At 68.3% G+C, this 55203-nt stretch carries 53 protein-coding genes and 1 rRNA gene; 20 read left to right on the top strand and 34 right to left on the bottom strand.

The window, feature by feature from the left end:
- Positions 1–48: 48 nt before the first annotated feature.
- Positions 49–161 (top strand): 5S ribosomal RNA (gene rrf, locus HV742_RS21220).
- 124 nt (positions 162–285) lie between these two features.
- Here rrf and HV742_RS21215 read toward each other — a convergent pair.
- The gene (locus tag HV742_RS21215; RefSeq protein WP_175146293.1) at positions 286–1050 is read right to left on the bottom strand and encodes an aldolase; all 765 of its coding nucleotides are present in this window, start codon (positions 1048–1050) and stop codon (positions 286–288) included.
- A gap of 126 nt (positions 1051–1176) precedes the next feature.
- Positions 1177–1887, bottom strand: coding sequence for a haloacid dehalogenase type II (locus HV742_RS21210; RefSeq protein ID WP_169536583.1), 711 nt, complete (start codon positions 1885–1887; stop codon positions 1177–1179).
- A 149-nt stretch (positions 1888–2036) separates the two neighbouring features.
- Here HV742_RS21210 and HV742_RS21205 point away from each other — a divergent pair, with 149 nt between their 5' ends.
- The gene (locus HV742_RS21205) at positions 2037–2924 is read left to right on the top strand and encodes a LysR substrate-binding domain-containing protein (RefSeq protein WP_063582964.1); all 888 of its coding nucleotides are present in this window, start codon (positions 2037–2039) and stop codon (positions 2922–2924) included.
- Here HV742_RS21205 and HV742_RS21200 read toward each other — a convergent pair.
- From HV742_RS21200 to HV742_RS21190, 3 genes are all read right to left on the bottom strand, one after another.
- Positions 2916–3311 carry a YchJ family protein gene (locus tag HV742_RS21200; RefSeq protein WP_049072673.1) on the bottom strand — a complete coding sequence of 132 codons (396 nt, stop codon included), beginning with the start codon at positions 3309–3311 and terminating at the stop codon, positions 2916–2918. The two genes, HV742_RS21205 and HV742_RS21200, sit on opposite strands and share 9 nt — an antisense overlap.
- 8 nt (positions 3312–3319) lie before the next feature.
- Entirely contained in the window at positions 3320–3592 is a 273-nt protein-coding gene (locus tag HV742_RS21195) for a GNAT family N-acetyltransferase (protein WP_049072674.1), read from the bottom strand.
- A 155-nt stretch (positions 3593–3747) separates the two neighbouring features.
- The gene (locus HV742_RS21190) at positions 3748–4692 is read right to left on the bottom strand and encodes a 3-hydroxyacyl-CoA dehydrogenase NAD-binding domain-containing protein (protein WP_175146291.1); all 945 of its coding nucleotides are present in this window, start codon (positions 4690–4692) and stop codon (positions 3748–3750) included.
- Between the two features lie 134 nt (positions 4693–4826).
- Between HV742_RS21190 and HV742_RS21185 the strand changes: the two genes are divergently transcribed.
- Positions 4827–5459 (top strand): hypothetical protein, encoded by a 633-nt coding sequence (locus tag HV742_RS21185; RefSeq protein WP_175146290.1) that lies wholly within the window; start codon positions 4827–4829, stop codon positions 5457–5459.
- Positions 5460–5471: 12 nt separating this feature from the next.
- Here the strand turns inward: HV742_RS21185 and HV742_RS21180 are convergent, their stop codons facing one another.
- A complete protein-coding gene (locus tag HV742_RS21180) occupies positions 5472–6884 on the bottom strand; it encodes an MFS transporter (protein WP_175146289.1) in 1413 nt (470 codons plus the stop codon).
- 132 nt (positions 6885–7016) lie between these two features.
- On the opposite strand from HV742_RS21180, the gene HV742_RS21175 reads away from it, so the two are divergent.
- Positions 7017–7883: a LysR family transcriptional regulator gene (locus HV742_RS21175; protein ID WP_175146288.1), complete on the top strand. Its 867-nt coding sequence runs from the start codon at positions 7017–7019 to the stop codon at positions 7881–7883.
- Positions 7884–7989: 106 nt separating this feature from the next.
- Entirely contained in the window at positions 7990–9393 is a 1404-nt protein-coding gene (locus HV742_RS21170) for an amidase family protein (RefSeq protein WP_175146287.1), read from the top strand.
- Positions 9394–9450: 57 nt separating this feature from the next.
- On the opposite strand, the gene HV742_RS21165 is transcribed toward HV742_RS21170, so the two are convergent.
- From HV742_RS21165 to HV742_RS21115, 11 genes are all read right to left on the bottom strand, one after another.
- Positions 9451–9972: a GNAT family N-acetyltransferase gene (locus tag HV742_RS21165; protein ID WP_054416352.1), complete on the bottom strand. Its 522-nt coding sequence runs from the start codon at positions 9970–9972 to the stop codon at positions 9451–9453.
- A 32-nt stretch (positions 9973–10004) separates the two neighbouring features.
- Positions 10005–10787 (bottom strand): 2-keto-4-pentenoate hydratase, encoded by a 783-nt coding sequence (locus HV742_RS21160; protein WP_054495496.1) that lies wholly within the window; start codon positions 10785–10787, stop codon positions 10005–10007.
- Between the two features lie 5 nt (positions 10788–10792).
- On the bottom strand, positions 10793–11173 hold the full coding sequence (locus tag HV742_RS21155; protein WP_169536588.1) for a hypothetical protein: 381 nt from the start codon (positions 11171–11173) through the stop codon (positions 10793–10795).
- A 56-nt stretch (positions 11174–11229) separates the two neighbouring features.
- Positions 11230–12510 carry a glutamate-5-semialdehyde dehydrogenase gene (locus tag HV742_RS21150; RefSeq protein ID WP_175146286.1) on the bottom strand — a complete coding sequence of 427 codons (1281 nt, stop codon included), beginning with the start codon at positions 12508–12510 and terminating at the stop codon, positions 11230–11232.
- Between the two features lie 96 nt (positions 12511–12606).
- On the bottom strand, positions 12607–13665 hold the full coding sequence (gene holA / locus HV742_RS21145; RefSeq protein ID WP_049072683.1) for a DNA polymerase III subunit delta: 1059 nt from the start codon (positions 13663–13665) through the stop codon (positions 12607–12609).
- Between the two features lie 3 nt (positions 13666–13668).
- Positions 13669–14331, bottom strand: a complete 663-nt coding sequence (locus HV742_RS21140; RefSeq protein WP_049072684.1) for an LPS-assembly lipoprotein LptE — start codon at positions 14329–14331, stop codon at positions 13669–13671.
- An 11-nt stretch (positions 14332–14342) separates the two neighbouring features.
- The gene (leuS, locus tag HV742_RS21135) at positions 14343–17000 is read right to left on the bottom strand and encodes a leucine--tRNA ligase (protein WP_175146285.1); all 2658 of its coding nucleotides are present in this window, start codon (positions 16998–17000) and stop codon (positions 14343–14345) included.
- An 86-nt stretch (positions 17001–17086) separates the two neighbouring features.
- Positions 17087–18301 (bottom strand): MFS transporter, encoded by a 1215-nt coding sequence (locus HV742_RS21130; RefSeq protein WP_049072686.1) that lies wholly within the window; start codon positions 18299–18301, stop codon positions 17087–17089.
- A gap of 34 nt (positions 18302–18335) precedes the next feature.
- Positions 18336–18848 (bottom strand): MarR family winged helix-turn-helix transcriptional regulator, encoded by a 513-nt coding sequence (locus HV742_RS21125; protein WP_049072687.1) that lies wholly within the window; start codon positions 18846–18848, stop codon positions 18336–18338.
- Positions 18849–19028: 180 nt separating this feature from the next.
- Positions 19029–19487, bottom strand: coding sequence for an HU family DNA-binding protein (locus HV742_RS21120; RefSeq protein WP_049072689.1), 459 nt, complete (start codon positions 19485–19487; stop codon positions 19029–19031).
- Complete coding sequence (locus tag HV742_RS21115; protein ID WP_156524606.1) at positions 19471–19812, bottom strand: hypothetical protein; 342 nt, start codon at positions 19810–19812, stop codon at positions 19471–19473. The genes HV742_RS21120 and HV742_RS21115 overlap by 17 nt, the downstream gene beginning before the upstream one ends.
- A gap of 73 nt (positions 19813–19885) precedes the next feature.
- On the opposite strand from HV742_RS21115, the gene HV742_RS21110 reads away from it, so the two are divergent.
- The 4 genes from HV742_RS21110 to HV742_RS21095 all read left to right on the top strand — a co-directional run bounded on the left by HV742_RS21110 (position 19886) and on the right by HV742_RS21095 (position 24398).
- Positions 19886–21046, top strand: a complete 1161-nt coding sequence (locus HV742_RS21110; RefSeq protein ID WP_081330321.1) for a D-alanyl-D-alanine carboxypeptidase family protein — start codon at positions 19886–19888, stop codon at positions 21044–21046.
- Positions 21047–21058: 12 nt separating this feature from the next.
- Positions 21059–21607, top strand: coding sequence for a hemerythrin domain-containing protein (locus HV742_RS21105; RefSeq protein ID WP_175146284.1), 549 nt, complete (start codon positions 21059–21061; stop codon positions 21605–21607).
- 94 nt (positions 21608–21701) lie between these two features.
- On the top strand, positions 21702–22574 hold the full coding sequence (locus tag HV742_RS21100; RefSeq protein WP_175146283.1) for a phosphonopyruvate hydrolase: 873 nt from the start codon (positions 21702–21704) through the stop codon (positions 22572–22574).
- A gap of 39 nt (positions 22575–22613) precedes the next feature.
- On the top strand, positions 22614–24398 hold the full coding sequence (locus HV742_RS21095; protein ID WP_068950424.1) for a SulP family inorganic anion transporter: 1785 nt from the start codon (positions 22614–22616) through the stop codon (positions 24396–24398).
- A 7-nt stretch (positions 24399–24405) separates the two neighbouring features.
- On the opposite strand, the gene HV742_RS21090 is transcribed toward HV742_RS21095, so the two are convergent.
- The 6 genes from HV742_RS21090 to HV742_RS21065 form a co-directional block, all read right to left on the bottom strand.
- Entirely contained in the window at positions 24406–25170 is a 765-nt protein-coding gene (locus HV742_RS21090; protein ID WP_063581284.1) for an ABC transporter ATP-binding protein, read from the bottom strand.
- Positions 25167–27044: an ABC transporter permease gene (locus HV742_RS21085; RefSeq protein WP_175146282.1), complete on the bottom strand. Its 1878-nt coding sequence runs from the start codon at positions 27042–27044 to the stop codon at positions 25167–25169. The genes HV742_RS21090 and HV742_RS21085 overlap by 4 nt, the downstream gene beginning before the upstream one ends.
- Positions 27044–28264, bottom strand: coding sequence for an ABC transporter substrate-binding protein (locus HV742_RS21080; protein WP_175146281.1), 1221 nt, complete (start codon positions 28262–28264; stop codon positions 27044–27046). The genes HV742_RS21085 and HV742_RS21080 overlap by 1 nt, the downstream gene beginning before the upstream one ends.
- A 198-nt stretch (positions 28265–28462) precedes the next feature.
- Positions 28463–28630 (bottom strand): 50S ribosomal protein L33, encoded by a 168-nt coding sequence (gene rpmG / locus HV742_RS21075; protein ID WP_003810296.1) that lies wholly within the window; start codon positions 28628–28630, stop codon positions 28463–28465.
- A gap of 37 nt (positions 28631–28667) precedes the next feature.
- Positions 28668–28904 (bottom strand): 50S ribosomal protein L28, encoded by a 237-nt coding sequence (gene rpmB / locus HV742_RS21070; protein ID WP_006385639.1) that lies wholly within the window; start codon positions 28902–28904, stop codon positions 28668–28670.
- Positions 28905–29367: 463 nt separating this feature from the next.
- Positions 29368–30516, bottom strand: coding sequence for a Bcr/CflA family multidrug efflux MFS transporter (locus HV742_RS21065; RefSeq protein WP_054416360.1), 1149 nt, complete (start codon positions 30514–30516; stop codon positions 29368–29370).
- Between the two features lie 210 nt (positions 30517–30726).
- Here HV742_RS21065 and HV742_RS21060 point away from each other — a divergent pair, with 210 nt between their 5' ends.
- The 6 genes from HV742_RS21060 (at position 30727) to HV742_RS21035 (ending at position 37400) form a co-directional block, all read left to right on the top strand.
- Complete coding sequence (locus HV742_RS21060; RefSeq protein WP_141702415.1) at positions 30727–32001, top strand: class I SAM-dependent methyltransferase; 1275 nt, start codon at positions 30727–30729, stop codon at positions 31999–32001.
- 416 nt (positions 32002–32417) lie between these two features.
- On the top strand, positions 32418–33419 hold the full coding sequence (locus HV742_RS21055) for an ABC transporter substrate-binding protein (RefSeq protein ID WP_049072697.1): 1002 nt from the start codon (positions 32418–32420) through the stop codon (positions 33417–33419).
- 286 nt (positions 33420–33705) lie between these two features.
- Positions 33706–34563 (top strand): ABC transporter permease, encoded by an 858-nt coding sequence (locus tag HV742_RS21050; protein WP_049072699.1) that lies wholly within the window; start codon positions 33706–33708, stop codon positions 34561–34563.
- Positions 34560–35852: a quaternary amine ABC transporter ATP-binding protein gene (locus HV742_RS21045; protein ID WP_054416361.1), complete on the top strand. Its 1293-nt coding sequence runs from the start codon at positions 34560–34562 to the stop codon at positions 35850–35852. The genes HV742_RS21050 and HV742_RS21045 overlap by 4 nt, the downstream gene beginning before the upstream one ends.
- A gap of 144 nt (positions 35853–35996) precedes the next feature.
- Positions 35997–36371 carry a tautomerase family protein gene (locus HV742_RS21040; RefSeq protein WP_049072702.1) on the top strand — a complete coding sequence of 125 codons (375 nt, stop codon included), beginning with the start codon at positions 35997–35999 and terminating at the stop codon, positions 36369–36371.
- Positions 36372–36380: 9 nt separating this feature from the next.
- Positions 36381–37400, top strand: coding sequence for a LacI family DNA-binding transcriptional regulator (locus tag HV742_RS21035; protein ID WP_059272183.1), 1020 nt, complete (start codon positions 36381–36383; stop codon positions 37398–37400).
- Positions 37401–37413: 13 nt separating this feature from the next.
- Here the strand turns inward: HV742_RS21035 and HV742_RS21030 are convergent, their stop codons facing one another.
- The 9 genes from HV742_RS21030 to HV742_RS20990 form a co-directional block, all read right to left on the bottom strand.
- Positions 37414–38325: an NAD-dependent epimerase/dehydratase family protein gene (locus tag HV742_RS21030; RefSeq protein WP_059272181.1), complete on the bottom strand. Its 912-nt coding sequence runs from the start codon at positions 38323–38325 to the stop codon at positions 37414–37416.
- 16 nt (positions 38326–38341) lie between these two features.
- Entirely contained in the window at positions 38342–39424 is a 1083-nt protein-coding gene (locus HV742_RS21025) for a lactonase family protein (RefSeq protein ID WP_175146280.1), read from the bottom strand.
- Positions 39417–40604 (bottom strand): sugar ABC transporter permease, encoded by a 1188-nt coding sequence (locus HV742_RS21020; RefSeq protein ID WP_059272177.1) that lies wholly within the window; start codon positions 40602–40604, stop codon positions 39417–39419. The genes HV742_RS21025 and HV742_RS21020 overlap by 8 nt, the downstream gene beginning before the upstream one ends.
- A 5-nt stretch (positions 40605–40609) precedes the next feature.
- A complete protein-coding gene (locus HV742_RS21015; RefSeq protein WP_175146279.1) occupies positions 40610–42157 on the bottom strand; it encodes a xylose ABC transporter ATP-binding protein in 1548 nt (515 codons plus the stop codon).
- A 14-nt stretch (positions 42158–42171) separates the two neighbouring features.
- Positions 42172–43188 (bottom strand): D-xylose ABC transporter substrate-binding protein, encoded by a 1017-nt coding sequence (gene xylF, locus HV742_RS21010; RefSeq protein ID WP_175146278.1) that lies wholly within the window; start codon positions 43186–43188, stop codon positions 42172–42174.
- 26 nt (positions 43189–43214) lie between these two features.
- Positions 43215–44594: a carbohydrate porin gene (locus HV742_RS21005; RefSeq protein ID WP_100504572.1), complete on the bottom strand. Its 1380-nt coding sequence runs from the start codon at positions 44592–44594 to the stop codon at positions 43215–43217.
- A gap of 260 nt (positions 44595–44854) precedes the next feature.
- On the bottom strand, positions 44855–45820 hold the full coding sequence (locus HV742_RS21000) for a Bug family tripartite tricarboxylate transporter substrate binding protein (protein WP_175146277.1): 966 nt from the start codon (positions 45818–45820) through the stop codon (positions 44855–44857).
- A gap of 87 nt (positions 45821–45907) precedes the next feature.
- Positions 45908–46381 (bottom strand): MaoC family dehydratase, encoded by a 474-nt coding sequence (locus HV742_RS20995; protein ID WP_054416369.1) that lies wholly within the window; start codon positions 46379–46381, stop codon positions 45908–45910.
- Positions 46378–47622, bottom strand: a complete 1245-nt coding sequence (locus tag HV742_RS20990; RefSeq protein ID WP_175146276.1) for a CaiB/BaiF CoA transferase family protein — start codon at positions 47620–47622, stop codon at positions 46378–46380. The genes HV742_RS20995 and HV742_RS20990 overlap by 4 nt, the downstream gene beginning before the upstream one ends.
- A 71-nt stretch (positions 47623–47693) precedes the next feature.
- On the opposite strand from HV742_RS20990, the gene HV742_RS20985 reads away from it, so the two are divergent.
- A complete protein-coding gene (locus HV742_RS20985; RefSeq protein WP_254601205.1) occupies positions 47694–48590 on the top strand; it encodes a LysR family transcriptional regulator in 897 nt (298 codons plus the stop codon).
- An 11-nt stretch (positions 48591–48601) separates the two neighbouring features.
- Here HV742_RS20985 and HV742_RS20980 read toward each other — a convergent pair whose 3' ends face one another.
- Both HV742_RS20980 and HV742_RS20975 read right to left on the bottom strand, forming a co-directional pair.
- Positions 48602–49615, bottom strand: a complete 1014-nt coding sequence (locus HV742_RS20980; protein WP_175146274.1) for an acyl-CoA dehydrogenase family protein — start codon at positions 49613–49615, stop codon at positions 48602–48604.
- A gap of 9 nt (positions 49616–49624) precedes the next feature.
- Complete coding sequence (locus tag HV742_RS20975) at positions 49625–50776, bottom strand: acyl-CoA dehydrogenase family protein (protein ID WP_049072716.1); 1152 nt, start codon at positions 50774–50776, stop codon at positions 49625–49627.
- 170 nt (positions 50777–50946) lie between these two features.
- On the opposite strand from HV742_RS20975, the gene bktB reads away from it, so the two are divergent.
- The 4 genes from bktB (at position 50947) to HV742_RS20955 (ending at position 55164) form a co-directional block, all read left to right on the top strand.
- The gene (gene bktB, locus HV742_RS20970; RefSeq protein ID WP_049072717.1) at positions 50947–52128 is read left to right on the top strand and encodes a beta-ketothiolase BktB; all 1182 of its coding nucleotides are present in this window, start codon (positions 50947–50949) and stop codon (positions 52126–52128) included.
- Positions 52129–52268: 140 nt separating this feature from the next.
- Entirely contained in the window at positions 52269–53039 is a 771-nt protein-coding gene (locus HV742_RS20965; protein ID WP_049072718.1) for a class I SAM-dependent methyltransferase, read from the top strand.
- Positions 53040–53150: 111 nt separating this feature from the next.
- Entirely contained in the window at positions 53151–53900 is a 750-nt protein-coding gene (locus tag HV742_RS20960) for a GntR family transcriptional regulator (RefSeq protein WP_054416374.1), read from the top strand.
- Positions 53851–55164: a malonyl-CoA decarboxylase domain-containing protein gene (locus tag HV742_RS20955; RefSeq protein WP_049072720.1), complete on the top strand. Its 1314-nt coding sequence runs from the start codon at positions 53851–53853 to the stop codon at positions 55162–55164. The genes HV742_RS20960 and HV742_RS20955 overlap by 50 nt, the downstream gene beginning before the upstream one ends.
- Positions 55165–55203: the final 39 nt, after the last annotated feature.

The raw sequence follows: 55203 nt of genomic DNA, 5'->3' as shown, positions 1-55203 counted from the left end.
CCAAGATTGGAGCGGTTGTCCCCAAAGACAATCTCTCAACCAGTTACGCCTGACGACCATAGCAAGGTGGTACCACTCCTTCCCATCCCGAACAGGACAGTGAAACGCCTTCGCGCCGATGATAGTGGACGGACGTCTGTGAAAGTAGGTCAGTATCAGGCAGTTATTCAAAAAGAAAACCCCGCAGGCTGACGCCTGCGGGGTTTTTCTTTATGGCCTTGAATAGACCCATGGCAGGGCGGCCTTGCATTGGAAGCGCGTGACCCCGCCCGTGGTCCGCCCGCTTCAGCCTGGCTGGTGTCGTGCCGTCTCCGGCAGTTGACGCCTGAGAGCGGTGAAGAACAGCTCCGATTGCAGGCGTTCGCTCTGGATCTGGGCGGCGACCTTGGCGGCGAGTCCGGGAGCGACAGGCACCAGCGGCCGTCCCGTGGACTGCGCCAATACCTGCGCGGTACAGGCGCGCTCGAGAAAGAACAGGTCGTCGTAGGCGTAGTCGAGACGCTCGCCGCATACCACCACGCCATGATTGCCCAGGAAGGCGATATCGGCGCCCTGCATGGCGCGGGCGATGCGTTCGCCTTCGCTCGCGTCCAGAGCGAGGCCGTTGTATTCGCCATCCACGGCGATCCGGCCATGAAAGCGCATGGCGTTCTGCGACAACGTGGTGTCCAGCGTGCGATCTGCCGTGAGCGTCAGGGCCGTGGCGTAAGGCATATGCGTGTGCAGCACACAGGCCTTGCCGGCGATGCGATGGATCGCGGCATGGATGAACATTGCAGTGGGCTCGACCTCGTGACGGCCGGCCAGTTTGCAGCCTTGCGCGTCGACCAGCACGATATCTTCCGCCTGCACTTCGTGCCACATCAGCCCGCGGGGATTCAGCAGGAAGTGATCAGTGTCACCTGGTAGCGCCACGCTGAAGTGGTTGCATACCCCTTCGCCCAGTCCGTGGGCCGCGGCGGCGCGCAGGGCCAGTGCCAGGTCGGCGCGCAGACCGGCAACGCGTTCGGCATGGAACAGCGCATCGGCGAAGTGAGGATCTTTGTTCATGGGCAGCCCGAAATGTTGATCGACAGGGAAGTGTTGCGTTGAGTGGCTCGCCACAAAGGCGCGCGGATGATCGCCGCTTTGTGCGTGCTCCGGCCGGCGATGGAATGTGCCGCCGGCCATGCGGCCTTACATCCACCCGGCCTGTTGGAACAGGCCGGGGACTTTATCCAGAGTCGATACAGTAGCGTCGGGGCGATAGTCCGGCAAGGGCTGGCGGCCGGTGCCACGATCGATCCAGACGCAGCGAAAGCCGATATCGCGCGCGGCCGCATGGTCCAGGTGAGGACTGGCGCAGATGTGCACCACTTCATCGGGCGTGACGCCAAGGCTGTCGTGGGCATGCGCGAAGATCCGCCGCGACGGCTTGTAGGCGCCAGCTTGCTCGGCCGTGATGACGCGGTCGATATGGCCACCCAATTGCGCCACGTTGCCGGCGATGATGCCGTCATCGGTGTTGGAGATGATGCACAGGCGGAATCCGGCGCGCTTGAGCGCGGCCAGTGTATCGACCACTTCGGGAAACGGTGGCATGGCGGAAATGCTGTCCGTGAGCAATGCGGCGTCATCGGGCCGGTACGCCAGGTCGAGGTCGCGCATGGTCAGGCGCAGGGATTCCCGGGAGATGTCGGCGAAGGACATGTGGGGCGGCGTGCGTTCCAGGCGATGTTCGTGCTCGTCATAGACGTGCAGGAAGTGCGCGGGTGTCGGCGCATGGCGTTGGGGGTTGGCGGCGAGGATACGCGCTACCGCGGCCTGTAGTCCTTCGTCCCACTGAATGAGGGTGCCGTAGCAATCGAAGGTCAGCCATCGTGGGCGGGGCAGATGGTCCAGGGGCATGGGATTCTCCTTTTGAAAAGCCGGTCGGGAAAGGTCAGCTTAGGTGGGACCCCATGAGTTGTAAAATTAATAAAAGTACTCATGTCAGTGGAATTAAGAATATCCCATGGCGTGAATCCTTCAGCCCTCTCTCGCCCATCGGATAGCCCATGCTCGACCTGGAATTGCTCAAGACCCTTGTGTGCGTCGCGGACGAAGGCAGCTTCACGCGAGCCGCCGGCCGCGTGCATCGCACGCAGTCCACCGTGAGCCAGCAAGTGCGCAAGCTGGAACAGGCGGTCGGCAAGACACTGCTGCTGCGCGACCGCGCGGGCAATCAGGTGGCGGCCACGGCGGATGGCGAGCTGATGCTGGCATACGCGCGCAAGTTGCTGGCGATGGCGGACGAGGCGGAGCTGGTGTTGTCCGCGCCGCGCCGCGTGCAGGCGATCCGCTTGGGAATTCCCGAGGACTTCGACGTGTCGCGCCTCGCGGCATTACTGGCGGGGTTCGCTGCCAGCCATCCGGATATCCGCCTGGAAACCGGCAGCGGGATGAGCACGGATCTGAAGGCCCGATTGGCGGCGGGGGAATTGGACTTGGCGCTGATCAAGCGCGAGCCTGGCGAGGGGCCGTGCCTGGCGGCGTGGCCTGAACGCCTCGTCTGGGCGGGCGACAAGCGTCTGTTGCAGCAGGCGGGGCCGGTGCCGCTGGTGCTGTTCCCGCACGGATGCATTTACCGCAAGCGCATGATCTATGCGCTGGAGAGCGCCGGACGGCCGTGGCGCGCCGCGTATCACAGCCAGAGCCTGGCGGGCGTGCAGGCGGCGGTCAGCGCGGGGCTGGGTATTTCACTGCTGCCGGCGTTCGCGCGGCTGCCGGAGCACGGAATACTCGGCGTCGCGCAGGGGTTGGCGCCAGCGCCGAATACCGAACTGGCGATCGTGGGCGAAGCGCGCCTCGCCGCCGGCGATGCGGTGGCTAACCTGGTGGCGGTATTGAAGCGGGCAGTGGGCCAGGACGACAATGCCTCGCCCGGCCTGGCGCCATCAGCTTAGATCGCCATCCACGTAATACCAGCGACCGGCTTCACGCACGAAGCGGCTGACTTCATGCATTCTGCTGGCGCGTCCGGCGAGGCGGCTGCGCGCGACGAATTCGACCGTGGCGTGGTCGGCGTCCTGATCGCGAGCCTGCTTGACGGTCAGGCCCAGCCATTTGAGGCCTGGCGGGTTGGGTTCAAGCGACGCGGGGCGAGTGCTGGGATGCCAGGTGTCGAGCAGGTAGGCGAGCCTGTCCAGCACGAAAGCGCTGTAGCGCGAGCGCATCAGGTCTTGCGCGGTGGGGGCCTGCAGCGCCAAGGGGCCGGCGTGCCAGCGGCCGCAGCAGGCGGTGTACGACTTGGCCGAGCCACAGGGACAGGCGATCGGGTCGGGCGTGGTCACGGCGGGCTTCAGGCGAGCAGGTCGCTGTATTCAGGATGGCGGCGCATGTAGACGTCGGCGTAGGAGCACTGTGGCCGCACCTTCCATCCCTGGGCGCGCGCGGAATCCAGTGCGACACGGGTGAGTTCGGCGGCGATGCCGCGACCGCCCACCTGGCCTGGAACGCCGGTGTGGGTGATGGTCATTACGCCGTCGCGCAGATGGTAGTCCAGCACGCACAGAACGCCATCGACCGTGGTTGTGAAGCGGGAGTGCTGGGTGTCGTGGATGACGGAGACCATGGGAATTCCTGCGTGAAATTGGGCGCCCCAGGGGGACGGGCATCCTTCATAGGATACCAGTGGCGCGATCCCTGGCCGTCGGCGCCGCGACGGTGCTTCGGCGAGGGTCGAGTGAACCCGCTGGAGCGAGGCCCGAGGATTGCATTCCGGGAAGGTCAGCGCTGCAGCGCTTTCAGCAGCGCGGTCAGTTGCGCATCGCGTGTTTCGACCAGGTCGGCGATGCTGCGCGTGCCGGCCTCGGCGTTGACGCCCTCGATCAGCCGGCGCTGCAGTTCAGGCGTGACCTCGGGGGTGCCAAGGTCATCCCACCAGGTCTGCACCGGTCCCAGCAGGTGCTTCATGAAATGCGCCATGCCGCCGGCGCCGCCGCCCAGGTTGAACGTCATGTGCGGGCCGAACAAAGCCCAGCGCAGGCCGGGCCCTTGCGATACGGCGGCGTCGATGTCGGCCACGCTGGCGACGTTCTCGGCGGCCAGATGGATGGCCTCGCGCCACAGCGCGGCCTGCAGGCGGTTGGCAATGTGGCCGGGGACTTCCTTGTTGACGCGGATCGGGTACTTGCCCAACTGGCGATAGAAGTCGATGCAGCGGTCGATGGTGGCGGCGGAGGTCTGCCTGCCGCCCACCACTTCCACCAGCGGGATCAGGTGCGGCGGGTTGAACGGGTGGCCGATGACGAAGCGCGAGGCATGTTCGCACCGCGCTTGCAGGCGGCTCATGATGAGTCCGGATGAGCTGGAGGCGACGATGGCGTGGGGCGGCAGCAATGCGTCCATGCGCGCGAACAGGTCGGTCTTGAAATCCTCGCGCTCGGGCGCATTCTCCTGGACGAAGTCCACGTCGCGCAACGCAATGGCCAGGTCGGATTCGAAGCGCAGCCCGTCGGGTGAGGCCCCCGCGGCGACGCGTCCCAGTTCCGCCAGCACTGGCCAGGCCGCGGCAACGCGCGCGCGCGTCAACGGCTCGGCATCGTCCGCGGGATCGCAGACCACGACGTCGAGTCCGTGCGCCAGGAACAGTGCGGCCCAGCTGGCACCGATGGTGCCGGCGCCGACGATGGCGACGCGGCGGATGGCGGGGAAGGGGGACGAGTCGGTCATGCGGCGCTCCGGATGGGTCGAAGGGAAGGTCCATTGTGAAGCAAAGACGATCGGGTTGCCACGCGCGCCGTTGAGCGGCAAGATGCGCTCCATGCCGGCACCCGCCGTACTTCCTTCTTCACATGACGCGCAACATGAATGCCTCCCGCTCCGGCCCTCGCGCCGCGGTACCGTATTTCTGCCAATGGGAATCAGCCGATCTGGCGGGCGCGATCATCCGCAAGGAGTTGCGCCTGGAGGACGATCCGGCGTGGCGCGCATCCGGGGCGCGGGATGTCGACGAATACGCGCGCTGGGCCAGTCATGTCTGTGGCATGGCTTGCCTGAAGATGGTGCTGGCGGCGGAGTCCGGCGAGGTCCATCCGACCTTGGCCCTGATGCGCCGGAGTCTGCCGTATGGCGCCTACACGCTGGCCGAGGATGGCGTCATCAAGGGGCTGATCTACGCCCCGTTCGTGCGCTTCGTCGCGCAGGAGTTCGACATGCGTGCCGAAGTGCGGGTCGGCCTGCGCGCCGAAGCGCTGCCGGACTTGATGACGCAGGCAAAGTACTTCATGGCGTCCGTGCATCCGTGGATCCGCTGGCCGGACCGCGAGCCGCCCGCCAAGGGCGGCCACCTGGTGCTGGTGACCCGGGCCACGCCGCAACACGTGGTTTTTCACAATCCGTCCGGGGAGTCCGGCGCGCAGGCCGATGCCAGCGTGTCGCTCGCCGACTTTGACCGGTTCTTCGCCGGGCGCGGCGTGGCGATCCTGGGCCCGGCCTGAGCGAGGCGCGCGCTACGCGTTGCGCGTGCCCCGTAGATGACGCCACACCAGCAACCCGGCGCCCAGGTAGCCGCCGGCGATGATGGCGTAGGCGGCGGGCAGGCTTGCATGCCAGTCCGGCAACAGGTGCAGGATGGTGCCCATCAGTGCCACGCCCACCAGGGCCCCCGATTGGCGGTTGGCGTTCAGCGCGGCCGCGGCGCTGTTGGCATGGTGCCTGCCCGACACCTGCATGACGACGCTCGTCATGGCGGGCACGGCGACGCCCACGCCCAGATTTGCGAGCGCCACGATCATGGCGAAGGGCCAGTAGGGCATGTCGGGAGCGAACGTGAAGAGGCCGACCGCGCTCATCGCGGCCGCCAGCGAGATGCCGCCCAGCAACGCGGTCGAAACGTTCCAGCGCGCCGATACGCGGCTGGATAGCAGGTTGCCGATGGAAAAAACCGCCAGCATGGGCACCAGCTGGATGCCGGTCTCCAGGGCGTCGGCGCCGCGCGCCTGCTGCAGGAACAGGCTGAGCAGGAACAGCTGTCCATAGGCGGCGAGGTTGATCAGGAACCCCACGCCGTTGGCCGCCGCGAACTGGGTGGTCTGGAACAGTGCGCGCGGCAGGATCGGCTCGGCATGTCGCCGTTCACGGCGCACCAGCGCCACGGTGGCCAGGACGCACAAGGCCACCGCCGCCAGAATGGGCGCAGACGACCAGCCGTAGGTGTTGCCCTGGATCAGGATGAAGCACAGTGATGCCAGCGCGATGACCCCGAGCAGGTGGCTGATCGGGTTCAGGGCGCGCGGGCGTTTCGGCGCGGCCTGGATGCGTTGCCGTGCCAGCCAGAGGCCGGCCAGGCCCAGCGGCAGGTTGATGAGAAATATGCCGCGCCAGCCGAACTGATGGATCAGTACACCGCCCAGCAGCGGGCCCGCGGCGCCGGCCACCGCCACGATGGCCGACCATGCGGCCAGCATCCGGTTGCGCACCTGCTCGTCCTCGTAGGCATGGGTCAGCAGGCTGAGCGAACTGGGCATGAAGAGCGCGGCGCCCAGCCCCTGCAGCATGCGGGCGGCGATGAGGAGGTCGCCATTCGGCGCGATGCCGCACAGCAGCGACGCCAGTGTGAAGACGCCGAGGCCGCACAGGTAGATGGTCTTGGCACCGTAGCGATCGGCCAGGGCGCCTGCCACCAGCAGCAGCGCGGCGAAGGTCAGGGTGTAGCCATCGACGATCCAGACGAGATCGGTGAGCGGCACGGTGAATTGCTGCGCAATGCTGGGCAGGGCGACATTGACCACGGTGACGTCCAGCATCGCCATGACGAAACCGATCGCCAGCGTGACCAGGGGGAGCAGTCCAGTGGCTGCGGGCCGGGGGGAGGCGTTGGCGGGCAGGGGCGGAACGGAGGGGGCAGAGCAGGCGGTGCGCATGGCGGGGACTTCCGGGGCTTTCCGAGGCGCACAGATTAGGCGCTTTCCCTGATGCAAAAAAGGGGAATAATCGCTTCCTTGTGATGCAAAATCGCATCATGTGGATATTCTCGACGGGAGCAGGCTGGGGTCATGGATTGGGACAATGCACGGATCTTCCTGGCGATCTATCGCAATGGCACCCTGCGCGGCGCGGCCGCGCTGTTGCAGATCGACCAGGCCACCGCCGGGCGCCGCCTGGCGGCGTTGGAAACGTCGCTGGATGCGCGCCTGTTCCTGCGGACGCCGTCGGGGTATGTGCCGACCGCGGCGGGCGAACAGGCCTTTGCCGCCGCCGAGCGCATGGAACAGGCGGCCGACCAGTTGCAGCGGCAGATGCAGGGGCTGGATCACCGGCTCTCGGGCGTGGTGCGGCTGGCGACCTCCGAAACGGTCGCCAGCTATTTCATCATGGAGGCCATTCGTCGCCTGCATGCCCAGCATCCCGATATCCGGGTGGCGCTGTCGACGTCGATCCAATTGAGCAACCTGACACGGCGCGAGGCCGATCTGGCCATCCGCAATGTCAAGCCGGACAGTCCCGACCTGATTCACCGCCACCTGGCGCGGCGCGAGGTCGGACTCTATGCGTCGAAGTCCTACATTGTGGCGCATGGCGAGCCGCGTCCCGGCACCGCGTTCGCCGGCCATACGCTGGTGACATATCAGCAAGCGGTGCTGCCGGGCTGGTCCGATACCTTTTGTGGCGAGCCGACGGGTAATGGCCGCATCGCGGTGGAGCTGAATTCGGGAATGCTGATTATCGAAGCGGTGGCCGCGGGCCTGGGCATTGGTGAATTGCCGATCCATATGGCGCCGCAGTATCCGGACCTGGTGCGGATCTGGCCGAACCGCAGCGAACCTTATGACCTGTGGCTGGTGATGCACGGCGACCTGAACCGGACGGCGCGGGTGCGCGCGGTGGCGGACGCCATCATTGCCGTGTTCGAAGCCGGCTGACCTGCGGTAAACCGTGGCTTGTGGGCAGGGGCGAGGGGCGCTAAGGTTTGACGGTCCGGCGGCATTGCGCCGCCCGCCTTCCATGTCGTCGAAACAGGAGTGTCGTGTGTCCGAACTTTGGCGTTTGTCCGCAGTAGAGCTTGCCGCCCGCATCCGCCGGCGTGATGTTTCCGCAGTCGAGGCCACGCAAAGCGCGCTGGCGCGCCTGCAGGCCGTGAATCCGCTGATCAACGCCGTGGTCGATCACCGTCCCGACGACGCGCTGGCCCAGGCCGCCGAGGTCGACCGCGCCCTGGCCCGGGGAGAAGATCCGGGGGCGTTGGCTGGCGTGCCGGTGACCGTCAAGGTCAACGTCGACCAGGCGGGCTACGCCACCACCAACGGCGTGACGTTGCAGAAGGACGTGGTCGCCAGCGTCAACAATCCGGTGGTCGACAATCTGCGCCGCGCCGGCGCGGTGATTATCGGACGTACCAATACGCCGGCGTTTTCGTTGCGCTGGTTCACCGGCAACCGGCTGCACGGCGACACCCTCAATCCTCGGAATCCCTCCCTGACCCCGGGGGGCTCGTCCGGTGGCGCGGCGTCTGCGGTGGCGGCAGGCATCGGACACCTGGCCCACGGCACCGACATCGCCGGCTCCATCCGCTATCCCGCCTATGCCTGCGGCGTGCATGGCCTGCGGCCGTCGCTGGGTCGGGTGGCCGCCTTCAACGCGGCCTTGCCCGAGCGCACCATCGGGGGGCAGATCACGGCGGTTTCCGGACCCTTGGCCCGCAGCATCGCCGATCTGCGATTGGGGCTGGCCGCGATGGCGGCGCCCGATCCGCGCGATCCATGGTGGGTCCCCGCGCCGCTGACCGGACCCGCGGCGCCGCGCCGGGCGGCGCTGTGCCTGAGCCCGGATGGCATGGATACCGAACCCGCGGTGGTCAAGGCATTGCAGGACGCCGCCCGGCGCCTGAGCGAAGCCGGCTGGGCGGTGGACACGGTCGACCAGTTGCCGCCGTTGCGCGAAGCCGCGGACCTGCAGATCCGCATGTGGATGGCCGATGGCTACGAGGGCATGGTCGAGGCGGCACGCAAGGAAGGCGACCGTGGCGCGTTGACGGCGCTCGAAGGCCAGCGCGCGCGCGTGGCGGACATGGACATGGCGAAGTTCTCGGCGGTGCTGACGCGACGCGCGACGCTGACGCGCCTGTGGGAGTTGTTCCTGGCGCAATATCCGGTGCTGTTGCTGCCGGTGTCGGCCGAGCTGCCTTTCACCGACAATCTCGATCTGCAGGGCGATGCCGCTTACGAACGGGTCTGGCGCGCGCAGATGACGCAGATCGGGCTGCCCTTCATGGGCTTGCCGGGGTTGTCGGTGGCCATGGGCAGCGCCGGTGATCGGCCGGTGGGAGTGCAGGTGGTGGCGGGACGCTATCGCGAAGACCTGTGCCTGGCCGCCGGGGAGGCCATCGAGGCGGCCGGGCCGATGGTCACGCTGGCGGAGCCGGCGGCGCGTTGACCCTGGCCGGTGGCGCCGCCGCTTCCCGCCGCCGGGAGCGCCGGTCGGCACGGCGGCTCAACGTGGCGCCGCCTGCCATTCGGATCGCAGCAAGCCCATCATGCCGGTGTCCCAGCGGTCATTGCCGGCGCGGGTGGACGAGCGTCGTACCCCTTCCAGGGTGAAACCCAGGGCTTGGTAGGTACGAATGGCGGGGGTATTGAACATGTACACGTTCAACTCCAGCCGTTCAATGCCTGGCGTGCCGAAGGCTTCGCGGATCATCAGGGCCACCATTGGCCGGGCCAGGCCCTGGCCGCGCGCCTCGGGGGCAATGGCGACACGGCCCAGGCGGGCGTTGCCATCGCGCCAGTCGTACGCCAGTTGCGCGTGGCCGATTGACTGGCCGTCGCGACAGGCCATCCAGCAACGGCGTGTCGGCGGCTGTGCCTGGCCTTCGCGCAGCATCGCGTCCATGTCGGCCGTTTCGAGCGGATAGGCCACGTGCGATCCGCCCCATTGCACGACCTCGGCGAGGCTCTTGAACCAGCTGGCGAGCTGGGCGTAGTCCGTGGTCGAGAAGGGGCGCAGGGTCAGCATGGTTGAAGCCGTGGTGGGTAGCGGCTACCCGCTTAACCGGCAGTGAAACGCAGTTTCAAGACGCCGAGGTCGCCGTAGGCGAGTGCGATGTCGCGGTTGGCGGGCACGTCCAGGAAACCGGCGTAGGAGCCGGTGATGACGTGCTGGCCGGCGCTCAGGCCCAGGCCCTGTTCACGCAGGAAATTGGCGAGCCAGTACAGGCCGGCCTTTGCATGATTGTTCGGATGGATGCCGGCGTGCTGCTCGACTTCGGCGCCGTCGACCGAGAGGGTAAGGGTCATGCTTGCGGGGGCGGCGTCGGGTGAGGCGATGCGCGGTCCCAGCACCAGCCCGGCGTTGAACATGTGGTCGGCCAGCAGTTCCGGCAGGCTGGCGTGTTCCGGCGCGGCGTAGCGGCAGCCCAGGATTTCCAAGGCCAGGCGGGCCGAGCCGATGGCGGCGTCGATCTCGGCAGGGGTATAGGGTTCGTCCCGCGTGGGCAGGTCGCATGCCAGTTCGAACGCGATTTCAGGTTCGATGCGCACCACCGGCGCGCGGGCAGGGACGACATCGCCATGCGCCACGGACGAGGCATAGATGGGCGCCACCACGGTTTTTTCGGGCGACGGCAAGGCGCTTTTCCAGGCCGCGATGGCGTCCTGGCGCGTCTCGCGCAGCAACCGCGCGGTGCGCTGCTGTACCGCCAGGGCCTGGCCCTGGGTCTGCGGGCGACAGTCCGCCGGCAGGCGCGGACCGGCGATGCCGGCTTCGCGCGCGGCGATCAGGATGCGGGCCGCTTCGGCGCAGCCGGGATAGTCTTCGATCTGGAGCCGCATGCGCGTCACATTCCCATGAACAGCAGGGTCCACAGGACGATCATGGCGATCAGGCCCAGCCAGCACGAGCCCCAGAAGCCGACGATCGGCCATTTCAGGGCCAGCGGCGTCTTCTTGGGATCGACATGGCCCAGCAGGTCGTTGGCGTTGCCGATCAGCCAGAAACGGGTGCCGGGGAACATCAGGCGGAAGAAATAATCCAGCATGATGGCAGCCTTGATCGCCAGCGGATATTGTTCGAAGGGACGGTGCTGAAGATAGGGATGCTTGAGCGCGGCGTTGATCTGCTTGCTCTTGAAGAAGAACAGCACCAGGCCGCTCAGCGAGCAGGTGATGAAGCACAGCACGAAAAGGCTGAAGGCCATGGCCATGGCGGGTGAGTGCATGAAAATTCCGGTAACGCGCGGCAGCGCCGCGAACTAAGGGTGGTAAGGAGAGGCGTTCAGCCGCGGGTCTGGCCTTCGCCGGTCAGGACCCATTTGAGGGTGGTCAGGCCTTCCAGGCCGACGGGGCCACGGGCGTGCAGGCGATTGGTGGAGATGCCGATCTCGGCGCCCAGGCCGTATTCGAAGCCGTCCGCGAAGCAGGTGGGCAGGTTGACATAGACCGAGCTGGAGTCAACCTCGCGCTGGAAGCGTTGCGCCGCCGACAGGTCTTCGGTGACGATCGCGTCGGTGTGGCCGGAGCCCCAGCGCGCAATGTGCTCGATGGCGTCGTCGAGCGAGTCGACGATGCGGATCGCCAGGATCGGGCCCAGGTATTCGGTGGCCCAGTCTTCATCGGTGGCCGGCTTGGCGTGCGGCAGCAGCGCCAGGGTGCGCGGGCAGCCGCGCAGTTCGACGCCGTGTTCGGTCAGCGCCGCGGCCAGGCTCGGCAGGATCGAGACGGCGGCCACCGCGTCCACCAGCAGGGTTTCCATGGCGCCGCAGATGCCGTAGCGGTAGGTCTTGGCGTTGAAGGCGATGGCGTGGGCCTTGTCCGGGTCGGCCACCGCATCGATGTAGATGTGGCAGTTGCCGTCCAGGTGCTTGATCAGCGGCACGCGCGCTTCCTGCGACAGTCGGGCGATCAGGCCCTTGCCGCCGCGCGGCACGATGACGTCGATGTGCTCGGTCATGGTGATGAGCTTGCCGACCGCGGCGCGGTCGGCCGTGGCGACCACCTGGACCGCGTCCTGCGGCAGGCCGGCGGCGGCCAGGCCGAGCTGGACAATGCGGCCTAGCGCCACGTTGGAGTGCAAGGCCTCGCTGCCGCCGCGCAGGATGGCGGCGTTGCCCGATTTCAGGCACAGCGCCGCCGCGTCGATGGTGACGTTGGGGCGGGATTCATAAATGATGCCGATCACGCCCAGCGGCACGCGCATCTGCGCCACGCGCATGCCATTGGGACGCACTGTAGTGGCGGTGACACTGCCGATCGGGTCGGGCAGGGCGGCGATCTGGCGCAGGCCCTCGGCCATGTGCGCCAGCGTCTTCTCCGACAGGGTCAGGCGGTCGAGCAGGGCCGGTTCCAGGCCATTGGCGCGCGCGGCGGCCACGTCCTTGGCGTTGGCGGCCAGCAATTCGGCCTGGTTGGCGGCCAGCGCTTCGGCCATGGCCAGCAGGGCCTGGTTCTTGGCGGCGCTGTTGGCGCGCATCATGGCGCGCGAGGCCCGGCGCGCATTCTCGCCCAGGGTCAGCATGGCTTGTTCGATAGAGGACGAGGACATGACGGCGTCGTTCATAGTAAAGAGGGCGGCCAGGGCGCCGCTTGCGGATAGGGATAGTTTATCCGGCCAGGGGGGCCGGGGGAGACGAAGCGGTGGCGGCCGGGGCCGCCTTCACGGTCGGTTGCCGGCGGCGGCCACGCGCAAGGCCAGGCGGGTCATTTCTTCCCAGGGGTCGGATAGCCGCCCCGGCACCGACAGGCCCTTGATGAGACGGTCGACCTCGTGGGCGTGTTGCACCGCGGCAGGCCAGACGTCGGGGCGGACCCGGCCGAGCGCCTGCAGCGCCAGGCGTTCGTGCGCCCCGAAAATGCGCAGCCTGCGCATCAGGCCGTTGGCGTCCTGTCCCAGGCTGCGGGCCTCGGCCACGCGCGCCAGCAGACGGATTTCCTCGCCCACCGCCCACAGCACCAGCGGCAGGGCCTCGCCTTCGGCGCGCAGGCCGTCGATCATGCGGATGGTGCGGGCGATATCGCCGGCCAGCATGGCATCGCGCAGGCCGAATACATCGTAGCGGGCCACGTTGAGCACGGCGCGCTCGACGTCCTCCGGCGCCAACTGGCCTTCGGGATAAAGCAGCCCCAGTTTCTGGATTTCCTGGTGGGCGGCCAGCAGGTTGCCTTCGACCTTGTCGGCCATCCATTGCAGGGTGGCGTTGTCGGTACGCTGGTTCTGGCGCGCCAGGCGCTGGCCGACCCAGGCGGGCAGGCGGCCGCGTTCGATGCTGGGGATGTCGACCATCGTGCCGGCACGGCCCAGGGCCTGCATCCAGCGGCTTTCGCGGGTGGCCTTGTCCAGGCGCGGCAGCGCCACCAGGATCAGGGTATCCGGGTTGTCCGCCTGCTTTTCGGCCTGCTCGGCCAGGCGCGCCAAGGTATCGGCGCCGGACTTGCCGGGCTTGCCGGTGGGAATCTTGAGTTCGAGGATGCGGCGATCGCCGAACAGCGACACGCTCTGGGTTGCGGCGATGACCGCGCTCCAGTCGCTGCGCGCGTCCATCACCATCGACAGGCGTTCGGTATAACCGGCGCCGCGCCCGGCGGCGCGCAGCGCATCCACGGCCTCGGTGACCAGGAGGGGCTCGTCACCGGACACCGTATACAGCGGGGCCAGGCGGTTGCCGGCCCGCTGCAGGTGATCGGCCAGGCGATCCGCGTCCAGGACTTGTGCCATCGGTCAGCGCGTGTAGGCCGGGTCGGTGGTGGACGGCGTCTGCCACGGCGTCGGCGTGCGGCGAGGCTGCGGAGCGGTGGGATCGTATAGCGGCGTCTCGCCGTCTTCCGCCCGCTGTTCGCGGTTTTCGAAGGCCTTGCGCACTTCCGGGGCCGTCATGCGGCGGAGCAAGCGCGAAACCAGATCACGCTGCATGGCGATGTAAAGCGTTTCGATCTGCCCTTGCTTGGCCTGGACGATCTGGTCGTCGTAGGGCATTTCGCGGTAGATCGACAGGGTCGTGTCCGGGATCAGGGCGCGGCCCTTCGCATCGATCAGGCGGAAGGTGTAATTGATGCCGAGTTCGTATTCCTCGACACGGCCCTGGGCGTTCAGCGACACCTCGCGCAGGGCGCGCGTGTTGGAGACTTCCTGCAGGATCGCCTGCGCATCCTTGGGCGAGGCAACCAGCTTGGTGTCGGGCGAGGCCGCGCGCAGCGCGCGCCGCACGTCGGCGCCGAACTGGGTGTTGTCGGCAATGCCGACATACAGCGTTTCGAACGGCAGCGGCGTGACGCCGCGCAGCGTGAAGCCGCAAGCCGAAATCAGCATGAACAGCGCCAGGCAGGCGCCGCGCAGCAGCCAGGATTGGCGGGGGGATTGCGTGTGTTGCCCGGCGAAGTACATGCTTGACCTCATCAGCCTACGACGTTGACCAGTTTGCCCGGAACCACGATGACCCGCTTGGGCGGGCGGCCTTCCAGGTAGCGGGCGACTTCATCCTGGGCGGCGGCGAGTTTTTCGATGTCTTCCTTGGCGGCCTTGGCGGCGACGCGTATCGAGCCGCGCAGCTTGCCGTTGACCTGCAGCATCAGTTCGATTTCGTCCGCCACCAGCGCGGCCTCGTCGACGTGCGGCCACGGCGCGTCGAGCAGGTCGCCCAGCTCGTGCGCGTAGCCGAGGTCGCGCCACAGGTGCCAGGTGATGTGCGGCACCACCGGATACAGCACGCGCAGCAGCACGCCCAGCGTTTCGGCGTAGGCGGCGTCGGCGTGCTTGCCTTCCGGCAGCTTGGCGTCATCGATGGCGTTGAGCATCTTCATGCACGCCGACACGACGGTGTTGTACTGGATGCGCTGGTAGTCGTAGTCGGCCTGCTTGAGCAGGTTGTAGACCTCGCGGCGCAGATCCTTGACGGCGGCGGGCGCGTCGGTCCAGTCGGCGCCGGCGGCCAGGCCGCGGGCGACGGTGTCGCGCTGCGCGTAGCTGATCGACCACAGGCGGCGCAGGAAGCGGTTCGAGCCTTCGACGCCGGAATCGGACCATTCGAGCGTCTGCTCGGGCGGGCTGGCGAACATGACGAACAGGCGCGCGGTGTCTGCGCCCAGCGTGTCGATCAGGGATTGCGGATCGACGCCGTTGTTCTTGGACTTGGACATCGTGCCCACGCCGCCGTAGGTCACGTCCGAACCGTCGGACTTGAGCTTGGCGCCGACGATGGCGCCGCGCGCGTCGTAGACGTTCTCGACTTCGTCGGGCCAGAAATACTCGATGCCGCCCTGGGCGTTCTTGCGCGAGTAGATGTGGTTCAGCACCATGCCCTGGCACAGCAGCTTGGTGAAGGGCTCGTCGAAGTTGAGCAGGCCCATGTCGCGCATGACCTTGGTCCAGAAGCGCGCGTACAGCAGGTGCAGGACCGCGTGCTCGATGCCGCCGATGTACTGGTCCATCGGCATCCAGTAGTCATTGCGCGCGTCGACCATGGCAGTGTTGTTGCCCGGCGAGGTGTAGCGCATGAAGTACCAGGACGAATCCACGAAGGTGTCCATCGTGTCCGTCTCGCGGCGCGCCGGCTTGCCGCAGCTGGGGCAGGCGCACGACAGGAAGGCTTCGTTCTTGGCCAGCGGGTTGCCGCTGCCGTCCGGGATCAGGTCGTCCGGCAGCACCACCGGCAGGTCCTTCTCGGGGACCGGCACCGGGCCGCAATCCGCGCAGTGGATGATGGGGATCGGGGTGCCCCAGTAGCGCTGGCGCGAGATGCCCCAGTCGCGCAGGCGCCAGGTGGTCTGCTTTTCGCCCAGGCCTTGCGCGCCCAGGTCGGCGGCGATGGCGTCCACGGCTTCCTTGTGCGACAGGCCGTCGTACTTGCCCGAGTTGATGGTGCGGCCGCTCTGCTTGTCGCCGTACCATTCCTGCCAGGCGTCGGTGGAGTAGGCCTTGCCGGCCACGTCCACGACCTGGCGGATCGGCAGGTCATACTTCTTGGCGAAGGCGAAGTCGCGTTCGTCGTGGGCGGGCACGCCCATCACGGCGCCGTCGCCGTAGGTCATGAGCACGTAGTTGCCGACCCAGACTTCGACCTGGTCGCCGGTGATCGGGTGGGTCACGAACAGGCCGGTGGGCAGGCCTTCCTTTTCACGCGTGGCCAGTTCGGCCTCGGTGGTGCCGCCCAGCTTGCACTGTTCGATGAAGGCGGCCAGGGCCGGGTTCGACTGCGCGGCGTGGGTGGCCAGGGGATGTTCCGGCGCCACGGCGCAGAAGGTCACGCCCATGATGGTGTCGGCGCGGGTGGTGAAGACGTACAGCTTGCCGTCCTGGATCAACTGGCCGTCCTGGCCGGCGATCTGGTGCGGGAAGGCGAAGCGCAGGCCCTCGGACTTGCCGATCCAGTTCTCCTGCATCAGACGCACGCGCTCGGGCCAGCCGGGCAGATCGTTCTGCACAGCGCCCAGCAGTTCGTCGGCGTAATCGGTGATGCGCAGGTAGTAACCCGGGATCTCGCGCTTTTCGACCGGGGCGCCCGAGCGCCAGCCGCGGCCGTCGATGACCTGTTCGTTGGCCAGCACGGTCTGGTCGACCGGATCCCAGTTCACGACCTGGGTCTTGCGGTAGGCGACGCCCTTTTCGAGCATCTTCAGGAACAGCCACTGGTTCCACTTGTAGTACTCGGGATCGCAGGCGCACATCTCGCGCGACCAGTCGATCGCCAGGCCCATCGCCTTCATCTGCTTCTTCATGTAGGCGATGTTGTCGTAGGTCCATTTGGCCGGCGGCACCTTGGACTTGATGGCGGCGTTCTCGGCCGGCATGCCAAAGGCGTCCCAGCCCATCGGCATCAGCACGTTGTAGCCCCGCATGCGCAGCTGGCGCGCCATCATGTCGTTGATGGTGTAGTTGCGCACGTGGCCCATGTGCAGCTTGCCGCTGGGATAGGGCAGCATCGAGCAGGCGTAGAACTTCGGCTTCTCGGAGCCGTCCGGGTTCTTCGCGTGTTCATGGACCAGATAGGCGTCGCGGGCCTGCCAGTCTTGGTGGGCGGCCGCTTCGACGGTAGTGGGGAGGTAACGTTCCTGCATGGGCTCGTGCGCGATGGCGAAAAATGGGTGAACCGCCCCCGCGCGCCAGGCGCGGGGGCGGCCAAAACCCCTGATTATAGGAGGTGCTAGGCGCGGATAGGGGGCGGGGCGGTTTCCGGGATGCGGGCGCTGGCCCCCAGCATGCCGTAGGCCAGGGTTATGGCCGCCAGAACCGCGCCCGCGGTGACCACGCCGGGCCAGCCGTAATGGGAGTACAGCCAGGACGATACCAGCGATCCGGTGGCCCCGCCGATGAAATAGCTGGTCATGTAACCGGCCGTCAGGCGGCTGCGGGCCTCGGGCCGGCTACGGTACAGCGAACTGGTATTGGTGACGTGGACGCCCTGGATCGCCAGGTCCTGGATCAGGATGCCGGCCAGCAGCGCGATGACCGAGGCCTGGCCGAAGGCCATCAGGCCCCACGACGCCAGCAGCAGCAGCAGGCCGATGCGGGTGGCCTGGTTGCCCAGGCCGCGGTCGGCCAGCCTGCCGAAGCGGTTGGCGGCATAGGCGCCGGCCGCGCCGGCCAGCCCGAACAGGCCGATGGTGGTGTTGTTGAAGCCGTAGTCCGGGCCCGACAGCAGGAAGGTCAGCGGCGTCCACAGCATGCTGAAGGCCGCGAACAGCAGGCCGCCGAGCAGCGAGCGGCCGCGCAGCAGGGGCTCCTCGGCGAACAGGCGGAAGATCGAGCCGAGCAGGCGCGGATAGCTCATCGCGGCCTGGCTCTTGTGGCGCGGCAGCACCTTCCAGAGCGCGGCGGACATGGCCAGCATCAGGATCGCGGCGACCCAGTAGACCGTGCGCCAGCTGCCCAGGTCGGCCAGTACCCCGGCCGCGGTGCGGGCCAGCAGGATGCCCAGCAGCAGGCCGCTCATGACCGTGCCGACCGCCTTGCCGCGCTCGTGCGGCGCCGCCAGGGTGGCCGCGAACGGCACCAGCACCTGCGCCACCACCGACAGCATGCCGGTCACCGCGGTGCCCAGCATCAGCATCTGGATGTTGCGGGCGAAGGCCGACAGCAGCAGGCCGCCGGACGACAGCAGGGTCATCAGCACGATCAGGCCGCGGCGTTCGAACAGATCCCCCAGCGGCACCAGCAGGATCAGGCCGAGCGCGTAGCTCAGCTGCGCGATCATGACGATGCTGCCGGCGGTGGCGTTGGACAGCGAGAACTGCTGGCTGATGGTGTGCAGCAGCGGTTGCGCGTAATAGTTGCTGGCGACCGCCAGGCCGGTGGCCACGGACATCAGCAGGATGACGGGCGCGGTGAGCGGGGCGGGTTGGGCGGGAGCGGCGTTCATGTGGGGCGGGAGTCGGGAGTGGCGGGGGGAAGGCTCAGGCGGCGATGCCGCCGGGCGTTTCCTGGTCGTGCGGGATCAGCAGTTTCTTCAGCAGGCCGGCCATCTGGCGGCGCTCGGCGGCATTGAGGGGGGCGAGCAGCGCTTCGAGTTCGCGCAGGTAGTCCTTGAGCACCTGCTTGATGACGCGCAGGCCCTCGGCGGTCAGCGCCACGATGACGCCGCGGCGGTCCTCGGGGTTGGGCGTGCGTGCCAGCAGGCCGGCCTGTTCCAGGCGGTCCAGCCGGTTGGTCATGGCGCCGGAGGTCAACAGCAGCGCGGCGACCAGCTTCTGTGGATTCATGGCGTGCGGCGCGCCGCTGCGGTACAGGGTGGCGAGCACGTCGAATTCGCCCTGGTGCAGGTGGTGGCGCTTGAATGCCTGGCCGACGTCGCGCGCGGCGAAGGCGTGGAAGCGGAACACGCGGCTGAGGACGCTCATCGGCGAGATGTCCAGGTTGGGGCATTCCCGCTCCCACTGCGACAGCACCAGGTCGACCAGATCGTTCATGATGTTTTTATATCAAGTATCTTTACGTAAAGATAAATTCTAGCAGGCCGGCCTGAAATCCCGCAAGGCGCGCGCGATGGGGCGGCGCGGACCGCGGGAGAAAACACGGGCGCGAAAAAAGAAAGGGCCCGCCCCATGCGGGGCAGGCCCTTTCCGGCTTGACCGGATAACCGTGCGGAATTACTGCGCGGCGTCCTTCAGCTTCTTGAGCGGGCGAACCTTCACCTTGACCGAAGCCGGCTTGGCGGGGAACCAGCGCTCTTCACCGGTGAAAGGATCCTTGCCGAAGCGCTTGGCCTTGGCGGGAACCTTCTGCACGGCAACCTTGAACAGGCCCGGCAGCGTGAATTCGCCGGCGCCCTTCTTGTCCACGGAGCTCAGCACCGAGGTTTCCAGGCTGGCCAGGACGGCCTTGACCGCCTTGGCTTCAACGCCGGACTGCTCGACGATGTAGGCGATCAGCTGGGTCTTGTTCAGAGCAGCCTTGATAGCCTTGGGGGCGGCAGCGACCTTCTTGGCGGCGACGACCTTCTTGGCTGCCGGCTTCACAGCGGGTTTGGCGGCGGTAGCCTTCTTTGCGGGCGCCTTGGCGGCGGGCTTGGTGACTTTCTTGGCAGGAGCTTTAGCTTTCGTGGCCATGGTCAAAATCCGTATGTTGAGGACATTGGGGCAGCGCGCGCCGGGTATCGGCGTTTAACGCTACGCGCCCGATGATAGCGGAAGAGTGGCGGTTGTAGCCGCTTTCGCAAGGCCTTTTGCGCATTCTTTGTTGTTTTCCAGGCAGAAAAACCCCTTCTGCAAGGGGTTCTGCAAAATGCAGTGACAATCGCTGCGATTTTTTCAGTGCCGCGAATGCCGTGCGCAGCGACGTCGCGCGTTGCGCGAAAGTGCTTTTGCAAGGGGCTTTTGAACCATCCCGGGTCGGCGTGTTCCAATGCTTCGCGCCGCGCGTCGGCCAGCGCATGCAGGCGGCCGCGGGCTGCCTGCATGCGCTGGCCCGCGTGCCATCCTTACCCCGCATGGAAGTGAAGTCCCTTATGTTGATGAAGAAGTTGGCGGCGAGCCTGCTCGTTGCGACCGCGTGTATGTCAGGCGCCCTGGCGCAAACGATGCCTCAGCCCGACCTGTCGGCCAAGGCCTGGCTGCTGCTGGATGAGACCAGCGGCCAGGTGATCGCGTCGCACGCGGCCACCGTCCGGATCGAGCCGGCCTCCCTGACCAAGATCATGACGGCGTACGTGGTGTTCGGCGCCATCCACAACAAGGAGCTGTCGCCGGACCAGAAGGTCACCATCTCGACGCGCGCCTGGAAAGTGCCGCCCGGCAGCTCCAAGATGTTCCTGGAGCCGGGCTCCAAGGTGTCGGTGGACCAGCTGCTGCGCGGCCTGATGATCCAGTCCGGCAATGACGCGGCGATCGCGCTCGCCGAGGCGGTGTCGGGCAGCGTCGAGGCGTTCGTGGCCCGCATGAATGACACCGCCGTGCAACTCGGCCTGCATGGCACGCACTTCGCCAGTCCCCACGGGCTGCCGGATCCGGGCACGTATTCCACGGTCAGCGACCTGTCGATCCTGGCCACGCGCTTCATCCGCGATTACCCCGAGCTGTACAAGACCTACGATTCGGCCAAGACCTTCACCTATAACAACATCACGCAACCCAACCGCAACCGATTGCTGTGGCTCGATCCCAGCGTCGACGGCCTGAAGACCGGCCATACCGACGCGGCCGGATACTGCATCGTGGCCACCGCGCACCGGCCCAACGGCAAGGAGCAGCGACGCCTGATCACGGTGGTGGTGGGCACCGCGTCGGACAAGTTGCGCACGCAGGAGAGCCGCGAATTGCTGGAATGGGGCTTCCAGGGGTTCAATACCATCAAGCTCTACGCAAAGGGCCAGGCGGTGGCCACGCCCGAGGTCTGGAAAGGCCAGGCCGACACGCTCAAGGCCGGTTTTGCGCGGGACGCCTACGTCACCGTGCCGGCGGGCGCCAAGGTCGAGCCGATCTGGACGCCGCAGGACCCGCTGGTGGCGCCGATCGCGGCCCAGGCCACGGTCGGTTCGCTGCGCGTGATGGTCGACGGCAAGCCCGCCATGCAGTTTCCGGTGGTGGCGCTCGAGCCGGTGGATGAGGCCGGCCTGGCCGGACGTGCCTGGGATTCGATTCGCCTGTGGTGGCGCGGGCATTCGGGCTGAGGGAGGTGAGCCATGGCCGTGAGTTTTCCCGGCGGGCCGGCGGCGGCGCCGACCCCTGATGATCCGTTGGGCCTGTTGTCGGCCTGCCACGGCCGCATTGCGCGCCAGTGCGACACCCTGCGGCGGCTGGCCGCGCACTTGCCCGCGTACGGCAGCGACGCCGCGGCCCAGGTCGCCGCCGCGGCCGTCGTGCGCTATTTCGAGACCGCCGCGCGGCACCACCATGAGGACGAGGAGGAGGACCTGTTCCCGGCCCTGATCGAATCCATGGCCGGTTCGGACGCCGTTTGCCTGCATGCGCTGGTGGATGGGCTGGTGGCCGATCATGCGCGGCTAGCGGCGCTGTGGACGCCGCTGCGGCAGATCCTGGAAGCGGTTGCCGCGGGCCGTCCCGCCGAACTGCCGGCGGCGCGGGTGGAGGCGTTCGCGAAGGCCTATGCCGAGCATATCCGGCGCGAAGAAGATGAACTGCTGCCGCTGGCCGCGCGCCTGGTGGCCGATGACGCGCTGGCCGCGATCAGCAGGGCGATGAAGGCGCGGCGCGGTGGCGGGACCGCTTGAGTCGGGTTGAGATCCCGGCGTGGGCAGGGCCCGCTTTTAGTGTTAAATGACCCCAGCCGGAGCCCTTCGCGCCGGGTCACCAGACCTTCATGCCATGCACCGTCACGCGCGCTTTCGCCAGAAATTGCAGGACCCCTCCCTGATGCACGCCATGTCGGCGCACAATCCGCTGTCGGCCCGGCTGGCGGCCGAGGCGGGCTTCGATGCGATCTGGGGCAGCGGGTTCGAACTGTCGGCCAGTTACGCGGTACCGGATGCCAACATCCTGTCGGCCGGCCAGCACCTGGAGATGATGCGGGCCATCGCTGCCACCGTTGACGTGCCGGTCATCGCCGATATCGATACGGGTTTCGGCAATGCCATCAATGTCGCTTACACCGTGCCCCAGTACGAGGCGGCCGGCGTGTCGGCCGTGGTGATGGAGGACAAGACCTTTCCCAAGGACACCAGCCTGCGCGCCGACGGCCGCCAGGAACTGGTGCGTGTCGCCGAGTTCCAGGGCAAGATCGAGGCCGCCTGCGCCGCGCGCCGTGATCCGGATTTCTGCGTCATTGCCCGCACCGAGGCGCTGATCGCGGGGCTCGGCCAGGCCGAGGCGCTGGCGCGCGCGGCCGCCTACGAGGCTGCCGGCGCCGACGCCATCCTGATCCATTCCAAGCAGACCACGCCGGATGAGGTGTTGGCCTTCATCGCGGCCTGGTCCGGCCGCGTGCCGCTGGTGCTGGTGCCAACCGCCTATCCGCAGTTGCGCGAGGCCGACATCCAGGCGCTGGGCAAGGTGGGGCTGGTGATCTACGGCAATCACGCGATCCGCGCCGCCGTGGGCGCGATGCGCGAGGTCTTCGCCCGCATCCGCGCCGAGGGCGGCATCCATGGCGTGGATGCCGGCCTGCCCACGGTGCGCGATATCATCGACTTGCAGGGCGACAAGGGGATGCGCGAACTGGAGCGCAAGTTCCTGCGCTGAACGCGCCCGGCATCGAAAAGAATACAAGGACGGGGAATGATGGCGGCGGGAAGCAGGGCGTGGCTGGCGCGGGTGTTTGGCGATTGGGTGCCGGAAGTTGGCCCCGCGACGCTGCGCGCCGACCTGGCGGCGGGATTGCTCGGGGCCTTGCTGGTGCTGCCACAGGGCGTGGCGTTCGCCACGCTGGCCGGCCTGCCGGCGCAGTATGGCCTGTATTCGGCCATCGTGCCCTGTATCGTGGCGGCGCTGTTCGGCTCCAGCCGGCATGTCATGTCCGGTCCCACCAACGCCAATTCGCTGGCGCTTTTCGCGGTGCTGACGCCGCTGGCGGCGGCGGGCAGCCCCGGCTACATCGAGCTGGCCCTGGCGGTGACGGTGCTGGTCGGCCTCATGCAGTGGCTGGTCGGTGCCCTGCGCCTGGGGTCGCTGGCGCATTTCATCTCGCCGTCGGCGCTGTTCGGCTTCACCAGCGGCGCGGCCCTGCTGATCGCGATCCATGCCTTGAAGGATGCGCTCGGCTTGCCGGCGCCGGGGGCGCACGGCGCGGGCGCCTTGCTGCTCGGCCTGGCCGCCGGCCTGGATCGGGTGCAATCGGGCGCGTTGCTGGTCACGGCGGTGACGATCGCGGTGGCGCTGTTGCTCAAGCGGTTCGACAAGCGCAAGCCGTACATGCTGGCGGGGCTGGCGGCGGGGGCGTTGGCCGCGGCCGGGTTCAATGCCCTGGCGCCGGGCTGGGGCGTGGCCGCCGTGCCGCTGTTGGGCGATCTGGCGCAGCCGTGGCCGCCGTTCCATATTCCAAGCGTGGACTGGCGCGTCTTGCCCGATCTGCTCAGCCTCGCGTTCGCGCTGACCATCGTGGCGCTGGCGCAGTCCATTTCGATTGCCAAGGCGGTGGCCGCGCGCTCGGGCCAGCGCATCGACGCCAATCGTGAATTTGTCGGACAGGGGCTGTCGAACGTGGTCGGCGGCTTCTTTTCCTGTTATCTGTCCTGCGGTTCGCTCAACCGTTCCATTCCCAATTACGAGGCGGGCGCGAAGACGCCGCTGGCGGCGGTGTTCTCGGCCTTGTTGCTGATGGCGCTGGTGGCGCTGAGCGGACCGTTGCTGGCGCGGATCCCGCACGCGGCCATTGCCGGGCTGTTGTTGCTGGTGGCCTGGACGCTGCTGGACGCGCCGCGCTGGCGGCAATTGATGCGTACCCAGCGTGGCGAAAGCGCCATCGCCGCCGCCACGCTGGCGGCCACCGTGACCCTCCGCATGGAAGTCGCGATCCTGCTGGGCACCGTGCTGTCGCTGATGGTGTACCTGCACCGCACCTCGCGGCCGGCGATGCGCACCATGGGCTTCGATTCGCGCGGGCTGGAGCGCCGCTTCGTGGTGCTGGAGCGGCAGCCCGAGGCGCTGCCGGAGTGCCCCCAGCTCAAGCTGCTGCGCATGGAGGGGTCGGTCTACTTCGGCGCCGCCGCGCACGTGGCGCAGCGCTTGCAGGAACTGCGCGCCGGGCCCGATGCGCCGCGCCATCTGCTGGTGATGGCCAAGAGCATGAATTTCATCGACCTGGCCGGCGCCCAGGTCTGGGAAGACGAGCTGGCCGCGCGCCGCGCGATGGGCGGGGATCTGTATTTCCATCGGCCGCGGCCGGAAGTGCTGGCGATGTGGCGCCGCACGGGCTTCCTGGACCGGCTGGGCGAGGATCACGTGTTTCCCGACAAGGCCACGGCGTTGCATGCCATCTACGCCCGCCTGGATCGCGGCATCTGCGCCAGTTGCCGCGCCAAGGTGTTCTGGGAATGCCAGCCGGAAAGCCCGCAGGCAGACGCGTGAGCGCCGTTCAGGCCAGGGGCGCGTCGGCGCCCAGGTAGGCGGCCTGGACGCGCGGGTCGGCCGCGATGCGGTCGGGCGGGCCTTCGGCCAGCAGGCTGCCGCGCACCAGCACGGCGATATGGTCGGCATGCTTGAAAACGACGTCCAGGCTGTGCTCGGTGAACAGCACGGCCATGCGCTGTGTATCGGCCAGTTCGCGTGTCAGGCGCATGAGGGCATGGCGTTCGTTGGTGGCCATGCCGGCGGTGGGTTCGTCCATCAGCAGCAGCCGCGGACGGTGCGCCAGCGCCATCGCCAGTTCCACCCGCTTGACCTGGCCATAGGCCAGGGCGCCGCAATGGGCGCGGGCCTGGCCGGCCATCTGCACCTGCTCCAGCAGCGCCAGCGCCTCGTTGACGCGGTGCGACTCGGCGCGGCGCCAGGGGCGGAACAGCAGGCGGTCGCGCGACAGCAGGGCGGTCTGCACATTTTCAAGCGCCGTCATCGAGCGGAAGGTGGCGGCGGTCTGGAAGGTGCGTCCCACGCCCAGGCGGCAGATCCTGCCGGCCGACAGGCCGACGAGTTCGCGGCCGTCCAGCCGCACCGAGCCGGCGTCCGGCCGCAACTGCCCGCCAAGCACGTTGAAGCAGGTGGACTTGCCGGCGCCGTTCGGGCCGATCAGCGCCAGCATGCGGCCCGCTTCCAGCTGGAACGAGACGTCCGCCAGGGCGTCGATGCCGCCGAAGGATTTGCGCAGTCCATCGACCCGCAGCAAGGGCAGGGCGGCCGTCATGATCGCCTCCGTTGCAGGCGGGCCGCCGCGCCCGCCAGGCCGGCGGGAAACAACATGACCAGCGCCAGGATGGCCAGGCCCAGCACGGCGTGCCAGTATTCGGTGCTGCGTGCCGCCGCGTCCTGCAGCCAGGTGTAGGCCGCCGCGCCGACCAGGGGGCCGGCCAGCGTCTGCAGGCCGCCAAGCAGCACCATCACCAGGCCGTCGACCGAGCGGCTGACGGCGAGCACGTCGGGCGCGATGCTGCCCTTCGAAAACGCGTACAGCGATCCGGCCAGGCCGGCCGCCAGCGATGCCGCCACGAAACCGGCCCACTGGATGCGGCGCGTGTCCATGCCCAGCGCCTCGGCCCGCAGGACGGAATCGCGCGCGCCGCGCAGCGCGTAGCCCAGCGGCGAGAAAGCCAGGCGCCGCAGCCAGGCAATGCCGAGCGCGCACAGTGCCAGCGTCAGGTAGTAGAACCAGGGGCCGCGCGCCAGCCAGCTCGATGGCCACAGCCCGATCAGGCCATTGCTGCCGCCGGTCACGTCGTCCCACTGATAGGCCAGCGCCCACAAGATCTGCGCCACCGCCAGCGTCAGCATCGCCAGGTAGACGCCGGACAGGCGCACGCAGAACCAGCCGAACACCAGCGCGCCGAGCGCCGCCGCGAATGGCCCCAGCAGCAGCGCCGCCTCCATCGGCAGCGCCGCCAGCTTCAGCAGCAACGCGGCGCCATAGGCGCCCAGGCCGAACCAGGCCGCATGGCCGAAGGTGGTCATGCCCGCCAGGCCGGTCAGGAAGTGCAGGCTGGCGGCGAACAGGGCGGCGATCAGGATCTCGGTCAGCAGGATGCCCAGGTAAGGCGCGTGCGCGGTTGCCAGGGGCGCCAGCGCCAGCAGGGCCAGCAGCACGCCGTAGGCCCGCCGCAGGCGCGGGCCTGCCGGGGCGATGGGCGGCTCGGCGGCGGGTGTCTGCGAGGACGGCGCCGGCGGTTGTCCCAGCAGGCCCCAGGGGCGCGCCACCAGCACCACCGCCATGACGGCGAATTCGGCCAGCAGGGTGAGTTTCGACAGGTTGAAGGTCCAGGGGCCGATATGCGCCTGGCCGATGAACACGAACAGCGCCTTGACGCAGCAGATCAGCAGCGCCGCCAGGAAGGCGCCGGGGATCGAGCCCAGGCCGCCGACCACCACCACCACGAAGGCGCTGGCGATGATCTCCAGGTCCAGCCCGAGGGTGGCGGGCACGCGCGGCGCGGCCAGCGCGCCGCCCAGTCCGGCCAGGAAGGCGCCCAGCGTGAAGGCCGAGGTGAACAGCCAGGCCTGGTTGACGCCAAGCGCGGCCAGCATGTCGCGGTTTTCGGCGGCGGCACGCAGCAGGCGGCCCCAGCGCGTGCGCTTGAGCAGCAGCCACAGCAAACCCAGCACCACGGGGCCGGCGCCGATCAGCAGCAGGTCGTATTGCGGAAAGCGCCGCCCCAGGATCTCGACCGCGCCGGCCAGGCCGGGCGCGCGGGGCGCGAACAGGTCTTCCGCGCCCCAGATGGCCAGCGCGGCGTCGCCGATGATCAGCACCAGCGCGAAGGTCGCCAGCAACTGGAATAGTTCAGGCGCGCGATACAGGCGCTTGAGCACCAGCAGCTCGGCGGCGGCGCCGATCAGCCCGGTGACCAGCGCGGCCAGCAGCAGGCCGGCCCAGTAGCCGGCGCCATTGCCGAAGTGGCGGGTGAAGGTCCAGGCCAGGTAGATGCCCAGCATGTAGAAGGAGCCGTGGGCGAAGTTCACCACCCGCGTGACGCCGAAGATCAGCGACAGGCCGGCCGCCACCAGGAATAGCGCGCTGGCGTCGGCCAGGCCATTGAGCAGCTGCGACAGCAGTCCGGACAGGCTCATCAGCGCGGGCGCATCTTGCGAACCTGCTCGTCGGGCGGCTGCAGGCGCGCGCCGTCGATGTAGGCGAAGTCCTTCATGATGCCTTTGCCGTCCTCGACCGCGGTGACGCCGACGTACACGCCCATGGTGGATTGATGGTCGATCTTGCGGTACTGGATCGGGCCGTAGGGCGTGTCCACCTTCAGCCCGGCGAAGGCGTCGACCAGTTTCTCGGTGTCGACCTCGCCGGCGGCCTTCAGGCCCTGTGCGATCGACATCAGCGAGGCGTAGCCCACCACCGAGCCGACCTTGGGCGTCTCGTTGTAGCGCTTGCGATAGGCCTCGACGAAGGTCTTGTTGGCCGGCGTGTCGATGGCATACCAGGGGTAGCCGGTGACGATCCAGCCCGAAGGCGTGTCGGCGCCCAGCGGCTCCAGGTATTCCGGTTCCCCGGATAGCACCGAGACCACGGCGCGGTTTTCGAACAGGCCGCGGGTGTTGCCTTCGCGCACGAAGCGTGTCAGGTCGGCGGCGAACAGCACGTTGAAGATGGCGTCGGGCTTGGCGTCCGCCAGGGCCTGCACCACCGCGCCGGCATCGACCTTGCCCAGCGGCACGGCCTGTTCGGCGACGAATTCCACGTCCGACTGGAACGACTTCATCATGGCCTTGAAGGTGGCCACGGCGGACTGCCCGTACTCGTAGTTGGGGTAGACGATGGCCCAGCGCTTCTTGCGCAGCGCCAGCGCCTTGGGCGCCAGCGCGGCCACGTGCATCCAGGTGGACGGCCGCAGGCGGTACGTGTAGCGGTTGCCTTCCTGCCAGGTGATCTTGTCGGTCAGTGGTTCGGCGGCCAGGAAGAACACCTGCTGCTGCTTGGCGAAATCGGTCAGCGCCAGGCCGGTGTTGGAGAGGAAACCGCCGAACAGCAGATCCACTTTTTCGCGCGCCAGCAGTTCCTGCGCGGCGCGCACGGAGTCGCCGGGATTGCCGTTGTCGTCGCGCGAAAATACTTCGAGCTTGCGTCCCAGCACCCCGCCCGAGGCGTTGACCTCCTCCAGCGCCAGTTGCCAACCTTTCTTGTACGGGCCCAGGAAGGCCGGTATCGCCTTGTAGCTGTTGATTTCGCCGATGCGGATCGGCTCTTTGGTGTCTTTGGCGGACGCGACCGGGGTCAGCGCCAGGGCCAGGAGCGCGGGCGCGAGCGCGCGGCGCAGCAGGGTCAGGCAAGGACGGAGCATGGCGGGTATCGCTGGCAAGAGAGCCCGATCGAAGCCGGGCTCATGTAGGGCACGATTGCAGTTTCGGCCCAATTGAAGCATGCGCGGCGCCCTCGCGCCAGGGAAAACGGCGTTTCGACCTGATTCCCCGTTGCGCTCGGCCAAAGAAAAAGGCCCTGCGATGCAGGGCCTTTTTCGGCTTTCCGGATACCGGCTGAATTACTTCAGCTTGGTTTCCTTGTAGTCAACGTGCTTGCGAGCGACCGGATCAAACTTCTTGATCAGCATCTTCTCGGGCATGTTGCGCTTGTTCTTGGTGGTCGTGTAGAAATGACCCGTGCCGGCAGTCGACTCGAGCTTGATCTTTTCGCGGATACCTTTGGCCATGTCGTGCTCCTAGTATGTCAGATTGGCGGGGGGCCGATTAGGCCAGTTCGCCGCGGGCACGCATTTCGGCCAGCACGGCGTCGATGCCGTTCTTGTCGATCGTGCGGATGGCTTTGGCCGAGACGCGCAGGCGCACCCAGCGGTTTTCGCTTTCAACCCAGAACCGGCGCGATTGCAGGTTGGGCAGGAAGCGACGCTTGGTCTTGTTGTTCGCGTGCGAAACGTTGTTGCCCACCATCGGGCCTTTGCCGGTCACTTGGCATACGCGTGCCATGGATGCACCTCATTTATTCTTGCGCATCACCGGGGGGGTAGACAGGGTTTCAGCCGCCGGGCTGTGAGAGGCTTGCCGCCGGGACTTGCCCGAGGTTCTTGCCATCTTGCCGGCCACCCAGTCTTAGTGGATGAGGGGGGAACCTGCGTGTTGAAATGCCGCGTCGTCAAGACTACCGATTTCAACCCCTGGGATCCCGCCCAGTGCTTATACCCGCTGCCTGCCATCCGCAAAAATGCGCTTGGGGGTCAGAGTGTTGAACTACAAAGCATAGTAGTCCAGCACGGGAAACTTCATGTGAAGACGTAGATTCTAATACGAAAAATCGAGATAAATCAAGTACCAGGGCGCGGCGCGTGGAAAAGCGTGGCGTTCCTGCCGCGATGGGCGCGTCCGGACGGCGCGCGCCGGCGGACGTCCGGTGCGAGGCTGCCGCCTCGCCCGGCGCCTTGCGTCCCCGGCTTCAGGCCGGGTGCGATTGCGCCACGCGGCCCGACAGCCACGACAGGCAGGCGCAGGTCGCCAGCGTGGTCGTCAGGGGCAGGGCGCTGTCGGTCTGCCAGGCGCTGACGGCGAAGCCGGCCAGCGCGCCGCAGGACAACTGAAGCGTCCCCAACAGGGCCGAGGCCGCGCCCAGCCGCTTGCCCTGGTCGGACAGCGCCAGCGCCGCCGAGTTGGGATTCACGAACCCCTGGCTGCCCATGTAGCAGATCAGGCAGGCCATCAGCAGCGGCAGCGTCATCCAGCCTGCCAGCGTCAATGCCACCGCCGCCAGGCTGGCGCAGGCCAGCGAGGTCAGGGCGCGGCGCTGCAATTGGCGCGGCGTGTGATTGCGCAGCAGGCGGGCACTGATCTGCGAGCAGATGATGAGCGACAGCGCGTTGGTGCCGAACAGCAGGCCGTAGTACTTGGGGTCGACCCCGTACAGCTCGATGAACACCCGGGGCGAACCGATGATGTAGGCGAACATGCCGGCCTGGCCGAAACCGCCGGCCAGGCTGTGCGCCATGAACCCGCGATGCGCGAACAGGGCGCGGTAGTTCTGCACGATGGTGCGCAGGCGCAGCGGCACGACGCGTTCGGGCGCCAGCGATTCCTTCATGATCAGGATGACCGCCGTCATCAGCATGGCGCCGCCGGCCAGCATCACCCAGAACAGGCTGCGCCAGCTGGCGAAGCCCAGCAGCTGCCCGCCCGCCAGCGGCGCGAGGATGGGAGCCAGCCCCATGATCAGCATCAGCAGCGACATGGCGCGCGCCGCTTCGTGGGTCTCGTAGTGGTCGCGGATGACGGCGCGCGGAATCACGATGCCGGCCGCGCCGCCCATGGCCTGCACCACGCGCCAGCCGGTCAGCGCCTCGACCGAGCCGGCCAGCGCGCATCCCAGCGATGCCACCATGAAGAGCGCCAGGCCGACCATCAGCGGCGGCTTGCGGCCGTAGCGGTCGGCCATCGGGCCGTAGAACACCTGCGCCAGGGCCAGGCCGATCAGATAGGCGGCCAGGGTGCGTTCGACGTCGCCGCGCGGCACGCCGAGGTTGGCGGCGATCGTCGGGAACGCCGGCAGGTACATGTCGATGGCAAAGGGGCCGATCGCCGTCAGGGCGCCCATGAGAATGAGCCAGCCCGGCAGGGCGCCGCGTGAGGAAAGGGTAGGGGGCATGTGGATCGCGAGAAGGCTCGCGCGAGGGACAGGGTGCGACGCGCTTTATTGCGTGTTTTGCACCAAGCCAATGACTGTATCACGGAGCACCTTACACGCAAATTTCAACCGATTTCCGATACAGTCTGTCGTGTCCGTACGTATTTCAGAGGAGAGGTCGTGAATCCTTTGTTGTCTGTGGTGGAACGCAAGCTCCAGGCTTTGCCCGTGACCGTCCAGCTGGTGTTGCCTGACGGCACCGTGATGGGGCCGCCGGATCCCAAGGTGCGCTTCGTGACGCATGACAAGACCGCCCTGGCCCACCTGGCCGAAGGCGCGGTCGGCGTACTGGGCCAGGATTACGTCGAGGGCCGCATCGACATCGAAGGCTCGATGCGCGACGTGATGGCGGCGGCCTCGGCGCTGCTGCCGGGTTCGCCGGTGGACGCGGCGCGCGGCGGCTGGCTGACCGAGCTGGTGCGCAAAGTGATGTCCGTGTGGCGCCACTCGGTGGAGCGCGATGCCCGCCAGATCGAATTCCATTACGACCTGTCCGACGACTTCTACGCGTTGTGGCTGGATCCGCGCCGGGTCTATTCCTGCGCCTATTACCGTGAACCCGGCATGACCCTGGCGCAGGCGCAGGAGGCCAAGCTCGACCATATATGCCGCAAGCTGCGGCTGCGGCCTGGCGAACGCTTTCTCGACGTGGGCGCGGGCTGGGGCGGCCTGCTGCTGTGGGCGGCCGAGCACTACGGCGTCGATGCCACCGGCATCACGCTGTCGCGCAACCAGCACGCGCATGTCACCAAGCTGATCCAGGAAAAGGGGCTGGGTGGCCGCGTGCGCATGGAGCTGCTGGATTACCGCAAGCTCGACGAGGCCACGCCGTTCGACAAGATTGCCTCGGTCGGCATGTTCGAGCACGTCGGCCGGGCCCAGCTGGAGGGCTATTTCGCCAAGCTGCGGCGGCTGCTCAAACCCGGCGGCCTGATCATGAACCATGGCATCACCGCGGCCGGCGTTTACAACGCCGAACTGGGCAGCGGCATGGGCGAATTCATCGAGAAATACATCTTCCCCGGCGGCGAACTGACCCACATCAGCGTGGTCATGGAGGCCATGACCAACGGCGGCCTGGAGGAAGTCGACGTCGAGAATCTGCGGCCGCACTACGCGCGCACGCTGTGGGCCTGGAGCGATGCGCTCGAGGCGCGCCTGCCGGAGGCCGCGCAGATACTCGGCGGCGAACAGGGCGCGCGGTCGCTGCGCGCCTACCGGCTGTACCTGGCCGGCTGCGCCATGGGGTTCGAGCATGGCTGGATTGCCTTGCACCAGGTGCTGGGCCAGCATCCGGCCACCGGGCGGGCAGACGAACTGGACAACCCCCCGGACCTGGCCTACCCCTGGCGACGCGATTACATGTACCGCGACGACGCGGGCGAAGCCCGCTAAAGCGGCGATTTCGGGGCGCCAGTTGTATTTATACGAACAAAATATTAACTAAATGTATTTGGGTTTTCGAGGGGGGATTCCCCTGGGAAAAACGGGAAACCGTCTCCTGGGAATCAGGGTTTGTCCGGACGTTTTACCGTCTGAATGTATCTGTTTTGTTCAGGTCAGGGCTTGGGTCATGCATCAATTTCGGTTAAGATGCTGCCTTCTTCTTTCAGTTTGTTCACTATCTGTGGGTTCTCGAAAACTCCGTTTTTGAGGCTCCTGTCTTGCAAGACCCCGCACCCCGCGGATTTTCTTGTTGCTAGTGTCGGTTTGTATTGGCGGTTCTGCCCGTCTTCCGCACAACCCCCTTAGCTCCATGGCACGGCCGGACCAGCGCCGTCGTGTCCCTGAACCTATGGAGGCAAAAGCCAATGCGTTTCACCCCCGTCAAGACCCTGGCCGCCGCGGCCGTCTTGTTCGCCTTCGCCGGTTCGGCCCAAGCCGCCGATGCGCCGCAATGCGAACTCAAGCGTCCGATCAACTTCGGCGCCATGAACTGGGAATCCAATCTGGTCCTGGTCGATGTCGAGCGTTTCATCATGGAAAAGGGCTACGGTTGCAAGACCGAAACCCTGCCCACCGAGACCCTGCCCGCCCTGGCCGCGCTCGAGCGCGGTGACCTGGACATCAACACCGAGATCTGGCTGAACAGCGTCGCCGACCCCTGGGAACGCGCCGAAAAGACCGGCCGCGTCAAGCGGATCGGCGATCTCTACATGGGCGGCGAGGCCTGGTACATCCCGCGCTACACCGCCGAGCGCCTGCCCGAGCTGAAGTCCGCGGCCGACCTGCCGAAGTTCAAGGACAAGTTCAAGGACCCCGAGGAACCCGGCAAGGGCCGTTTCTACGGCTGCCCGGCCGGCTGGGGTTGCGAAGTCACCAGCACCAACCTGTTCCACGCCCTCAAGCTGGACGACACCTACACGCTGTACTCGCCGGGCACCGGCGCGGCGCAGAAGGCGGCCCTGATGTCGGCCTACAAGCGCAAGCAGAACGTGGTCTTCTACTACTGGTCGCCCACGCCGCTGGTCGGCGCCATGGACCTGGTCAAGCTGGAAATGCCGCCCTACGACGCCGACAAGCACAAGTGCCTGACGTCGCCCAAGTGCGCCAAGCCCGAGGCCAGCGCCTATCCCGACAACCCCGTCTTCACCGCGGTGAACACCAAGTTCTCGCAGGAAGCGCCGGTGCTGACCGAGTTCCTGTCGAAGGTCTCGGTGCCCCTGCCCGTGATGAACGAGACCCTGGCCCATATGGAGGAAACCGGCGACGAGTCCGGCGCCGTGGCCAAGTGGTTCCTGAAGAACAAGCCCGACGTCTGGACCAAGTGGGTCCCCGCCGACGTCGCCGGGCGCGTGCAAAGCGCGCTGTAACCCGCGCCGCCTTTCCGGCGGCGGGCCGTTCCGGCCTGCCGGGACGACCCGCCGGCTTGGACTTTTCCCCCTTGGGATGACCCCAAGGGGAAAAAGCCCTCCGGCAGGCGGACTGCCCGCCAAGCGAGCATGCGCGGGAGGTGTTGCTCCCGCGCCGGACTGTAAGCGTGTTTCGCCCTCGCCGATGACGGTTCCCCGCGAGGGGCGCCGCCCCGGCCAGCGGGCCGGATGCCGTGCTGGCGCACGGCGCGGCGCGTGGCGAACGCGCTGAAATGGAGTCAAAAACATGTTTCCTGAAATCATTCCCGCGCGTCAGGTGCGCGGGGCCATCGACGGGTTCGTCGATCATCTGGTCACCAATTACGCCGACACTCTGGAGACGCTGTCCCAGCCCGTGCTGCACGCCCTGGTGTGGCTGGAGCAGGTGCTGCGCAGCTCGCCCTGGTGGGCCGTGGTCGGCGTGACCATCGTCATCGCCTGGCTGGTCAGCCGCCGCATCGGTCTGAGCCTGGCCATGGGCGCGCTGCTGTGCGTGATCGGCGTGCTCGGCCTGTGGGACGCCGGCATGCAGACGCTGGCGCTGATGATCATGGCGGCCGGGCTGTCGGTGATTATCGGTATTCCGCTGGGCGTGCTGATGGCGCGCGTCAACTGGCTGCGTTCGATCATGCTGCCGGTGCTGGACGTGATGCAGACCATGCCCAGCTTCGTGTACCTGATTCCGGTGGTGATGCTGTTCGGCCTGGGCAAGATCCCGGCCATCATCGCCACCGTGATCTACGCCGTGCCGCCGCTGATCCGCCTGACCGACCTGGGCATCCGCCTGGTCGACCGCGAGGTGCTGGAAGCGTCGCGCGCGTTCGGCGCCAATCCGCGCCAGCAACTGTTCGGCGTACAGCTGCCGCTGGCGCTGCCCAACATCATGGCCGGCATCAACCAGACCACCATGATGGCGCTGTCGATGGTGGTGATCGCCTCCATGATCGGCGCGCGCGGCCTGGGGTATGAAGTGCTGCTCGGCATCAACCGCCTGGAAGTGGGCCGCGGCCTGCTGGCGGGCCTGGGCATCGTGGTGCTGGCCGTGCTGTTCGACCGGATCACGCAATCGTATGGACAGCGCATGCGCATGGGAGGCCAGCGATGAGCAAGATCGAAGTCAAGAACATCTACAAGATTTTCGGGCCGCATCCGAAGAAGTGGCTGGAAGCCGCGCAGGGCGGCATGAGCAAGGAAGCGCTGCTGGCCGAAAGCGGCCACACGCTGGGCCTGCGCGACATCAGCCTGTCGATCGAAGAGGGCAGCATCTATGTCATCATGGGCCTGTCGGGGTCCGGCAAGTCGACGCTGATCCGCCACTTCAATCGCCTGATCGAGCCCAGCGCCGGCCACATCCTGGTCGACGGCGTCGACGTGGTCAGCCTGAACAAGCGCGACCTGGAGACCTTCCGCCAGAAGAAGATGAGCATGGTGTTCCAGCGCTTCGGCCTGTTCCCGCACCGCACCGTGCTGGACAACGCCGCCTACGGCCTGGCCGTGCAGGGCGTGGGCCGCGCCGAGCGCGAGCAGCGCGCCCGCGAATGGCTGGAGCAGGTCGGCCTGTCGGGCTTCGAGCAGCAGTATCCGCACCAGTTGTCGGGCGGCATGCAGCAGCGCGTCGGCCTGGCGCGCGCGCTGGCGACCGACGCCGAGATCCTGCTGATGGACGAGGCCTTCTCGGCGCTCGATCCGCTGATTCGCCGCGAGATGCAGGACCAGCTGCTGCAGCTGCAATCCAAGCTCAACAAGACCATCGTCTTCATCACCCATGACCTGGACGAGGCGCTGCGCCTGGGCAACCGCATCGCCATCCTGAAGGACGGCGAACTGGTGCAGGAAGGCACGCCGGAAGACATCCTGTTGAACCCGGCCAACGATTACGTGCAGTCGTTCCTGCAGGACGTGAACCGCACCAAGGTGCTGAACGCGACCCATGCCGTGAACCCGGCGCGCCTGACGCTGACCATGCGGTCGCGTCCGGCCCACGCGGTGGATCGCATGCGCGCGTTGAACTACGAGTACGCGCCGGTGCTGGACGGCAAGCGGCTGGCCGGCGTGCTGACGCTGGAAGCGGCCGAGCAGGCGGTTCGCGAGGGCGGACGCGACGTGTCGCGCTTCGTCGAGGACCTGGCCTCGGTGCCGGCCACGGCCGGCCTGGGCGAGGTGCTGGCGCAGCTGGTGCACAGCGACCAGCCGGTGGCGGTGACGGGCGAGAACGATGAGTTCATCGGCATGCTGTCGCGCAAGAAGGTGGTCGAGCTGGTGACGCCGGTGCTGGCCGAGACCGCGCCCGCAACGGAGGCTTCCGACTCCGCGCCGGCCGCCGATGGCGCCGACCCGGCCGAGGCCGAACTGCAAGGCCAGCCGCAGCCCGCGCAACGGGGCGAGGCGGCCTGACGGCGCAAGCCGCGCGGCGGCGGGGCGACCCGTCGCCGCGGCCCGGTTCCCGGGCGGCAGGCTTGCGCCCGGGGCCAGTCCGGATATGATGGCTGGCCGGCAATGATCGCCGGTTCGCCACTATTCGGAATATCGGAACCCGTCATGCCCATCTTGAATGTCCAGATCATGCAGGGCCATTCGGCCGCCCAGAAGACCGCGCTGCTGAAGGCGGCATCGCAGGCGGTGGTCGAGAGCATCGCCGCGCCGCTGTCCAGCGTGCGCATCGTGTTGCAGGAAATCCCCGCCGAACACGTGATCGTGGCCGGCCAGATCGGCAAGCCCATGGCGCGCGTCGACGCGGCCCTGATCGAGGGGCGTGACGAGGCCAAGAAATCGGCGCTGATCGCGGCGCTGAACCAGGCCGTGTGCGCCAGCATCGGCATTTCGGGTGAAGACGTCCGGGTGTTGATCCGCGACGTGCCCAAGACCGACATGGGCGTGGCCAACGGCCTGAGCGCCAAGGCCGCCGGCCGCTGAGACCGGAGCATGGCGACCGGCAAGGAAAAGGGTTCCGTCACCGTCGACGACGTGGCGGCCGAGGCGGGCGTGTCCATCAAGACCGTTTCGCGCGTGTTGAACAACGAGCCCAACACCAGCGAGAAGACCCGCGCCAAGGTGATGGCGGCGATCGCGCTGCTGAAATACCAGCCCAACCCTTCCGCCCGCCGCCTGGCCAGCAAGCGCTCGGACCTGATCATGCTGGTCTACGACAATCCCAGCGACAACTACTTGATCAACATCCAGCAAGGCGCGCTCGACGCCTGCAAGCGCTATTTCTACAGCCTGCTGCTGCACCCCTGCGACTACCGCGCGCCCGACCTGGCCGCGCAGATCGAACAGTCGGCGCGCCAGCACGCCTGTGCCGGCCTGGTGCTGACGCCGCCGTTGTCGGACGTGCGCGCCCTGATCGACGCGCTCGACCGGAGCGACGTGCCGTTCGTGCGGCTGGCGCCCAGTTCGCCCAGCGCCAGGGGGCTGGAGGTCAGCACCGATGACCGCTCGGCGGCGCGCGACATGACGCGCTACCTGCTGGACCTGGGCCACCGCCGCATCGGCTTCGTGGCCGGGCATCCCGACCATGGCGCCGTCGGCGGCCGCTTGCAGGGCTATCGCGACGCGCTGGCCGAGCGCAACCTGGCGTATGACGCGGACCTGGTGGAGCAGGGACTGCACTCCTTCGATTCCGGCGTGCGTTGCGGCGAACGGTTGCTCGATCGCGCCGACCGCCCCAGCGCGATCTTCGCGGCCAACGACGACATGGCGGCCGGCGTGCTGTACGCGGCGCACGCGCGCGGCATCAAGGTGCCGCAGGAGCTGTCGGTGGCGGGCTACGACGACACGCCGCTGTCGCGCCAGACCTGGCCCAAGCTGACCACCCTGCGCCAGCCGATCCGCGACATGGCCTACGCGGCGGTCGAGCAGCTGGCTTCGCGCGAGCCGCAGGCGAGGGTCCGGACCCTGGGGTACGAGATCGTGCTGCGCGATTCGACCCGCGCGCCGGCCTGAACCTCCCCGGCCGCTATCCCAGATGGCGGCGCACGTCGTCGCGCGGGTCGTAGCCGAGACTGGCGCGCCCCTCCGTCACGTCCCAGGCGCTGCCCCGGTTGGCGGACACCCCGTTGACCGTGACGCTGGCGCCGGGCCAGTCGGCCGCGTCCGCCGTCAGCGAGGCGACCAGCAGGCGTTCGAAATCCCCGTTTGATAACCACATGTCGTGGAACCACGCCAGCGCGCGGCGCGCCGGTTCGTCGTGCGCATCCGGTTCGGGCGCCCGCCGGTGGGCCACGCCGGAGTAAGTCATGTCGCGCGGGTCGTTGTCGTCCGGCAGGATCCAGCCGATGCGCGCGATCACGGTGGACAGCCGGCCTTGCGTGACGGCGGCATAGGCGCGGCACAGGCGTTCTCCCATGACCTTCGAGGTGCCGTAGGCCAGCGAATGCACCTCGCGCTCGCCATCGAACCAGCGCGTGCCGGGGGCCGGTTCGGTGCTGGCGGTCAGCTTGCCCGGGCCCATGGCGGCGGCCAGTGGCGGGTCCTTGTAGCCGCCCATGGCGTGGTTGGAGGACGCGAACACCAATCGTCGCGCGCCATGCGTGGCGGCCGTGGTCAGGACGTTGAGTGTCATGTTGTACGAACCCAGCGCTTCTTCCCAGCTGGCGTCGGGGGTGGAGTGCCGGGCCGCCAGGTGCAGCACGGCATCGACGCCCTCGAAATGGCGGGTCCAGGCGGGGGCGGGGCGCTCCAGGTCGGCGGCGACCAGCGTCAGGCGTTCGCGCACTTCCGGACTGAAGACGGTGTCGTCCGCCTGCAGGTCGATGCCGATCAGGTGCTCGCACCAGGGCTGGCGCGCCAGGATGGCGAGCGCCTTGCGGCCGAGCTGGCCGGTGGCGCCGGTGACGACAATGCGGGCGGGGGGCAGGGGAGAGGTCACGGTGAAAGCTTCCGGTTCAAGGCAAGGGGCAAAGGCAGGCGGGCGAGGCCAGGGGATAGGGCTCGCCCTGCGCGTGCGCCAGGCCCGTGGCCGGGTCGATGCGCCACGCGCGGATGAAGTGGTCGTCCTGGGACGCGGCCAGCAGGAACGCGCCGTCGGGAGTGAGCGCGATGTCGCGCGGGGCGCGGCCGCCGACCTCGATGAAACCGACGGGATCGAGCCAGGGAGCGGCGTGGCGCAGGCGGTAGACCGCGATGCTGTCGTGGCCACGGTTGGCGGCATAGAGCAGTTCGCCATTGGGATGCAGGCGGATGGCGGAGGCGGTGTTGGCGCCGCGCCAGTCGCGCGGCAGGGTGCTGGCGCGGGCGCGTTCTCCCGCCGGCTCGTCCAGCGCATACACGGCCACGGTATTCGAGAGTTCCTCGGCCACCGCCGCCAGCGTGCCATCGGCCGTGAGGACCAGGTGGCGCGGCCCGGCGCCGGGCCGCGCGCGCAGTTCCCGCGCCGGCGCGGGGGCCAGGCCATCGGGCCGTACCTGGTGGCGGGCGATGGTGTCCGTGCCCAGGTCGCACAGGTAGACCCAGGCGCCGTCGCCGGTGGCGGCGGCATAGTGCACGTGCGGCCCTTCCTGGCGGTCCGCGCGCGGGCCGGCGCCGCGGCGCGCGATCACCTGCGGCGCGCCCAGCGGCAGGCCGTCGGCGTCCAGCGCGAAGCACAGCAGCTCGCCCGAGCCGTAGTTCGACACGTATAGCTGCCGCGCGGGCAGGTTGACGCTGACGTGGCAGGGCGCGGCGCCGGGCACCGCGACGCGGCCGACGGCGCGCAGCGCGGCGGCGCCGTCCTCGATGGCGAAGATTTCCAGGACCGCGTCCTGTTCCCGCTCGCTGACGCTGTAGAGCCGCCCCGCGGCCGCGCACAGGTATGAGGGGTTGACCGGGCCGGCCAGCACCTGCCGTTCGTGGAACGAGGCGGTCGCGCCGTCGAACGCCAGCAGGTGGATGCCGCGGCCGCGTCCCTGCACGTGAGGCAGGATCTCGGTATAGGTGCCGACGGCCAGCACGCAGCTGCCGGGCGCGTCGAATAGGGGCGGGCTATGCACGTTCGGACCTCGTCGCCACGTCGATCCACACTGCCAGCACCAGCACGGCGCCCTTGACGATCATCTGCCAGGAGGTGTCGACATTCATCTGCTGCATGCCGTTGTCCAGGCTGGCCATGACCAATGCGCCGATCAGCGCGCCGTAGACGGTGCCGGAGCCGCCGCGCATGGAGGTGCCGCCGATGAAGCAGGCGGCGATGGCGTCGAGTTCGCCGCCCACGCCGGCCGACGGCGAACCGGCCGCCGAGCGCGCCGTGGTGACGATGCCGGCGAAGGCGCACATCAGCCCCATCAGCATGAACACCATCAGCTTGACGCGCTTGACGTTGACGCCGGACAGGCGGCTGGCCTCGACGTTGCCGCCGACCGCGTAGACGTGACGGCCGAACACGGTCTGGGTGGTGATCCACGAGAACACGCCCAGCAGCGCCAGCAGGATCAGCACCGGCAGCGGCACGCCGTGGGCCTGGTTCAGCACCAGCACGAAGCCGGCGGCCGCGGCGGCGATGGCGCCGATCTTCAGGCCGTCGATCCAGCGCGGCGCCACCTCCAGCCCCAGCCGGCGATGGCGGCGGCGCCGCGCCAGCGTCAGGCCGCAGGCCAGCGCGATGATCAAGGCGGCGATGGCCCACGACAACGCGGGCGGCACGAAGGCCTGGGCGATGGCGCCCAGATCGTCGGGCACGGGGGCGATGGTGACGCTGTCGGTGCTCAATTGCAGCAGGCCGCGATAGGCCAGCATGCCGCCCAGGCCGACGATGAAGGACGGCACCCGCAGCCGCGTGGTCAGGCAGCCGTTGACCAGCCCGAGCCCCGCGCCGGCCGCCAGCACCACGGCCACCGACAGCCAGGTGTTCCAGCCGAGGTTGACGGTCAGGATGGCGACCAGGCCGCCCAGCAGGCCGAGCAGCGAGCCCACCGAGAGGTCGATCTCGCCGGCGATGATGACCAGCACCATGCCGCAGGCCAGCATGCCGGTGACCGACATCTGCAGCAGCAGATTGGAAATGCTGTTGGGACGCAGGAAGCTGCCGTGGGTCTGGTGCCAGAAGAACAGCCAGATCAGGCCGAGCGCAAGCAGCATGGCCAGCAGCTTGTGGCGCGCGAACAGTTGCCGCAGCGGCGGATGGCCGCCGCGCGGCCGGGGTTCGGAGGATGAGGAAGCGAGCATCTGGGTCATGGCGTTCAGGCGGCGTGCCGCGACGGTTCGGATTGGAGGGCGGCGGCCAGCACGCGTTCCTGCGTCAGGCCCTGGATCGGGAAGTCGCCCGTGATGCGGCCGGCGTTCATGACCAGCACGCGATCGCTCATGCCGAGGATCTCGGGCAGTTCCGACGACACCATGATGATGGCCACGCCGCGATCGGCCAGGTCGAAGATCATCTTGTAGATGTCGTACTTGGCGCCGATGTCCACGCCGCGCGTCGGTTCGTCCAGGATCAGCACCTTGGGGTGCTTCAGCGCCATCTTGGCCAGCACGACTTTCTGCTGGTTGCCGCCGGACAGGCTGGCCACCGGCAGGCCCGGGCTGGCGGTCTTGATGCGCAGGCGGGCGATCTCGCGTTCGACGGTCGCCAGCTCGGAATCGCCGTCCACCCGCGCGGCGCGAGCGTGGTCGGCCAGACTGGCCAGCGTGATGTTCTCAGCCACGCTCATCAGCGGCACGATGCCGTGGCGCTTGCGATCCTCGGGCACCAGGCACAGGCCGAGCGCGATGGCGTCGGCGGGGGACGCGATGCGCGCCGGCTGGCCCGCCACCCACACCTGGGCGGCGCTGCGGCCGGCGTAGGCGCCGTAGATCGCCGACACGAATTCGGTGCGGCCCGCGCCCACCAGTCCGGCGATGCCGAGGATCTCGCCGGCGCGCACCTGCAGGGAGGCGTCGTCGACGCGCTTGCGCCGCGGGTTGGTCACGTCCCAGCAGGTCACGCCGCGCGCTTCCAGCATGACCGCGCCGGGTTGGCGTTCGGTGCGCGGAAAGCGCGATTCGAGCGCGCGGCCGACCATCAGGCCGATGATGCCGTCTTCGTCCAGCGTGTCCGCCGCGCGGGTGGCGATGTGCTGGCCGTCGCGGATCACCGTGATGGTGTCGCAGACGCGCTTGACCTCGTCGAGCTTGTGCGAGATGTAGATGCAGGCCACGCCGGCGCGCTTGAGGTCGTCGATGATGGACAGCAGCACGTCGATCTCCTTGGCGGTGAGCGAGGAGGTCGGCTCGTCGAAAATCAGCAGCCGGGCCTCTTTGGCGAGCGCCTTGGCGATCTCGAACAGTTGCTGGTGGCCGTTGCCGTAGTTCATGACGGGCGCGGCGACGTTGACGTCGGTGAGCTTCAGGCGCGCCAGCAGCTCGGCGGCGCGCCGGTGCATGGCGGGGTAGTCCATGCGGCCGCCCGGCAGCCGCAGTTCGTTGCCCAGGAAGATGTTCTCGGTGACGCTGAGTTGCTGCACCAGCATCAGTTCCTGGTGCAGGATGACGATGCCGGCGCGTTCGCTGTCGCGGGTCGAGCGGGCGCGCAGTTCGCGGCCCTCCCAAAGGATCCGGCCGCCGTAGCTGCCATGGGGATAGACGCCGGACAACACCTTCATCAGGGTCGATTTGCCGGCGCCGTTCTCGCCGCACAGACCCAGGCACTCGCCGGGCCGCACGCCCAGGCTGATGCCCGAGAGCGCGCGCACGCCCGAGAATTCCTTGACGATGTCACGCATTTCAAACAGCGGCTGTCGCTGGTCCATGACGCGTCTCCCGGCTATTTGCCCGCGATCTGGTCAGCCGTATAGAACCCGTCCTTGACCAGGATGTCCAGATTGTCGCGCGTCACCAGCGTGGGCTTGATCAGCAGGGAATTGACCTCGCCCTTGCCGTTGTCGAGCTTGGCGTTGAAGGCGGGCGTCTTGCCTTGCACCAGGTCGACCGCCATGTGCGCGGCCGCTTCGGCGATGGCCTTGATCGGCTTGTACACCGTCATGGTCTGCGTGCCGGCGGCGACGCGGCGCACACCCGCCAGGTCGGCGTCCTGGCCCGATACCGCCACCTTGCCCGCCAGCTTCTGGCTGGCCAGGGCCTGGATGGCGCCGCCGGCGGTGCCGTCGTTGGAGGCGACGATGACCTGGATGTCGTTGTTGTTCGCGTTCAGCGCGTTCTCGATGATGCTCTGCGCCTTGGACGGGTCCCATTCGGGCGTCCACTGCTCGCCCACGATGGTGATATCGCCCTTGGCGACCAGCGGCTTGAGCACGTTCATCTGGCCTTCGCGGAACATGCGCGAGTTGTTGTCGGTGGCGGCGCCGCCCAGCAGGTAGTAGCGGCCCTTGGGCACGGCATCGACCATGCCCTGGGCCTGCATTTCGCCGACCTTGACGTTGTCGAACGACACGTAGCCATCCAGCGGCGCGCCCAGGATGAGGCGGTCGTAGGCGATGACCTTGATGCCGTTGCGTTGGGCCTTGGCGATGGCGCTGCCCAGCACCTTGGAATTGAACGGCACGATCACCAGCGCGTCCACGCCCTCGGCGATCAGATTCTCGACCTGGGCGATCTGGCGCGATTCGCTGGCGTTGGCCGATTGCACGTTGACCTTGGCGCCCAGCGCGGTGGCGGCCTCGACGAAATAATTGCGATCGCGGGTCCAGCGCTCGACCCGCAGGTCGTCGATGGAAAAGCCGATCACGGGGGCCTCCTTGCTGGCATGGGCGGCGTGGGCGGCGAACAGCGCGGCGGGCAACGCCAGCGCGCAGGCCAGCAGGCGGCGCAGGATTGGGGTCATGTCAGTCTCCTTGTGGCGCGATGCGCTCAGAATGTGATGCCGGTCTTCAGGCCTACGATGAAGGCGTCGTGGTTGGCGCTGGTGCCCCCAGGATGCCTGATGTACTGCAGATTGGGGCGCAGGTAAATGGAGGGGATCGGTGACCAGCTGTAATACGCCTCGGCCACGTATTCGTAGCCGTCTCCAACCTTGGTGCTGGTGCCCAGGCGCTGGTCCTGCTGGCGCACGTAGTCGGCGTAGCGGCCATTGTTGTGGGTGGCGCCGACGGCCACGCCGATGACGTCGCGGGCCTGGGCGAACGGTCCCTTGTATTGCAGCCCGAGCGCGATCTGGTGGTCCTGCGCCGCCGTGTCGCGATCGGCCTGCGAGACGTTCAGGAACACCGAAGCGCCGCGGCCGCCGGCGGTGCCGCTGACCTGTTGCTCGAAGTTGATGTAGATCCCGTACTGGCCGTTGCGCTCGCGCGGCGCCAGGCCGGTTTCGCCGCGCGGGGCGTGGTTGACGTCCTGGTACAGGTCCTTGCCGTTCGAGGTGTTGTACCAGGCGCCGAACTTGTACGAACCGGGCAGGCCGTTCCAGGCCGGCAGCCAGCCGACTTCGACCGGGATCAGGGCGCCGGTGGTGCCGTTGGGATTGTCCAGCGACAGGCCGTGGCGGCGCGCGTAGCCGTCGTCGACGTAGTTGGGGTTGACCTGGTAGACGCCGGCCTGCACGTAGGTCCGCTCGGACGTGCTGACCTTCAGGCGGGTGGCCCATTGGCTGGTGGGCCAGTTGACCCAGTAGCTGCCGACCAGGTTGCCGGGCTGCGCGCCGCAGAAGGTCAGGTTCTGGAAGTCGCACGAGAAGCTGGCGAAATCCTCGCCGACGGTGAGCCGGCCGATCTTCCATTGCACCCGGTCGTCCAGGAACGATTGATTGAGCCAGAACTGCGTCATGTGCCAGGTCTGGCCGCGGCCGTAGACCTCCTGGATCAGCATGTTGTTGCCGATGCCGGCGTCGGCGCCCAGGTTGCGGCCGTTGCGGTCGGTGATGGTCATCTGGAAGGTGCCGCCGTGCCAGCCGAGCAGCTTGTCCAGGTCCATGGTGGCACCGAACACCCATTGGTCGGTGTAGCGGGTCAGCTTGTCCTGGCCGCCGCTGAAATTGTGCGCGGCTTCGCCGGTGTAGCCCAGGTTCAGGGTGACGCCACGTTCGGCCAGGCGGGTGCGCAGGCCGCCCCAGTCGCCGAAGAGGTAGGGGCTGGTCTGCAGGTCGTAGGCCTGGGCCGAGGCCGCGACCGACAGCAGGCTGGCTCCCAGCAGGCAGGACAGCAGGCGCGATGGCCGCGACGAGTGAAATGGGAAGCGCGGAGGCCGGAGGTGCACGCCGGTGCCTGCCGCTGCCGTGAAGCAGGGAGGTGTTGCCATGTCTTTGTCTCCTGACGCCGCCCGTGCCTGAGGCCGTTGCGGCTTGCTTTTTGTGGGCCGGCGGGTACCGGCGAAGCTAGTGTCTGCAAAAATGACAGCGCTGTCAATTATGACTGGGACTAGGGATTGCCCGGGGGCAATCCCATTTTTGTAAGCGCGTTTTTGCCGTGAGGAGAGGTCGATGCCGGACCGCCGCGCCAGGGTGGCGGCTGGGGAAAAGCGGGCGGTGGCGCGCGGCGGCGCGGCTTGCGCGCCCGCGCCTAGTCGAGCTTGACGCCCGCTTCCTTGATCACCGCGCCCCAGCGCTGGATCTCGCTCTGGATGTAGGCGCCGTACGCCTGCGGGGTCGAGCCCAGGGCCTGGGCGCCCTGCGCCTTGAGCTGTTTTTGCATCTCGTCCGATTGCAGGGCGCGGCGGATCTCGGCATTGAGCTTCTGAATCACCGGTTGCGGCGTGCCGGCGGGGACCACCACGCCTTGCCAGGCGCCCATTTCGAAGCCCGGCGCCACGGTCTCCGCCACCGTGGGCACCTCGGGCAATTGCGCGCTGCGTTCGCGGCTGGTGACCGCCAGGGCGCGCAGCTTGCCCTCGCGGATGAAACCCAGCGAGTCGTTCAGCGTGTTGGTCATGAGCTGCACCTGGCCGCCGACCAGATCGGTCATGGCCGGCGCGCTGCCGCGATAGGGCACGTGCACCGCGTCGATGTCCAACGAACGCAACAGCAACAGCGCGCCCAGGTGCGTGACATTGCCGGCGCCGGCCGAACCGTACGACAGCTTGCCCGGATGCTGGCGCGCGTAGTCGACGAAGCCGCGCGCGTCCCGCGCCGGCACCGAGGGATGCACCAGCAGCACCAGCGGGATCACCGCCGTGGACGACAGTGGCGCGAAGTCCCTGACCGGGTCGAACGCCAGCGCGCGGTACAGGTTGGGGCTGAGCGCGATCGACGAGGTGTTGTAGAGCACGGTGTAGCCATCGGGCTTGGCGGCGGCCGCATACTGCATGCCGATGTTGCCATTGGCGCCGCCCTTGTTTTCCACCACCACGGTCTGGCCCAACTGGTCGGTCAGTTGCTTGGCCAGCACCCGCGCCACCAGGTCGGTGGGGCCGCCCGGCGGGAAGGGCACCACCATCGTGATGGGGCGTTCGGGCCAGGCGGCCCGGGCGGTGGGGGCGCCGATGAATGTCAGCGCGGCCAGGCCGGCCGCGAGCAATGCGCGTTTCATGGTTTGTCTCCTTGCTTTGGTGGGCGGGACCGAAGCCCCGTGGCGGCAGCGTCCTCTGGATGGGACGCTTGTCCGCCGCGCGCCGCGTCAGTCCGGCCGGCCGGCCAGCATGCGCGTCGCGGTGTAGGCCATCACGGGTTTGCCGTGCTGGTTGAAAACCTCGATGGCGGAGGTGACCACGGCGCGGTTGTGCGCCGAGGTCGGGCGCACGCCGGTGACTTCGATGTCGGCCCAGATGGTGTCGCCGGCCACCACGGGCGCCAGCATTTTCTTGTGCACTTCCAGCAGCGCCAGGCCGGTGCCCTGCACCATGCCCTGCATGATCAGGCCCTCGATCAGGCCGTACGTTAGCGCGCCCGGCGCGGGACGGCCCTGGATCGCGCCATGCGCATAGGTGGCATCGATGAAGATCGTCTCCAGCATGCCGGTGGCGCTGATGAAGTTGACGATGTCGGTTTCGGTGACCGTGCGGCGGAAGGTGCGAAAGCGCTGGCCGACGGCGAGGTCCTGCCAGTAATAGCCCTGGCCGAGCGGGGTGGGGGCGGAGCGGTCTTGGGTCATGCGGAGTCCTTGGTGGAAGCGGGAGGGGCGTCGGCTTGCCGGGCGGCGCCGGTTTGCAGCAACGCGTCGATGGCGGCGCCAGCCAGGCCGGCTTGCGCCAGCACCTCGCGGGTGTGTTCCCCCAGGCGCGGCGGCATCGCGGGCGGCACCTGCGAACGCTGCAGCCGCACGGGGTTGCGCGGGAAGCGATACCGGCTGCCGGCGGCGCTTTGCAGGGGCTGGAAGAAGTCCACGCTGCGCAGGTGCGGATCGGTCTCCAGGTCCTGCAGGCGGTTGACGCGGGCTGCCGGGATCTCCAGCCTTTCGCACAGCGCCAGCCAGTAGGCGGTGTCATGCGCCGCGACGATGCCGGCCTGCAGCTCGTAGAGCGTTTCGATGTGGCGGGTGCGCGCGGCGATGTCGGCAAAGCGCGGGTCCGCGGCCAGGTCGGGGCGGCCGGCGGCCTCGAAAAAGCTGCGCCAATGGGCATCGGTGTATGGCATCAGGCAGACGTGGCCGTCGGCGGTGCGGCAGGGCCGCCGCCACGGCGTCAGCACCCGGGGGTAGCCGGCCTCGCCGGGCGTGTCCGCCAGGTGCCGGCCGTAGTAGTGCTCGACCAGCACGTACGAGGCCATGCTTTCGAACATCGGCACTTCGAGTTGCTGGCCCTGGCCGGTGCGTTCGCGCTGGAACAGCGCGGCCAGGATGGCGTGCGCGGCGATCAGTCCGCAGGTCTTGTCGGCCGCGACCGTCGGCAGGTAGCGCGGCGTCCCGGTCTGGCGGTCGGCCAGGTCGGCAAAGCCCGACAGGCCCTGGATGATGTCGTCGTAGGCCGGCCTGCCGTCGTAGGCGCCGCCGGCGCCGAAGCCATACAGGCCGGCATACACCAGGCGCGGGTTACGGGTGCAGAGCGTTGCGGGATCCAGGCCCAGCGCGGCCATCTTGGCCGGCCGCATGCTGTGCATCAGTACGTCGGCGCCGTCCACCAGCGTCAGCAGCGCCTGGCGCGCGGCGGCCTGTTTCAGGTCCAGCACCACGCTGCGCTTGTTGCGGTTCAGGCCCAGGAAGATGGCGGCCAGGCCGGGTTCCTGGGCCGGGCCGGTGTTGCGGGTGGAGTCGCCGGCGGGCGCCTCGATCTTGACGACGTCGGCGCCGTAGTCGGCCAGGATCTGCGAGGCGTAGGGACCGAACACCACGGACGTCAGGTCCAGCACGCGCAGGCCGCCCAGGGCGGCGGCTTGGGGGAGGGTAGCGGAGCTCATGGCGGGAATCCTATCGGCGCGGTTGATACCCGTCTAATATGGCTTCGGTATTGCTTGATATGGAATCCGTTATGGCTATCGATCTACGGCAACTGCGCCAGTTCCTCACCATCGCCGAACTGGGCAGCTATCGCCGCGCCGCCGACGCGCTGCATATCGCGCAGCCCGCGCTGTCGGTGTCGATCCAGAAACTGGAGCACGCGGTCGGCGTGCCGCTGCTGGCGCGCGGCGCCAAGGGCGTGACGCTGACGCCGGCCGGCGAGGCGCTGATGGCCGACGCCCGCCGCGCGCTGTTCCATACCGAGCAGGCGCGCCAGGCCGCGCGCCGCGTGGCGCTGGGCGAGTGGGGCACGCTGCGGCTGGGTTTCGTCGGCTCGGCCACCTACACGCTGCTGCCGCGCTGCCTGCCGGCCTTCCGCGCGCAGTATCCGGACGTGCAATTGGAGCTGCGCGAGGACAGCACCGTGGGCCTGGTGGCGATGCTGCGCGCCAACGATATCGATGCCGGCCTGGTGCGCGGTCCGCTGGCGGAGGATCCGGCGCTGGATTCCTGGGTGGTCGAGCACGACGACCTGATCCTGGCGGTGCCCGCGGGGCATCCGCTGGCCGGCGCCGCGCCGGTCGAACTGTCCCGCGCCCGCGGCGAGCGTTTCGTGATGTATTCGCCGGCCAAGGTGCCGGGCCTGCACGGCGTGGCGCAGGCGCTGTGCCGCAAGGCCGGCTTTTCGCCGCGCATCAGCCAGGAAGCGATCCAGGTGCAGACGCTGGTCAGCCTGGTGGCCAGCGGCATGGGGCTGGCGCTGGTGCCGGGCGTGACGCGCGCCTACAGCACGCCGCTGGTGGCATTCGTGCCGCTGGCCGATGCCGAGGCGCGCGCCGCGTTGTCGCTATCGCTGGTGACGCACCGCGATACGTCCTGTGCCTCGGTGCTGCGCCTGCGCGACAGCATGCTGGCGCAAATGGACTGAGCGGCGCCGCCTCAGGCGGTCTCGCGATCGAACAGCGCGGTGCGCAGGTAGGACACCGCGTCGCCGCCGTCGGCCAGCGCATGCGCGCCGATGCGCGCGTGCCAGTGCGATTCCGAGCCGGCCGCCAGCCGCCATTCGCGCAGCCGGCGCGTGTACAGCTGCAGGTCGTATTCCTCGGTGATGCCGATGGCGCCGTGCACCGCATGGGCGATGTCGGCCACGCGCGCCACCGCCAGGCTGGCGCGGGCCTTGCCGAGCGCGGCGAGCAAGGGCCGTGGCAGGCCGTCGCGGCCCTGGAAGGCCAGTTGCGCCGCCATGCGCGCGGCCCAGACCTGTTCGGCCATGACGCTGATCTGTTGCTGCACGGCCTGGAAACGGCCAATCGGCTTGCCGAATTGCTGGCGCTGGTTGGCATGGTCCAGTGTCATGGCCAGCACCCGGTCCATGGCGCCGGCGATCAGGCCGGCGCAGGCGGTGGCCGCCAGTTCGTCCAGGGCCGGCAGGCCGGCGCCGGCGTCGATGCGCTCGCCGTCCTCCAGCGACCAGCGCGCCGGCGCGTCCAGGCTGCCGTGCACGCCGCTGGATTCAATGGTTGCGGCGCGGACCGGCAGCAGCCAGGTCTGTTCGCCGATGCGCGCCAGCACCGCATCGGCGCCGCGGATCCAGGGCACGTTGGCGCCCGCTGCCTGGCGCCCGGATGCCTGCCAGCCATGCGGCGCCAGCGCGATCGCGCCGGGGGCGGGCGCATGACCGGCGTGTGCCAGCCAGGCGCGCGCCAGCAGCGTATCGACGATGGGGTAGGGGCACAGGTGGCGGCCGGCGGCGGTGGCCAGCGGCAGCGCGTCGGCCAGCGCCAGCCCGGCGCCGCCTCGGGATTCCGGCACCAGCGCGTCGGCGAATCCGGCGTCTTCGCAGGCCTGCCAGGCTTGCGCCGGCGGCTGGCCCTGTTCGGCCTGGCGGATCACGTCGGGCGTGCAGGTCTGCGCGAACAGGCGGTTGGCGGCATCGCCAAGCATCGATTCCATGATGGGTTCCTATCGAAGGCCGAGGCCGCGCGCGATGATGCCGCGCAGGATTTCGCGGGTGCCACCGCGCAGCGAGAAAGTCGGGGCCACCTGTTCCAGGTAGGCCAGCGTGCGCAGCAGCGGCAAGGGGGGCGGGCGCTCGGGCCGGCGGCCCAGCGCGTCGGCGATCAGGCGCGGGATGTCCTGCTCCAGTTCCGTGCCCAGGTCCTTCACCAGGGCCGCCTCGATGGCCGGACTCTGGCCCGCCGCCAGCTTGCCGGCGACCGCCAGCGACAGGGCGCGCAGCACCGCCATCTGCGCCAGGAGGGCGCCCAGCAGGGCTTGGTCGGCGGCGTCCAGTCCGCCGCCGGCGCGGCCGTGCGCCAGCCAGCACTGCAACAGCGAGATGGAGGAATACAGGCGTTCCGGCCCGCTGCGCTCGAACGCCAGTTCGGCGTTGACCTGGGCCCAGCCCGCGCCCTCCTGGCCGATGAGCGCGTCCGGCGCCAGCTCGACGTTGTCGAAGAACACTTCGGAGAAATGCGCGTCGCCGGCCAGATCCTTGATCGGCCGGATGGACACGCCCGGCAGCGACAGGTCGACGATGAGCTGCGACAGGCCTTGGTGACGGTCCTCCGGCGTGCCCGAGGTGCGGGCCAGCGCGATCATGTAGTGCGAGCGGTGCGCATTGGTGGTCCAGACCTTGCTGCCGTTCAGGCGCCAGCCGCCCGCCACGGGCTCGGCGCGGGTGCGGATGCTGGCCAGGTCGGAGCCCGAGCCGGGCTCGCTCATGCCGATGCAGAAGAAGGCCTCGGCGCGGCAGATGCGCGGCAGGTAGAAGGCCTTCTGCGCCGGCGTGCCGAGCTTGAGGATCAGCGGCGCGCTCTGGCGGTCGGCGATCCAGTGCGCCGACACCGGTGCGCCCGCACCCAGCAATTCCTCGGACAGCACGAAGCGCGCGAAATGGCCGCGCCCGGCGCCGCCGTATTCGCGCGGCAGCGTCAGGCCGAGCCAGCCGCGTTCGGCCAGCTGGCGGCTGAAACCGGCGTCGTAACCCATCCAGGAGCGGGCGCGTTCATCGGGTTCCAGCCCGTCCAGCGCGTCGGCCAGGAAGGCGCGTACGTCGGCGCGCAGCGCCTCGTCCTGCGGGGGGATGGCGGTCAGTTCCAGCGTTTCGATCATGGCGGGTCCGGTCTGGCGGGCGCCGGGGCGGCGCGCCGCTGGCCACTATCCGCGAGCCGCGCGCGGGCTGTCCAATAGTAAATTCTTGCCTGCCGATAAGGATCCGATATCGGACCGGGAGCGCGCGGCGGCGCGAGTATGATGAAAGGATCACCAGGAGGAAACACATCATGAACGAAGTCATCGTCGCATCCGCCGTCCGCACCGCCATCGGCGATTTCGGCGGCGCGCTGAAGGACGTGCCGCCCTGCGATCTGGGCGCCGCCGTCATCAAGGCCGCGCTGGAACGCGCCGCCGTCAAGGGCGACGAAGTGGGCCATGTCGCCGTCGGCCACGTCATCAACACCGAACCGCGCGACATGTACCTGTCGCGCGTGGCCGCCATGAACGCGGGCATCGCCAAGGAAACCCCCGCCTTCAACGTCAACCGCCTGTGCGGTTCGGGCCTGCAGGCCATCGTGTCGGCGGCGCAGACCATCCTGCTGGGCGATGCCGACATCGCCATCGGCGCGGGCGCCGAGAGCATGAGCCGCGCGCCCTACATCGCGCCGGCGCAGCGCTGGGGCGCGCGCATGGGCGACAGCATCATGCAGGACATGATGACCGGCGCGCTGTCCGATCCGTTCGGCCGCATGCACATGGGCGTGACCGCCGAGAACGTCGCCGCCCAGTTCGGCATCAGCCGTCAGGACCAGGACGCGCTGGCCGCCGAATCGCATCGTCGCGCCGCCAACGCCATCGAGGCCGGCTACTTCCGCGACCAGATCGTGCCGATCGTGCAGAAGACGCGCAAGGGCGAAGTGGTGTTCGACACCGACGAGCACGTGCGTCGCGACGTCACGGCCGACAGCCTGGCCGCGCTCAAGCCGGTGTTCCAGAAGGAAAACGGCACCGTCACCGCCGGCAATGCCTCGGGGCTGAACGACGGCGCCGGCGCGCTGGTGCTGATGAACGCCTCGGTGGCGGCCAAGCGCGGCGTCAAGCCGCTGGCGCGCCTGGTGGCCTACGCGCACGCCGGCGTCGACCCGACCATCATGGGCATCGGCCCGGTGCCGGCCACGCAGGCCGCGCTCAAGCGCGCCGGCCTGACCGTGGACCAGCTGGACGTGATCGAGGCCAACGAGGCCTTCGCCGCGCAGGCGTGCGCCGTGACCCGCGAACTGAAGCTGGACCCGGCCAAGGTCAACCCCAACGGCAGCGGCATCGGCCTGGGCCACCCGATTGGCGCCACCGGCGCCATCATCACGGTCAAGGCGCTGCACGAATTGCAGCGCGTGCAAGGCCGCTACGCGCTGGTGACCATGTGCATCGGCGGCGGCCAGGGCATCGCGGCGATCTTCGAGCGCATCTGAGCGACGCTTCGCCGGTGCGGCGTTGACCGCGCATCGGTATCCCGGGGCGGGCCGCGACGGTCCGCCCGCGCCGGCCCGCATTCCGGTCGCATGGCGGCGTGGCGCCGACGGCTGTGCGCGCCGGGCCTACAATCGCGCCCATGTACAAATCCAAATTCCCCTCCGAACTCGACCAGCCGACCCTGTCGGAATTGGACGGCGTGCGTTATCTGCACTTCAACACCGAATGGGTCCAGGGCGCCATGCGCATCAAGAACCCGGCGGAGCTGGTGCTGGAATACACCAGCCAGATGATGGCCTGGCTGCTGTTCCTGGAACCGCCCAAGGACGAGGCCATCGGCATGTTCGGCCTGGGCGCCGGCTCGCTGGCGCGCTTCTGCGCCAGGCAGACGCGCGCGCCGCTGCTGGCGGTGGAATGGAACCCGCGTGTCACCGCCGCCTGCCACATGTTCTTCCGCCTGCCGGGCGAGAACCGCCTGCGGGTCGAGCACGCCGACGCCGCCGAATGGGCCGCGGATCCGCTCAACGCCGGCCGCTGTCCCGTGCTGATGGTCGACCTGTATGACGCCTCGGCGCAGGGGCCGGTGCGCGACAGCGTCAAGTTCTACCGTGATTGCCGCCGCGTGCTGGGAGAGGTCGGGGTGGTGGCGGTGAACCTGTTCGGCCGTCACGAAAGTTTCGGCAAGAACATCGACAATCTGGCCAAGGCCTTCGACGATCGCATCGTGCTGCTGCCCGAGATCGATGCCGGCAACCAGATCGTGCTGGCGTTTTCCGGTCCGCGCCTGGCGGTCACGCCGGCCGAGCTGCTGGCGCGGGCCGAGGTGGTCGAATCCCAGTATGGCCTGCCGGCGCGCCGCTGGGCGCGTGCGCTGACCCGTCACGCGGTTGACGGCGTTCTGCATTTTTAGGTACGGGTTAGGGCAAGTCCTTACAACATCGGACTGGTCCGCTTCCACAGACCGGAGATATGATGGCCTTATTCATAATTATGAATTACGGCGCCGTCAGGCCGTCTGCCCATGACCTCACCCATCGTCCGGCAAGCCCTGTACCTGGAAGTCGCGGATCGCCTGCGCGGCATGATCCACGCGCGCGCGCTGCGCAACGGCGAGTGGATCGACGAACTGCGCCTGGCGGGCGAGCTGGGCATCTCGCGCACGCCGCTGCGCGAGGCGTTGAAGGTGCTGGCCACCGAGGGCCTGGTGCGGCTGGAGCCGCGCCGCGGCTGCTTCGTCAATGAATTGTCGGCGCAGGACCTGGAAGACATCTTTCCGTTGATGGCCATGCTGGAAGGCCGCTGCGCCCATGAAGCCGCGTGCAAGGCGTCGGACGCGCAGTTGGCGGCGCTGGCGCCGTTGCACGAGGCGCTGGCCGGCCATGCCGCCGCCGGCCGCATCGACGCCTATTACCAGACCAATTACCTGATCCACGAGGCGGTGCAGGCGCTGGCCGGCAACCAGTGGCTGGTCGACATGGTGGGCAATCTGCGCAAGGTGCTGAGCCTGTCGCGCCACCGCAGCCTGGCCTGGCCCGGCCGCATCCAGGAGTCCTGTGCCGAGCACCTGGCCATCTTCGAGGCCCTCCGGGCCCGCGAGCCCGAACGCGCCGAGGCGCTGGCGCGTCATCACCTGATGCGCCAGCTCGAGGTGCTGCGCGCATTGGCCGCCGCCGACGACGCGCCACCGCTTTCCGATCTTCCCGCAGCCGAGGAAACCGCCCATGAACGCACCCGCCAATCTCGCGCCCGCGCGCGGCGCACGCACGCCTGACGCCGAACCGGTCGACACGGACGCCGCCGAGGCCGGCGAAAGCCTGATCACCCGCCTGGGCCGGTTGTGGGAACGCGGCCGCCTGCCCAGTGAATCCGAAGTGCGGCGGCTGTTCGAGGCGCGCCTGACCGACGTGGCCGCCAACAAGCTGGCGCGGCGCTGGTGCGAGCGCTATAGCGCCGCCGACGGCAAGGACCGGCGCCTGATGCTGGCCGCCCTGGCGCAGGTGCGCGGCACCTTCGCGGGCGATGCCGCCGAGGGCGCACGCCTGTTCAAGCGCTTCAACGCGCAACCGATGGGCCTGCGCTTCCTGGTCGAGCTGCGCGCCGACATGCTGCGCTGGCGCAAGCAGGTCGCCGGCATCCAGGCGCTGGACAAGGATCTCGAAGGCCTGCTGTCGGCCTGGTTCGACGTCGGCCTGCTGGAACTGCGGCCGCTGACCTGGGACTCGCCCGCCTCGCTGCTGGAAAAACTGATCATCTACGAGGCCGTGCACGAGATCCAGTCGTGGGACGACCTGCGCCACCGCGTGGCGCCGGATCGCCGCTGCTACGCATACTTCCATCCGCAGTTGCCCGACGTGCCGCTGATCTTCGTCGAGGTGGCCTTTGCCGGCAGCATGGCCGACAACGTGCAGGCGCTGCTGGACAGCGCCGCGCCACGGCAGGACCTGGACAAGGCGCGCTGGGCGATTTTCTATTCCATTTCCAACACCCAGCCGGGCCTGAAGGGCATCAGTTTCGGCAATTTCCTGCTCAAGCGCGTGGTCGAGCAATTGCTGGAGGAACTGCCCAAGCTCAAGTCGTTCGCCACGCTGTCGCCGATTCCCGGCTTCGCCGACTGGCTCGGCAAGCTCGACGCCGACGCGGTCGAGGCGGTCCTGCGCGAGGATAAGTCGCGCGCCCAGGCGCGCCAGCGCGCCGGCGTGCCCGACGGCCGGCGCTGGGTGGCGCGGCTGACGCGCGCGGCACAGGGCAGGAAGACGTCCGACGTGGTCAAGCGCGCCGCGTTCCGCCTGGCCGCGCACTACCTGCAGGCGATGAAGAACGGCTTGCCGCTGGACGCGGTGGCGCGCTTCCACCTGGGCAACGGCGCGCGCATCGAGCGCCTGAACTGGGCGGCGGATACGTCGGCCAAGGGACTCAAGCAGTCCTGCGGCCTGATGGTCAATTACCTGTACGACCTGGATGAACTGGACGGCAATCTGGCGCGCCTGCATGAAGGCAAGCCGCAAGTGAGCCGCGGCGTGGGACGCGCGGCCTGAGCGGCGGCGCGTCGTCACACAAAAAAAAAACGATAACCA

The organism is Achromobacter ruhlandii (assembly GCF_902859695.1).
GTDB lineage: Bacteria > Pseudomonadota > Gammaproteobacteria > Burkholderiales > Burkholderiaceae_B > Achromobacter > Achromobacter ruhlandii.
The sequence above is the reverse complement of the archived record's forward strand: the minus strand, read 5'-3'. Positions and strand labels throughout refer to the sequence as shown.

Coding starts and splice junctions, on each gene's coding strand:
- HV742_RS21215 (WP_175146293.1), bottom strand. CDS start 1,050: ATGAACAAAGATCCTCACTTCGCCGATGCGCTGTTCCATGCCGAACGC.
- HV742_RS21210 (WP_169536583.1), bottom strand. CDS start 1,887: ATGCCCCTGGACCATCTGCCCCGCCCACGATGGCTGACCTTCGATTGC.
- HV742_RS21205 (WP_063582964.1), top strand. CDS start 2,037: ATGCTCGACCTGGAATTGCTCAAGACCCTTGTGTGCGTCGCGGACGAA.
- HV742_RS21195 (WP_049072674.1), bottom strand. CDS start 3,592: ATGGTCTCCGTCATCCACGACACCCAGCACTCCCGCTTCACAACCACG.
- HV742_RS21190 (WP_175146291.1), bottom strand. CDS start 4,692: ATGACCGACTCGTCCCCCTTCCCCGCCATCCGCCGCGTCGCCATCGTC.
- HV742_RS21185 (WP_175146290.1), top strand. CDS start 4,827: ATGAATGCCTCCCGCTCCGGCCCTCGCGCCGCGGTACCGTATTTCTGC.
- HV742_RS21180 (WP_175146289.1), bottom strand. CDS start 6,884: ATGCGCACCGCCTGCTCTGCCCCCTCCGTTCCGCCCCTGCCCGCCAAC.
- HV742_RS21175 (WP_175146288.1), top strand. CDS start 7,017: ATGGATTGGGACAATGCACGGATCTTCCTGGCGATCTATCGCAATGGC.
- HV742_RS21165 (WP_054416352.1), bottom strand. CDS start 9,972: ATGCTGACCCTGCGCCCCTTCTCGACCACGGACTACGCCCAGCTCGCC.
- HV742_RS21160 (WP_054495496.1), bottom strand. CDS start 10,787: ATGCGGCTCCAGATCGAAGACTATCCCGGCTGCGCCGAAGCGGCCCGC.
- HV742_RS21155 (WP_169536588.1), bottom strand. CDS start 11,173: ATGCACTCACCCGCCATGGCCATGGCCTTCAGCCTTTTCGTGCTGTGC.
- HV742_RS21150 (WP_175146286.1), bottom strand. CDS start 12,510: ATGAACGACGCCGTCATGTCCTCGTCCTCTATCGAACAAGCCATGCTG.
- holA (WP_049072683.1), bottom strand. CDS start 13,665: ATGGCACAAGTCCTGGACGCGGATCGCCTGGCCGATCACCTGCAGCGG.
- HV742_RS21140 (WP_049072684.1), bottom strand. CDS start 14,331: ATGTACTTCGCCGGGCAACACACGCAATCCCCCCGCCAATCCTGGCTG.
- leuS (WP_175146285.1), bottom strand. CDS start 17,000: ATGCAGGAACGTTACCTCCCCACTACCGTCGAAGCGGCCGCCCACCAA.
- HV742_RS21130 (WP_049072686.1), bottom strand. CDS start 18,301: ATGAACGCCGCTCCCGCCCAACCCGCCCCGCTCACCGCGCCCGTCATC.
- HV742_RS21125 (WP_049072687.1), bottom strand. CDS start 18,848: ATGAACGATCTGGTCGACCTGGTGCTGTCGCAGTGGGAGCGGGAATGC.
- HV742_RS21120 (WP_049072689.1), bottom strand. CDS start 19,487: ATGGCCACGAAAGCTAAAGCTCCTGCCAAGAAAGTCACCAAGCCCGCC.
- HV742_RS21115 (WP_156524606.1), bottom strand. CDS start 19,812: ATGCGCTGGCCGACGCGCGGCGCGAAGCATTGGAACACGCCGACCCGG.
- HV742_RS21110 (WP_081330321.1), top strand. CDS start 19,886: ATGTTGATGAAGAAGTTGGCGGCGAGCCTGCTCGTTGCGACCGCGTGT.
- HV742_RS21105 (WP_175146284.1), top strand. CDS start 21,059: ATGGCCGTGAGTTTTCCCGGCGGGCCGGCGGCGGCGCCGACCCCTGAT.
- HV742_RS21100 (WP_175146283.1), top strand. CDS start 21,702: ATGCACCGTCACGCGCGCTTTCGCCAGAAATTGCAGGACCCCTCCCTG.
- HV742_RS21095 (WP_068950424.1), top strand. CDS start 22,614: ATGGCGGCGGGAAGCAGGGCGTGGCTGGCGCGGGTGTTTGGCGATTGG.
- HV742_RS21090 (WP_063581284.1), bottom strand. CDS start 25,170: ATGACGGCCGCCCTGCCCTTGCTGCGGGTCGATGGACTGCGCAAATCC.
- HV742_RS21085 (WP_175146282.1), bottom strand. CDS start 27,044: ATGAGCCTGTCCGGACTGCTGTCGCAGCTGCTCAATGGCCTGGCCGAC.
- HV742_RS21080 (WP_175146281.1), bottom strand. CDS start 28,264: ATGCTCCGTCCTTGCCTGACCCTGCTGCGCCGCGCGCTCGCGCCCGCG.
- rpmG (WP_003810296.1), bottom strand. CDS start 28,630: ATGGCCAAAGGTATCCGCGAAAAGATCAAGCTCGAGTCGACTGCCGGC.
- rpmB (WP_006385639.1), bottom strand. CDS start 28,904: ATGGCACGCGTATGCCAAGTGACCGGCAAAGGCCCGATGGTGGGCAAC.
- HV742_RS21065 (WP_054416360.1), bottom strand. CDS start 30,516: ATGGGCGCCCTGACGGCGATCGGCCCCTTTGCCATCGACATGTACCTG.
- HV742_RS21055 (WP_049072697.1), top strand. CDS start 32,418: ATGCGTTTCACCCCCGTCAAGACCCTGGCCGCCGCGGCCGTCTTGTTC.
- HV742_RS21050 (WP_049072699.1), top strand. CDS start 33,706: ATGTTTCCTGAAATCATTCCCGCGCGTCAGGTGCGCGGGGCCATCGAC.
- HV742_RS21045 (WP_054416361.1), top strand. CDS start 34,560: ATGAGCAAGATCGAAGTCAAGAACATCTACAAGATTTTCGGGCCGCAT.
- HV742_RS21040 (WP_049072702.1), top strand. CDS start 35,997: ATGCCCATCTTGAATGTCCAGATCATGCAGGGCCATTCGGCCGCCCAG.
- HV742_RS21035 (WP_059272183.1), top strand. CDS start 36,381: ATGGCGACCGGCAAGGAAAAGGGTTCCGTCACCGTCGACGACGTGGCG.
- HV742_RS21020 (WP_059272177.1), bottom strand. CDS start 40,604: ATGACCCAGATGCTCGCTTCCTCATCCTCCGAACCCCGGCCGCGCGGC.
- HV742_RS21015 (WP_175146279.1), bottom strand. CDS start 42,157: ATGGACCAGCGACAGCCGCTGTTTGAAATGCGTGACATCGTCAAGGAA.
- xylF (WP_175146278.1), bottom strand. CDS start 43,188: ATGACCCCAATCCTGCGCCGCCTGCTGGCCTGCGCGCTGGCGTTGCCC.
- HV742_RS21005 (WP_100504572.1), bottom strand. CDS start 44,594: ATGGCAACACCTCCCTGCTTCACGGCAGCGGCAGGCACCGGCGTGCAC.
- HV742_RS21000 (WP_175146277.1), bottom strand. CDS start 45,820: ATGAAACGCGCATTGCTCGCGGCCGGCCTGGCCGCGCTGACATTCATC.
- HV742_RS20995 (WP_054416369.1), bottom strand. CDS start 46,381: ATGACCCAAGACCGCTCCGCCCCCACCCCGCTCGGCCAGGGCTATTAC.
- HV742_RS20990 (WP_175146276.1), bottom strand. CDS start 47,622: ATGAGCTCCGCTACCCTCCCCCAAGCCGCCGCCCTGGGCGGCCTGCGC.
- HV742_RS20985 (WP_254601205.1), top strand. CDS start 47,694: ATGGCTATCGATCTACGGCAACTGCGCCAGTTCCTCACCATCGCCGAA.
- HV742_RS20980 (WP_175146274.1), bottom strand. CDS start 49,615: ATGGAATCGATGCTTGGCGATGCCGCCAACCGCCTGTTCGCGCAGACC.
- HV742_RS20975 (WP_049072716.1), bottom strand. CDS start 50,776: ATGATCGAAACGCTGGAACTGACCGCCATCCCCCCGCAGGACGAGGCG.
- bktB (WP_049072717.1), top strand. CDS start 50,947: ATGAACGAAGTCATCGTCGCATCCGCCGTCCGCACCGCCATCGGCGAT.
- HV742_RS20965 (WP_049072718.1), top strand. CDS start 52,269: ATGTACAAATCCAAATTCCCCTCCGAACTCGACCAGCCGACCCTGTCG.
- HV742_RS20960 (WP_054416374.1), top strand. CDS start 53,151: ATGACCTCACCCATCGTCCGGCAAGCCCTGTACCTGGAAGTCGCGGAT.
- HV742_RS20955 (WP_049072720.1), top strand. CDS start 53,851: ATGAACGCACCCGCCAATCTCGCGCCCGCGCGCGGCGCACGCACGCCT.